60 protein-coding genes and 2 tRNA genes (1 of these 62 running past the window's edge) are annotated in these 56,711 nt (G+C 59.5%); 24 read left to right on the plus strand and 38 right to left on the minus strand.

Annotation, left to right across the window (positions count from 1 at the left end):
* The 13 genes from BUE21_RS14205 to BUE21_RS08125 form a co-directional block, all read right to left on the minus strand.
* A partial coding sequence (locus BUE21_RS14205) for an IS3 family transposase (RefSeq protein ID WP_084523053.1) occupies positions 1–292 on the minus strand: 292 nt, incomplete at its 3' end.
* Positions 293–368: 76 nt separating this feature from the next.
* Positions 369–1,106 carry a DNA polymerase III subunit epsilon gene (gene dnaQ / locus BUE21_RS08070; protein ID WP_073356182.1) on the minus strand — a complete coding sequence of 246 codons (738 nt, stop codon included), beginning with the start codon at positions 1,104–1,106 and terminating at the stop codon, positions 369–371.
* A 12-nt stretch (positions 1,107–1,118) separates the two neighbouring features.
* Positions 1,119–1,457: an ISC system 2Fe-2S type ferredoxin gene (gene fdx, locus BUE21_RS08075; protein WP_073356244.1), complete on the minus strand. Its 339-nt coding sequence runs from the start codon at positions 1,455–1,457 to the stop codon at positions 1,119–1,121.
* A 32-nt stretch (positions 1,458–1,489) separates the two neighbouring features.
* A complete protein-coding gene (hscA, locus tag BUE21_RS08080; protein WP_073356183.1) occupies positions 1,490–3,373 on the minus strand; it encodes a Fe-S protein assembly chaperone HscA in 1,884 nt (627 codons plus the stop codon).
* 25 nt (positions 3,374–3,398) lie between these two features.
* Complete coding sequence (hscB, locus tag BUE21_RS08085) at positions 3,399–3,944, minus strand: Fe-S protein assembly co-chaperone HscB (RefSeq protein WP_073356184.1); 546 nt, start codon at positions 3,942–3,944, stop codon at positions 3,399–3,401.
* A gap of 84 nt (positions 3,945–4,028) precedes the next feature.
* Positions 4,029–4,352, minus strand: a complete 324-nt coding sequence (gene iscA / locus BUE21_RS08090) for an iron-sulfur cluster assembly protein IscA (protein ID WP_073356185.1) — start codon at positions 4,350–4,352, stop codon at positions 4,029–4,031.
* Between the two features lie 33 nt (positions 4,353–4,385).
* The gene (gene iscU, locus BUE21_RS08095; protein WP_073356186.1) at positions 4,386–4,784 is read right to left on the minus strand and encodes a Fe-S cluster assembly scaffold IscU; all 399 of its coding nucleotides are present in this window, start codon (positions 4,782–4,784) and stop codon (positions 4,386–4,388) included.
* 81 nt (positions 4,785–4,865) lie between these two features.
* Positions 4,866–6,086 carry an IscS subfamily cysteine desulfurase gene (locus BUE21_RS08100; protein WP_073356187.1) on the minus strand — a complete coding sequence of 407 codons (1,221 nt, stop codon included), beginning with the start codon at positions 6,084–6,086 and terminating at the stop codon, positions 4,866–4,868.
* Between the two features lie 118 nt (positions 6,087–6,204).
* Positions 6,205–6,741, minus strand: coding sequence for a Fe-S cluster assembly transcriptional regulator IscR (gene iscR, locus BUE21_RS08105; protein ID WP_073356188.1), 537 nt, complete (start codon positions 6,739–6,741; stop codon positions 6,205–6,207).
* A gap of 280 nt (positions 6,742–7,021) precedes the next feature.
* Positions 7,022–9,061 (minus strand): excinuclease ABC subunit UvrB, encoded by a 2,040-nt coding sequence (uvrB, locus tag BUE21_RS08110; RefSeq protein WP_073356245.1) that lies wholly within the window; start codon positions 9,059–9,061, stop codon positions 7,022–7,024.
* 213 nt (positions 9,062–9,274) lie between these two features.
* The gene (gene ilvC / locus BUE21_RS08115; protein ID WP_073356189.1) at positions 9,275–10,291 is read right to left on the minus strand and encodes a ketol-acid reductoisomerase; all 1,017 of its coding nucleotides are present in this window, start codon (positions 10,289–10,291) and stop codon (positions 9,275–9,277) included.
* Between the two features lie 101 nt (positions 10,292–10,392).
* Positions 10,393–10,884 carry an acetolactate synthase small subunit gene (ilvN, locus tag BUE21_RS08120; protein ID WP_073356190.1) on the minus strand — a complete coding sequence of 164 codons (492 nt, stop codon included), beginning with the start codon at positions 10,882–10,884 and terminating at the stop codon, positions 10,393–10,395.
* A 316-nt stretch (positions 10,885–11,200) separates the two neighbouring features.
* Positions 11,201–12,982 carry an acetolactate synthase 3 catalytic subunit gene (locus BUE21_RS08125; RefSeq protein WP_073356191.1) on the minus strand — a complete coding sequence of 594 codons (1,782 nt, stop codon included), beginning with the start codon at positions 12,980–12,982 and terminating at the stop codon, positions 11,201–11,203.
* Positions 12,983–13,387: 405 nt separating this feature from the next.
* On the opposite strand from BUE21_RS08125, the gene BUE21_RS08130 reads away from it, so the two are divergent.
* From BUE21_RS08130 to BUE21_RS08150, 5 genes are all read left to right on the plus strand, one after another.
* Positions 13,388–13,969: an RNA polymerase sigma factor gene (locus BUE21_RS08130; RefSeq protein WP_073356192.1), complete on the plus strand. Its 582-nt coding sequence runs from the start codon at positions 13,388–13,390 to the stop codon at positions 13,967–13,969.
* Complete coding sequence (locus tag BUE21_RS08135) at positions 13,966–14,424, plus strand: DUF3619 family protein (protein WP_073356193.1); 459 nt, start codon at positions 13,966–13,968, stop codon at positions 14,422–14,424. The genes BUE21_RS08130 and BUE21_RS08135 overlap by 4 nt, the downstream gene beginning before the upstream one ends.
* A 62-nt stretch (positions 14,425–14,486) precedes the next feature.
* Positions 14,487–15,389 (plus strand): DUF3106 domain-containing protein, encoded by a 903-nt coding sequence (locus BUE21_RS08140; protein ID WP_073356194.1) that lies wholly within the window; start codon positions 14,487–14,489, stop codon positions 15,387–15,389.
* A 241-nt stretch (positions 15,390–15,630) separates the two neighbouring features.
* Positions 15,631–17,121 (plus strand): ABC transporter substrate-binding protein, encoded by a 1,491-nt coding sequence (locus tag BUE21_RS08145; protein WP_073356195.1) that lies wholly within the window; start codon positions 15,631–15,633, stop codon positions 17,119–17,121.
* Between the two features lie 148 nt (positions 17,122–17,269).
* Positions 17,270–19,066, plus strand: a complete 1,797-nt coding sequence (locus tag BUE21_RS08150) for a PhoH family protein (RefSeq protein WP_073356196.1) — start codon at positions 17,270–17,272, stop codon at positions 19,064–19,066.
* 118 nt (positions 19,067–19,184) lie between these two features.
* Here the strand turns inward: BUE21_RS08150 and chrA are convergent, their stop codons facing one another.
* Positions 19,185–20,396 (minus strand): chromate efflux transporter, encoded by a 1,212-nt coding sequence (chrA, locus tag BUE21_RS08155; protein WP_073356197.1) that lies wholly within the window; start codon positions 20,394–20,396, stop codon positions 19,185–19,187.
* 136 nt (positions 20,397–20,532) lie between these two features.
* Between chrA and acuR the strand changes: the two genes are divergently transcribed.
* Complete coding sequence (gene acuR, locus BUE21_RS08160) at positions 20,533–21,192, plus strand: acrylate utilization transcriptional regulator AcuR (RefSeq protein WP_073356198.1); 660 nt, start codon at positions 20,533–20,535, stop codon at positions 21,190–21,192.
* A gap of 32 nt (positions 21,193–21,224) precedes the next feature.
* Positions 21,225–22,217, plus strand: coding sequence for an acrylyl-CoA reductase (NADPH) (gene acuI, locus BUE21_RS08165; protein WP_073356199.1), 993 nt, complete (start codon positions 21,225–21,227; stop codon positions 22,215–22,217).
* Positions 22,218–22,441: 224 nt separating this feature from the next.
* On the opposite strand, the gene rnhA is transcribed toward acuI, so the two are convergent.
* On the minus strand, positions 22,442–22,876 hold the full coding sequence (gene rnhA / locus BUE21_RS08170) for a ribonuclease HI (RefSeq protein WP_073356200.1): 435 nt from the start codon (positions 22,874–22,876) through the stop codon (positions 22,442–22,444).
* Positions 22,877–23,102: 226 nt separating this feature from the next.
* Here rnhA and BUE21_RS08175 point away from each other — a divergent pair, with 226 nt between their 5' ends.
* From BUE21_RS08175 to BUE21_RS08190, 4 genes are all read left to right on the plus strand, one after another.
* Entirely contained in the window at positions 23,103–24,578 is a 1,476-nt protein-coding gene (locus BUE21_RS08175) for an FAD-binding oxidoreductase (RefSeq protein ID WP_073356201.1), read from the plus strand.
* Positions 24,575–25,399: a thymidylate synthase gene (locus BUE21_RS08180; RefSeq protein ID WP_073356202.1), complete on the plus strand. Its 825-nt coding sequence runs from the start codon at positions 24,575–24,577 to the stop codon at positions 25,397–25,399. The genes BUE21_RS08175 and BUE21_RS08180 overlap by 4 nt, the downstream gene beginning before the upstream one ends.
* 548 nt (positions 25,400–25,947) lie before the next feature.
* Entirely contained in the window at positions 25,948–27,000 is a 1,053-nt protein-coding gene (locus tag BUE21_RS08185) for a carboxynorspermidine decarboxylase (RefSeq protein WP_073356246.1), read from the plus strand.
* 72 nt (positions 27,001–27,072) lie between these two features.
* Complete coding sequence (locus tag BUE21_RS08190) at positions 27,073–28,347, plus strand: saccharopine dehydrogenase family protein (RefSeq protein ID WP_073356203.1); 1,275 nt, start codon at positions 27,073–27,075, stop codon at positions 28,345–28,347.
* Between the two features lie 398 nt (positions 28,348–28,745).
* Here BUE21_RS08190 and ppa read toward each other — a convergent pair whose 3' ends face one another.
* From ppa to def, 4 genes are all read right to left on the minus strand, one after another.
* Positions 28,746–29,273, minus strand: a complete 528-nt coding sequence (gene ppa, locus BUE21_RS08195) for an inorganic diphosphatase (RefSeq protein ID WP_073356247.1) — start codon at positions 29,271–29,273, stop codon at positions 28,746–28,748.
* A 196-nt stretch (positions 29,274–29,469) separates the two neighbouring features.
* Positions 29,470–29,964 carry a peroxiredoxin gene (locus tag BUE21_RS08200; protein WP_073356204.1) on the minus strand — a complete coding sequence of 165 codons (495 nt, stop codon included), beginning with the start codon at positions 29,962–29,964 and terminating at the stop codon, positions 29,470–29,472.
* Between the two features lie 226 nt (positions 29,965–30,190).
* Positions 30,191–30,973, minus strand: coding sequence for a zf-TFIIB domain-containing protein (locus BUE21_RS08205; protein WP_073356205.1), 783 nt, complete (start codon positions 30,971–30,973; stop codon positions 30,191–30,193).
* A gap of 3 nt (positions 30,974–30,976) precedes the next feature.
* Positions 30,977–31,525 (minus strand): peptide deformylase, encoded by a 549-nt coding sequence (gene def / locus BUE21_RS08210; protein ID WP_073356206.1) that lies wholly within the window; start codon positions 31,523–31,525, stop codon positions 30,977–30,979.
* 102 nt (positions 31,526–31,627) lie between these two features.
* Between def and BUE21_RS08215 the strand changes: the two genes are divergently transcribed.
* A complete protein-coding gene (locus tag BUE21_RS08215) occupies positions 31,628–32,134 on the plus strand; it encodes a YbaN family protein (RefSeq protein WP_407656059.1) in 507 nt (168 codons plus the stop codon).
* Positions 32,135–32,140: 6 nt separating this feature from the next.
* On the opposite strand, the gene BUE21_RS08220 is transcribed toward BUE21_RS08215, so the two are convergent.
* From BUE21_RS08220 to BUE21_RS08260, 10 genes are all read right to left on the minus strand, one after another.
* Positions 32,141–32,527, minus strand: coding sequence for an Mth938-like domain-containing protein (locus BUE21_RS08220; RefSeq protein ID WP_073356249.1), 387 nt, complete (start codon positions 32,525–32,527; stop codon positions 32,141–32,143).
* 60 nt (positions 32,528–32,587) lie between these two features.
* Positions 32,588–33,529 carry a recombinase family protein gene (locus tag BUE21_RS14975; protein WP_073356207.1) on the minus strand — a complete coding sequence of 314 codons (942 nt, stop codon included), beginning with the start codon at positions 33,527–33,529 and terminating at the stop codon, positions 32,588–32,590.
* Positions 33,530–33,731: 202 nt separating this feature from the next.
* Positions 33,732–34,997, minus strand: coding sequence for a zonular occludens toxin domain-containing protein (locus BUE21_RS08230; protein ID WP_073356208.1), 1,266 nt, complete (start codon positions 34,995–34,997; stop codon positions 33,732–33,734).
* 1 nt (position 34,998) lies between these two features.
* Entirely contained in the window at positions 34,999–35,334 is a 336-nt protein-coding gene (locus BUE21_RS08235; RefSeq protein ID WP_073356209.1) for a DUF2523 family protein, read from the minus strand.
* A gap of 3 nt (positions 35,335–35,337) precedes the next feature.
* Positions 35,338–36,813 (minus strand): hypothetical protein, encoded by a 1,476-nt coding sequence (locus BUE21_RS14695; RefSeq protein WP_159435827.1) that lies wholly within the window; start codon positions 36,811–36,813, stop codon positions 35,338–35,340.
* Positions 36,814–36,904: 91 nt separating this feature from the next.
* Positions 36,905–37,039, minus strand: a complete 135-nt coding sequence (locus BUE21_RS15110) for a hypothetical protein (RefSeq protein WP_268767829.1) — start codon at positions 37,037–37,039, stop codon at positions 36,905–36,907.
* 65 nt (positions 37,040–37,104) lie between these two features.
* Positions 37,105–37,314 (minus strand): hypothetical protein, encoded by a 210-nt coding sequence (locus BUE21_RS08245; RefSeq protein WP_073356211.1) that lies wholly within the window; start codon positions 37,312–37,314, stop codon positions 37,105–37,107.
* Between the two features lie 149 nt (positions 37,315–37,463).
* On the minus strand, positions 37,464–37,649 hold the full coding sequence (locus BUE21_RS08250; protein WP_159435829.1) for a hypothetical protein: 186 nt from the start codon (positions 37,647–37,649) through the stop codon (positions 37,464–37,466).
* Positions 37,650–37,692: 43 nt separating this feature from the next.
* The gene (locus BUE21_RS08255) at positions 37,693–38,019 is read right to left on the minus strand and encodes a hypothetical protein (protein ID WP_073356213.1); all 327 of its coding nucleotides are present in this window, start codon (positions 38,017–38,019) and stop codon (positions 37,693–37,695) included.
* 34 nt (positions 38,020–38,053) lie between these two features.
* Positions 38,054–39,217 (minus strand): replication initiation factor domain-containing protein, encoded by a 1,164-nt coding sequence (locus BUE21_RS08260; RefSeq protein ID WP_084523045.1) that lies wholly within the window; start codon positions 39,215–39,217, stop codon positions 38,054–38,056.
* Between the two features lie 668 nt (positions 39,218–39,885).
* Between BUE21_RS08260 and BUE21_RS08270 the strand changes: the two genes are divergently transcribed.
* From BUE21_RS08270 to BUE21_RS08305, 8 genes are all read left to right on the plus strand, one after another.
* Positions 39,886–40,089 carry a hypothetical protein gene (locus BUE21_RS08270; RefSeq protein ID WP_234971089.1) on the plus strand — a complete coding sequence of 68 codons (204 nt, stop codon included), beginning with the start codon at positions 39,886–39,888 and terminating at the stop codon, positions 40,087–40,089.
* Between the two features lie 29 nt (positions 40,090–40,118).
* The gene (locus BUE21_RS08275; protein WP_084523047.1) at positions 40,119–41,447 is read left to right on the plus strand and encodes a pyridoxal phosphate-dependent aminotransferase; all 1,329 of its coding nucleotides are present in this window, start codon (positions 40,119–40,121) and stop codon (positions 41,445–41,447) included.
* Positions 41,448–41,553: 106 nt separating this feature from the next.
* Entirely contained in the window at positions 41,554–42,903 is a 1,350-nt protein-coding gene (locus tag BUE21_RS08280; protein WP_073356217.1) for a homoserine dehydrogenase, read from the plus strand.
* Between the two features lie 69 nt (positions 42,904–42,972).
* Positions 42,973–44,421, plus strand: coding sequence for a threonine synthase (thrC, locus tag BUE21_RS08285; protein WP_073356218.1), 1,449 nt, complete (start codon positions 42,973–42,975; stop codon positions 44,419–44,421).
* A 109-nt stretch (positions 44,422–44,530) separates the two neighbouring features.
* Positions 44,531–46,129, plus strand: coding sequence for a Na/Pi cotransporter family protein (locus BUE21_RS08290; protein ID WP_073356219.1), 1,599 nt, complete (start codon positions 44,531–44,533; stop codon positions 46,127–46,129).
* An 82-nt stretch (positions 46,130–46,211) separates the two neighbouring features.
* Positions 46,212–46,775: a DUF2975 domain-containing protein gene (locus BUE21_RS08295; protein ID WP_073356220.1), complete on the plus strand. Its 564-nt coding sequence runs from the start codon at positions 46,212–46,214 to the stop codon at positions 46,773–46,775.
* Between the two features lie 8 nt (positions 46,776–46,783).
* Positions 46,784–47,017 carry a helix-turn-helix domain-containing protein gene (locus BUE21_RS08300; RefSeq protein WP_073356221.1) on the plus strand — a complete coding sequence of 78 codons (234 nt, stop codon included), beginning with the start codon at positions 46,784–46,786 and terminating at the stop codon, positions 47,015–47,017.
* Positions 47,018–47,059: 42 nt separating this feature from the next.
* Complete coding sequence (locus tag BUE21_RS08305; RefSeq protein WP_073356222.1) at positions 47,060–47,704, plus strand: hypothetical protein; 645 nt, start codon at positions 47,060–47,062, stop codon at positions 47,702–47,704.
* 303 nt (positions 47,705–48,007) lie between these two features.
* On the opposite strand, the gene BUE21_RS08310 is transcribed toward BUE21_RS08305, so the two are convergent.
* From BUE21_RS08310 to BUE21_RS08335, 6 genes are all read right to left on the minus strand, one after another.
* A tRNA-Ser gene (locus BUE21_RS08310) sits at positions 48,008–48,098 on the minus strand.
* A gap of 13 nt (positions 48,099–48,111) precedes the next feature.
* Positions 48,112–48,185, minus strand: a tRNA-Cys gene (locus BUE21_RS08315).
* Positions 48,186–48,255: 70 nt separating this feature from the next.
* Positions 48,256–49,110, minus strand: coding sequence for a metal ABC transporter permease (locus BUE21_RS08320; RefSeq protein WP_073356223.1), 855 nt, complete (start codon positions 49,108–49,110; stop codon positions 48,256–48,258).
* Positions 49,100–50,002, minus strand: coding sequence for a metal ABC transporter permease (locus BUE21_RS08325; protein WP_327068725.1), 903 nt, complete (start codon positions 50,000–50,002; stop codon positions 49,100–49,102). Before BUE21_RS08325 ends, BUE21_RS08320 begins: the two co-directional genes overlap by 11 nt.
* The gene (locus tag BUE21_RS08330; RefSeq protein ID WP_084523049.1) at positions 49,999–50,940 is read right to left on the minus strand and encodes a manganese/iron ABC transporter ATP-binding protein; all 942 of its coding nucleotides are present in this window, start codon (positions 50,938–50,940) and stop codon (positions 49,999–50,001) included. The genes BUE21_RS08325 and BUE21_RS08330 overlap by 4 nt, the downstream gene beginning before the upstream one ends.
* Entirely contained in the window at positions 50,937–51,962 is a 1,026-nt protein-coding gene (locus tag BUE21_RS08335; RefSeq protein ID WP_234971090.1) for a metal ABC transporter substrate-binding protein, read from the minus strand. The genes BUE21_RS08330 and BUE21_RS08335 overlap by 4 nt, the downstream gene beginning before the upstream one ends.
* A 225-nt stretch (positions 51,963–52,187) precedes the next feature.
* Between BUE21_RS08335 and mntR the strand changes: the two genes are divergently transcribed.
* The 4 genes from mntR to BUE21_RS08355 all read left to right on the plus strand — a co-directional run bounded on the left by mntR (position 52,188) and on the right by BUE21_RS08355 (position 53,740).
* Positions 52,188–52,685 (plus strand): manganese-binding transcriptional regulator MntR, encoded by a 498-nt coding sequence (gene mntR, locus BUE21_RS08340; RefSeq protein WP_073356252.1) that lies wholly within the window; start codon positions 52,188–52,190, stop codon positions 52,683–52,685.
* Positions 52,686–52,830: 145 nt separating this feature from the next.
* Positions 52,831–53,088, plus strand: coding sequence for a DUF2789 domain-containing protein (locus BUE21_RS08345; protein WP_073356225.1), 258 nt, complete (start codon positions 52,831–52,833; stop codon positions 53,086–53,088).
* Between the two features lie 74 nt (positions 53,089–53,162).
* On the plus strand, positions 53,163–53,486 hold the full coding sequence (locus BUE21_RS08350; protein WP_073356226.1) for a thioredoxin family protein: 324 nt from the start codon (positions 53,163–53,165) through the stop codon (positions 53,484–53,486).
* Positions 53,487–53,503: 17 nt separating this feature from the next.
* Entirely contained in the window at positions 53,504–53,740 is a 237-nt protein-coding gene (locus BUE21_RS08355) for a 4-oxalocrotonate tautomerase (RefSeq protein ID WP_327068739.1), read from the plus strand.
* Positions 53,741–53,761: 21 nt separating this feature from the next.
* On the opposite strand, the gene BUE21_RS08360 is transcribed toward BUE21_RS08355, so the two are convergent.
* The 3 genes from BUE21_RS08360 to BUE21_RS08370 form a co-directional block, all read right to left on the minus strand.
* The gene (locus BUE21_RS08360) at positions 53,762–54,991 is read right to left on the minus strand and encodes a DUF445 domain-containing protein (RefSeq protein WP_084523063.1); all 1,230 of its coding nucleotides are present in this window, start codon (positions 54,989–54,991) and stop codon (positions 53,762–53,764) included.
* A 237-nt stretch (positions 54,992–55,228) separates the two neighbouring features.
* Entirely contained in the window at positions 55,229–55,654 is a 426-nt protein-coding gene (locus BUE21_RS15115) for a TonB-dependent receptor (protein WP_268767830.1), read from the minus strand.
* Between the two features lie 37 nt (positions 55,655–55,691).
* Positions 55,692–56,711, minus strand: partial view of a TonB-dependent receptor gene (locus BUE21_RS08370; RefSeq protein ID WP_084523051.1) — the final stretch only. It continues 1,161 nt past the right edge of the window; only the last 1,020 of its 2,181 coding nucleotides appear in the window; the start codon falls outside the window, past its right edge; its stop codon occupies positions 55,692–55,694.

Below are 56,711 nucleotides of genomic sequence, written 5' to 3' on the forward strand. Positions count from 1 at the left end.
CGCTTTTGTGAGCAAACCAGGCTGTAGCCTTTGCCAAGATATCGCGCTCCTGCTTAACTTGCCTGAGCTCGCGCCGTAATGCGGTCAATTCTTGGCGCTCAGCGGTGCTCAACGGTGCATCTGAAGACGTATCGCCGGTTTCATCAATTTGACTCTGGCGAACCCAGGTGCCAATGCTGGTGGCGTGGCATCCAAACTCTCGGGCAAGTTCAGCATGTGTGCGACCTGCTTTGGCCAGCTCAACAATTTGACTGCGAAACTCAGGTGGATACTGCGGGCGTTTTGAAGACATGATGGACTCCTTCTTTGAGAAATATAAGGTGTCCGGTCAATGGGGGGAACTTCAGGCAGCCAATCCGCCCTACTCACTACACAGCGGCAGATAGCTGTCGCCACACGGTGGCCTGCTGGCTATCCTTGTCGATGCCTGCGAGTACCGCTTCGTGGGCCTGCAACTCCTGCTCGCAAGCATAGACTACGGGCAAATCCAGTGCCAATGCGAAATCCAGTGGCGACGCATCCTGGGCCTGTGGCTGCCGACTGTCTGGCTGCTCGGTGGCTTCTTCCTCGCCACTGACCAGCAGGGCTTCCTGACCGCGTGTGAGGTGGATATACACCCGCGCCAGCAATTCCGAGTCCAGCAAGGCCCCGTGCAAGGTACGCGAGGATTTGTCGATGTCGAATCGGTCGCACAGCGCGTCCAGCGAATTGCGCTTGCCGGGAAAATGGCTCTTGGCCAGCACCAGGCTGTCCACCACACCCAACACATGCTGGCCCAGTGGTGGCCGTCCAATGCGGCGCAATTCACTGTCGAGAAAGCCCACGTCGAACGGGGCATTGTGGATGATGAGTTCCGCATCATGCAGAAAATGCAGGAATTCATCCACCACCTGCTCAAAGCCGGGTTTGTCGCGCAGAAACTCGGTGGTGATGCCGTGTACCCGCAGCGCATCGGGGTGGCTGTCCCGATCCACCTTCAGGTAGTAGTGCAGGTTGTTGCCGGTGAGTTGCCGGTTGAGCAGCTCCACGCAACCGATTTCGATGACGCGATCGCCATCGGCCCACGACAGGCCGGTGGTTTCGGTATCCAGAATGATTTGGCGCATGGCTTCAGAACCTCAGTGGTTTTCCTTGGCGTGATTGATGGTGTAGCGGGGAATTTCCACCGTCACATCTTCCTGCGCCAGAATGGTCTGGCAACTCAGGCGCGACTGCATCTCCAGCCCCCAGGCCTTGTCCAGCAAATCATCCTCTTCTTCGGTGGATTCGTTGAGCGATTCCAGTCCCTTGCGCACCACCACATGGCAAGTGGTACAGGCACAACTCATGTCGCAGGCATGTTCAATCGCTATGCCATTTTCCAGCAAGGCCTCGCAAATGGTTGTGCCAGTCGGCACAGTGATTTCAGCACCTTCGGGTGCCAGTTCGACGTGGGGGAGTACGGTAATTTTTGGCATGGTTTCCATCGATTCGGAGTGTGCACGCAGATTCAGAACGACTGCACCTGCTGGCCCGCCAGGGCATTCTGGATGCTGCGGTTCATGCGCTCGGCGGCAAAGCGTTCCGTGCCGGCATTCAGCGCGTTGGCGGCTTTGTCAATGGCAGCGGGTGTGGACAGTGTCTGGTCGGCCATGACGGTCTGCAACCGTGCCACCAGTGCCTCAATGGCACCGCGCTGTTCCACATCCAGCAGATCGCCATCGGCCTGCAAGGCGGTCTGCGTGGAGATGATGAGGCGTTCGGCATTGACACGCGCCTCGGCCAGTGCCCGCGCCTGAATATCCTGCTGGGCGGTGTGAAAGCTCTCTTTGAGCATCTGCTCGACCTGCGCATCGCTCAACCCATACGAGGGTTTGACCTGGACGCTGGCTTGCACACCGGAAGTCAGCTCCTGCGCCGATACACTCAGCAATCCATCGGCATCGACGGTGAAGGTCACGCGAATGCGTGCCGCCCCGGCCACCATCGGCGGAATGCCGCGCAACTCGAAGCGCGCCAGACTGCGATTGTCCTGCACCAGATCACGCTCGCCCTGCACCACATGGATGGCCAGTGCAGTCTGCCCGTCCTTGTAGGTGGTGAAATTCTGCGCCTTGGCAATCGGAATGGTTTCGTTGCGGTGGATGATGCGCTCGGTCAGTCCCCCCATGGTCTCCACCCCCAGCGACAGCGGCACGACATCCAGCAGCAGCAATGCTTCGTCATGTGGATTGCCCGCCAACTGGTTGGCCTGGATGGATGCCCCCAGAGCCACGACTTCATCGGGATTGAGATCGTTGAGTGGCTCGCGACCGAACATGGCCGCGACGGCGTCCTGCACGTCGCGCAACCGGGTGGAGCCGCCGACCATGACCACGCCCTGCACCTGCGAGGTTTGCAGCCGCGCATCCGCCAGGGTATTGCGCAGCACCTGCAAGGTGCGTGCCACCAGCGGTTGTGCCAGTTCGCTCAACTGCGCACGGGTGAGCGACAGCGTGTGCGGATGCGCCGCCCACTCCACCCGCAACGCCGCTTCGTCCTGTGTGGCCATCAGCTCCTTGGCCTGCCTTGCCGCCTGCAAGGCCTGCGATTTTTGCAGACTGTCAGCGGGAACCGCACCAGTCTGGGCAATCACCCACTGCACGATGGCGGCATCGAAATCGTCACCGCCCAGCGCAGAATCACCGCCCGTGGCAATCACCTCGAACACGCCCTTGCTCATGCGCAGAATGGAAGCATCGAAGGTGCCGCCGCCCAGGTCATAGACCAGATAGATGCCTTCGGCTGCGTTGTCCAGTCCGTAGGCGATGGCCGCTGCCGTAGGCTCATTGATGAGGCGCAGCAGCTTGATGCCCGCCAGGCCAATGGCATCCTTGGTGGCCTGCCGCTGGGCATCGTCGAAATAGGCAGGCACAGTGACCACCGCCCCGAACAGATCGGCATCGAAACTGTCTTCGGCACGTTGGCGCAGTGTCGCCAGAATTTCGGCACTGACTTCCACGGGCGTTTTCTCGCCCGCCGCCGTCTCGATGGCCAGACTGATGTGCCCGTCATCCTGTCCATGTTCATGCAGGCGATAGGGCAAGTGCACCACCGCATCGGCCACATCCGCCAGACCACGTCCGATCAACCGCTTGGCAGAAACCACGGTATTGGCCGGGTCGGTGGCGGCCGCCTGCAAGGCAGCATAGCCGATGCGCCGACGGCCATCGGCTCCGTAGTGAACGGCCGATGGCAACAGCACGCGGCCTTCTGCGTCGGGCAGGCACTCTGCCAGACCGTGGCGAACAGCGGCCACGAGGGAATGCGTCGTTCCCAAGTCAATGCCCACGGCCAGCTTGAACTGGTGGGGGTCAAGGCTCTGGTTCGGCTCGGCAATTTGCATCAAGGCCATGTAGGGGTATCCTTTATTGATTCATTCACCGGACAGGCATGTCCGACTCCGTGGCATCGGCCAGCACACGCAACCGCACTTGCACCGCCTGGAGAAAACGCGCCAGAAACATCAATGCACGCACATGCTGCGCGGCCACTGCATAGTCCTGCTGCGCATCCAGTGCGTGCGCCGCCTGATCGAACAGGCTCTGCTGAAATTGCTGTACCTCGGCCTGCAACGCCTTCAGTTCCGCCAGGGTGTTCGCATCGTCCAGTGCCTCCCGCCATTCCAGTTGCTGCATCAGAAAGGCCGGTGGCATGGCGGTATTGTCTTCCTCACCCAACGATATCCCATGCAGCTCACACAGATAGGCTGCCCGTTCCAGCGGTTCGCGCAGCCGCTGGTATGCCTCGTTGATGCGCACCGACCACTGCATGGCCACGCGCTTCTCGACGGCACTGCTGGCCACGAACCGGTCGGGATGCACCTGTGCCTGCAAGGCCTTCCAGCGTCGGGACAACTCCTCGGCATCCAGCCCGAAGGATGGTGCGAGGCCCAGTATTTCAAAATCGTTGGATTGGAGATTCATGACAAAACAAAACCGCCAGCAAACACCGTCTGGCGGTTGAAGTGGGAGCGGCACAGGACGGCACGCACGCCGCCCAGCCTGAACTCAGATGCGAAAACTCTCGCCACAACCGCAGCGGTCGCGCTCGTTCGGGTTGCTGAACTTGAAACCCTCGTTCAGCCCTTCGCGGACAAAGTCCAGTTCGGTGCCGTCCAGGTAAGCCAGACTCTTGGGATCGACCAGCACCTTGATGCCATGGTTCTCGAACACGAGATCGCTGGCATCCACTTCATCCACATATTCCAGCTTGTAAGCCATGCCGGAACAGCCTGTGGTCTTGACCCCCAGGCGCACACCAACCCCTTTGCCCCTTCGGCTCAGGTAACGGCTGACATGCCGTGCAGCCGCTTCGGTCAAAGTCACAGCCATACCGATGCCTCCTTTCCAGACAATGAACAGTCGTCAGACTGCCGCTTCCACCGTTTGCTTGGCACGGTAGTCCTGTACGGCAGCCTTGATGGCATCCTCGGCCAGAATCGAACAGTGCACCTTCACCGGGGGCAGTGCCAGTTCTTCGGCAATGATGGAGTTCTTCAGCGCAGCCGCTTCATCCAGCGTCTTGCCCTTGACCCACTCGGTCACCAGCGACGAAGAGGCAATCGCAGAGCCACAACCGTAGGTCTTGAAGCGGGCATCCTCAATGATGCCGGTGTCGGGATTGACCTTGATTTGCAGCTTCATCACATCGCCGCAGGCAGGTGCGCCCACCATACCCGTGCCCACGGTGGTGTCGCCCTTATCGAACGATCCCACGTTGCGGGGGTTTTCGTAGTGGTCGATTACTTTGTCTGAATAAGCCATTGCAAGCTCCTTTTCATGGGGTTGTTTTGTTTACCGTGTGGGATGAACCCAATGCCGCCGTAGTTCCGTACCAGTCGGTATTCAGTGTGCGGCCCACTGAATGGTGCTCAGGTCGATGCCGTCCTTGTACATCTCCCACAGCGGGCTGAGTTCGCGCAGCTTGTGTACATTCTCACGGATGGTGGCAATCGCATAGTCCACTTCTTCCTCGGTGGTGAAGCGGCCAAAAGTCATGCGCAGGCTGCTGTGTGCCAGCTCATCGGTGCGTCCCAGGGCACGCAGCACATAGCTGGGTTCCAGGCTGGCCGAGGTACAGGCAGAGCCGGACGACACTGCCACACCCTTGATGCCCATGATGAGGGATTCGCCTTCCACGTAGTTGAAGCTGATGTTCAGGTTATGCGGTACACGCTGGGTCAGGTCGCCATTGATGAACACCTGTTCAATGTCCGTCAGGCCATCCAGCAGGCGTTTTTGCAGCCGTGCGGCATGTTCCCGATCCTGCGCCATTTCTTCCCTGGCAATGCGGAAGGCTTCTCCCATGCCCACGATCTGGTGGGTAGCCAGGGTGCCCGAGCGCATGCCGCGTTCATGCCCGCCACCGTGCATTTGCGCCTCGATGCGCACCCGTGGCTTGCGGCGCACATACAGGGCACCGATGCCCTTGGGGCCATAGGACTTGTGCGAGGCCAGGCTCATCAGATCCACGGGCAGGGTCTTGAGGTCGATTTCGATCTTGCCGGTGGCCTGGGCAGCATCCACATGGAAGATGATGCCCTTCTCGCGGCAGATGCGGCCAATGGCAGTCATGTCCTGAATGACACCGATTTCATTGTTCACAGCCATGACGCTGACCAGAATCGTGTCGGGACGCAGGGCGGCCTTGAACACATCCAGATCCAGCAGGCCATCGTCCTTGACATCCAGATAAGTGACTTCAAAACCCTCACGCTCCAGCGCGCGCATGGTATCGAGCACCGCCTTGTGCTCGGTCTTGACCGTGATGAGGTGCTTGCCCTTGGTCTGGTAGAAGTGTGCCGCGCCCTTGATGGCCAGGTTGTCGGACTCGGTGGCACCGCTGGTCCAGACGATTTCGCGCGAATCTGCCCCGATCAGGTCGGCCACCTGGGTTCTGGCCTTTTCAATCGCTTCTTCAGCTTCCCAGCCCCAGGCATGGCTGCGCGAAGCGGCATTGCCGAAATGCTCACCCAGCCACGGAATCATGGCATTGACGACGCGGGGATCCACCGGGGTGGTGGCACCATAGTCCAGATAAACGGGGAAATGTGGGGTCATGGGAATTGAAATTGTAAAAAGTCACACAGAGGCAAAAACAGTTACTTTCGCCCATCGCAGAACCGATCACTGCACACCAGACATGGGGCAGCAGCCAGTCGAATCCAAACCTGCTGTCAGAAAATCAGGTTTTGGCAAAAGCACCGCCCAGTGCAAAGACCGAGTTGGGTGCATTGACCCGAATGGGCTTGACCACCGGGGCGGAAGAAATGGCACGCTTGGCCGGCCCACGGTCTTCGATGTAAACGCCTTTGGCGATCTGCTCGTCCACCAGCTTTTGCAAATCCACCGAATCCAGAAACTCCACCATGCGCTGGTTCAACATGGTCCACAGATCGTGCGTCATGCAACGCTGGCCTGTGCCGTGACAGTTTTCCTTGCCCGCACAGTGCGTGGCATCGATCGGCTCGTCCACGGAAACGATGATGTCGGCCACCGTGATGTCCTTGGCCTTGCGTGCCAGGGTATAGCCCCCGCCGGGGCCGCGCGTGGACTCCACCAGTTGGTGGCGACGCAGCTTGCCAAAGAGCTGCTCCAGATAAGACAGGGAAATTTGCTGACGCTGGCTGATGGCGGCCAGCGTCACAGGGCCACTGCCTTGGCGCAGGGCCAGATCAATCATGGCAGTTACGGCAAAACGCCCTTTGGTGGTGAGACGCATGGTGGGTTCCTTGTTCGTGCAGGGAAAGAAACACCTTGCAGTCAGCGGTAACTGACACAATGCAAGGCACCGTCCTCACTGATTACAGATACATGGTTGATGGGCAACGAACCCCATCAATGGATATGAAGTCTGACTTAGTGTTTGCCCGAATTATACCATAATCCCCATTAAATTTGTCAGGTAATTTTCATGGGATTTTTTTGTAATATCAATCTGTTACCAATGTAGCGTGACACACCCCTGTCGCAGCGGACAAGTGCATGATGCGGCACGGGCATCAGGCTGGCGCAGAACCATCCGCACCAAACAAATGCCTTTTGAGTTGCTGGAGCCTGTCGCGCAACTGCGCTGCCTGCTCGAATTCCAGGTTGCGGGCACATTCCAGCATTTGTTTCTCCAGTCGCTTGATTTCGCGTGCTGCTTCCTTCTCGCCCATCTCCAGTATTTCGGTGTTCCAGACACTGTGCACCGCCTGCTGCTGCACCTCCTTGCTGGCTTTTTCGCTGTACACGCCATCGATCAGGTCGCGCACCTGTTTGACAATGGTTTGCGGGGTGATGCCATGCCTCTGGTTGTGCTCCATTTGCTTTTCGCGTCTGCGCCGGGTTTCGCCAATGGCACGCTGCATGGAGTCCGTCATCCGGTCGGCATAGAGAATGGCCGTACCGCGTGCATTGCGCGCCGCCCGGCCAATGGTCTGGATCAGGCTGCGCTCGGCCCGCAGAAAGCCTTCCTTGTCGGCATCGAGAATGGCCACCAGTGAGACTTCGGGAATGTCCAGCCCTTCACGCAGCAAATTGATGCCCACCAATACATCGAAGGCTCCCAGCCGCAAGTCGCGGATGATCTCGACACGCTCGACGGTATCCACATCGCTGTGCAGATAGCGCACTCTCACGCCGTTGTCACCCAGGTACTCGGTCAGCTGTTCCGCCATGCGCTTGGTCAGGGTGGTAATCAGCACCCGGTCGCCCATCTCGGTGCGTGTGCGGATTTCCTGGAGTACATCGTCCACCTGGGTGGTGGCCGGTCGCACTTCCACTTCCGGATCCAGCAGGCCGGTGGGGCGCACGATCTGCTCGACCACATTGCTGGCATGTTCCTGCTCGTATCGGGCCGGTGTGGCCGAGACAAAGATGACCTGGCGCATCCGCTGCTCGAATTCCTCGAACTTCAGTGGCCGGTTGTCCATTGCCGAAGGCAGGCGAAAGCCGTATTCCACCAGCGTCTGCTTGCGGGCACGGTCGCCGTTGTACATGGCGTTGAGCTGGCCGATCATCTGGTGGCTTTCGTCCAGGAACATGAGGGCATCATCGGGCAGGTAATCGGTCAGCGTGGCCGGAGGATCGCCTGCCGCCGCACCGCTGAGGTGGCGGCTGTAGTTCTCGATGCCCTTGCAATGCCCGACTTCGCTGAGCATTTCCAGATCGAAGCGGGTGCGCTGTTCCAGACGCTGGGCTTCCACCAGCTTGCCCATGCCGGTGAGCTGGGCCACGCGCTCGCGCAATTCTTCCTTGATACGCTCGACGGCAGTCAGCACCTTGTCGCGGGGCGTGGCGTAGTGGCTGCCGGGATAGATAACAAAACGCGGAATGCGCTGCACCACGCGCCCAGTGAGGGGGTCGAACAGTTGCAGGTTCTCCACTTCGTCATCGAACAGCTCGATGCGCAGTGCCAGTTCCGAGTTTTCGGCCGGGAATACATCGATGGTGTCGCCCCGCACCCGAAAGCTGCCCCGGCTCAGTTCCACGTCGTTGCGCTGGTACTGCATCCGCACCAGTTGCGCGATGGCCTCGCGCTGGTGGATGGTGTCGCCATTGCGCACGATGAAACGCATCTGCGTGTAGTCTTCCGGCGCGCCAATGCCGTAGATGGCCGAGACGGTGGCGACGATGACGGTGTCGCGCCGTTCCAGCACACTCTTGGTGGCCGACAGGCGCATCTGCTCGATGTGTTCGTTGATGGCGGAATCTTTCTCGATGAAAAGATCGCGCTGCGGCACATAGGCTTCGGGCTGGTAATAGTCGTAATAACTGACGAAATACTCCACGGCATTCTTCGGGAAGAACTCGCGGAACTCGCTGTACAACTGCGCAGCCAAGGTCTTGTTGGGCGCGAAAACAATGGCAGGGCGACCCAGCCGCGCAATCGCATTGGCCATCGTGAAAGTCTTGCCGGAGCCTGTCACTCCCAGCAGGGTCTGGAACACTTCGCCGTTTTCCACGCCTTCCACCAGTGCATCGATGGCTGCGGGCTGATCGCCTGCCGGTGGATAGGGCTGGAACAATTGGAAGGGAGAGTCTGGGTATTGCAACATCTGCCCTTGAGCAGGGGTCGCAGGCGTGGCAGGTGCGTTGTGGGAGGTTTTCTGGTTCACCAATCAAGTCCTTTGCGCCACCCGCACGGCCGGGAGTGGCATCTGTCCGTGGCAGCAGCGATTGTCCCGCAAAATAAAAAAGGCCGCTGCAAAGCGACCTTGAGGTGTCTGGCACGGGCCGCACAATGGCAGCCCGTTGCAAGCCGATGGAAATCAGTTGCGGGTTTGATCAACCAGCTTGTTCTTGGCAATCCAGGGCATCATGGAACGCAGTTGGCCACCGACCTGTTCGATCGGGTGGTCGGCGGTATTGCGACGACGGGCGGTCATGCTGGGGTAGTTCAGGCGACCTTCCTGGATGAACATCTTGGCATAGTCGCCGTTCTGGATGCGCTTGAGGGCATTGCGCATGGCTTCGCGCGAGGTTTCGTTCACGACTTCAGGGCCAGTGACGTACTCGCCGAACTCGGCATTGTTGGAGATCGAGTAGTTCATGTTGCCGATGCCGCCTTCGTAGATCAGATCGACGATCAGCTTGAGTTCGTGCAGGCACTCGAAGTAGGCCATTTCAGGAGCGTAACCGGCTTCCACCAGAGTTTCGAAGCCCATCTTCACCAGCTCCACCGCACCGCCGCACAACACGGCCTGTTCACCGAACAGATCGGTTTCGGTCTCTTCCTTGAAGTTGGTTTCGATGATGCCAGCCTTGCCACCGCCGTTGGCAGAAGCGTAGGACAGGGCCAGGTCGCGTGCCTTGCCAGACTGGTCCTGGTGCACGGCGATCAGGTGGGGAACGCCACCACCCTGGGTGTAGGTATTGCGCACGGTGTGGCCGGGAGCCTTGGGAGCCACCATCCAGACATCCAGATCGGCACGGGGCACGACCTGGTTGTAGTGGACGTTGAAGCCGTGGGCGAACACCAGCGACGCGCCGGATTTGATGTTCGGCTCGACCTGTTCCTTGTACACGGCAGCGATGTCCTCGTCGGGCAGGAGGATCATGACCACATCGGCGGCCTTGACGGCTTCGGCCACTTCCAGCACCTTCAGGCCGGCTTTTTCGGCCTTGGGCCAGGAGGCCCCACCCTTGCGCAGACCCACCACCACATTGACCTTGCTGTCGTTGAGGTTCTGGGCGTGTGCGTGACCTTGGCTGCCATAGCCGATGATGGCCACGGTTTTGCCCTTGATGAGGCTCAGATCACAATCCTTGTCGTAGAAAACTTTCATGATTAACTCCTGCGGTTCATGCAAAAACGGAAAAACACTGGGAATGCAATGGGGGTTGTTTCAATGGAACTTGCCCATCGGGCCTGACAACAGCGTCAGACTCAGACTTTCAGAATGCGCTCGCCACGGCCAATGCCATTGGGGCCGGTGCGCACCGTCTCCAGAATGATGCTCTGGTCGAGCGCGGCCAGAAACGCATCGATCTTGGACTGGATGCCGGTCAGCTCGATCGTGTAGCTCTTGTCGGTGACATCGATGATATGCCCCCGGAAAATGTCGGTGGTGCGCTTGACTTCCTCGCGCTCCTTGCCCGCTGCCCGCACCTTGACGATCAGCAGTTCGCGCTCGGTATAGGCCCCTTCGGTCAGATCGACCACCTTGACGACCTCGATGAGGCGGTTGAGGTGTTTGGTGATCTGTTCGATGGTGTCATCCGACCCGTGGGTCTGGATGGTCATGCGCGACAGGGATGGATCCTCGGTAGGAGCCACGATGAGGGACTCGATGTTGTAGCCGCGTGCAGAAAACAGCCCGACCACGCGCGAGAGCGCGCCCGGTTCGTTTTCGATCAGCACCGCAATGATATGGCGCATGGTTTATAACTCCTCTTTTCGCTGCCCTCCCCACCGGCACGGTAATACCGGGGCTTGGCAGGCAATTGATTCATCTTGGAATTGACATCCTCCCCTGCCTAAAGTCAGGGAATTCCCGTTTCACAGAACCCAGCCAATGCCTCAAAGAGACACAGGACTTACAGCTTCTCCACGGGCTGACACCGCCAGTCCAGCGGCCAAAGTTAATCGAAACCAGAGAACTACTTGATTATCGCAGTCCTGAGTTGGGTTTTACAGAGAGATAAAAGGACAGGAAAGGCCACCGCACGACCCGCAGCCTGCGGCAGCCATCCGGTTACAGGTCTTCGGCTCCCAGCAGCATCTCGGTAATGCCTTTGCCGGCCTGCACCATCGGGAACACGTTCTCGCTGGGGTCGGTGCGGAAGTCCAGGAACACTGTGCGATCCTTGAGCTTGCGCGCCTCGCGCAAGGCTCCTTCCACATCCTGTGGCCGCTCGACCAGCAGACCCACATGGCCATAGGCTTCGGCCAGCTTGACGAAGTTGGGCAATGCGTCCATATAGCTGTGGCTGTAGCGACCGGAATATTCGATTTCCTGCCACTGGCGCACCATGCCCAGATAACGGTTGTTGAGCGCACAGATCTTGATGGGGGTGTTGTATTGCAAACAGGTGGACAGCTCCTGAATGCACATCTGCACCGACCCTTCACCGGTGATGGTGAAGACTTCACTCTGCGGCTTGGCCAGCTTGATGCCCATGGCGTAGGGAATACCCACACCCATGGTTCCCAGGCCACCGGAATTGATCCAGCGGCGCGGCTCATCAAAACGGTAATACTGCGCTGCCCACATCTGGTGCTGACCGACATCGGACGTGATGTACACGTCATCGTCCTTGGTCATGTTCCAGAGGGTTTCCACCACATACTGGGGTTTGATGACTTCGGTGTTGTGGCGATCGTAGTCCAGACACTTGCGGCTGCGCCAACCTTCAATGGTGTGCCACCACTCCTTCAGGGCCTGAGCATCGGGCTGCTGCTCGGTTTCGTCCAGCAGGGACAGCATCTCGGTCAGCACATCCTTGCAGTCGCCCACGATGGGAACCTGCACCTTCACGCGCTTGGAGATGACAGATGGATCGACATCGATGTGGATGATCTTGCGCTCGTTCTGGGCAAAGTGCTTGACGTTGCCGATGACGCGGTCATCAAAACGCGCACCGATGGCAATCAGCACGTCGCACTGCTGCATGGCATTGTTGGCCTCGATGGTGCCGTGCATGCCCAGCATTCCGAGGAATTGCGGGTCAGAGGCCGGGAAGGCCCCCAGCCCCATCAGCGTATTGGTGACGGGGTAGCCGAGCTTCTTGGCCAGCAGGCGCAGCTCCTGGGTGGCATTGCCCAGAATGACCCCACCACCGGCATAAATATAGGGACGTTTGGCCGACAGCAGGTACTGCAATGCCTTGCGGATCTGCCCGACATGGCCTTTGCGCACCGGGTTGTAGGAGCGCATTTCCAGCGTTTCAGGGTAGCCGGCATACGGCACCTTCTTGAAGGAAATGTCCTTGGGTATGTCGATCACCACAGGGCCGGGACGGCCCGTGCGGGCAATGTGGAATGCCTTCTTGACCGTCAGGGCCAAGTCCTCGGCATTCTTGACCAGGAAGTTGTGCTTGACCACCGGACGGGTAATACCCACGGTGTCGCACTCCTGAAAGGCATCGAAACCAATGGCTGGGGAGGGAACCTGCCCCGAGATCACCACCATCGGAATGCTGTCCATGTAAGCGGTAGCCAGGCCGGTGACGGCATTGGTCAGGCCGGGGCCGGATGTCACCAGAGCCACGCCGACATTGCCAGTAGCGCGGGCGTAGCCATCGGCCGCATGCACAGCGGCCTGCTCATGGCGCACCAACACATGCTGGACGGTTTCCTGACGATAGATGGCATCGTAGATGTAGAGGACGGCTCCGCCTGGGTAGCCCCAGATGTACTCCACGCCTTCGGCTGCAAGGGATTTGAGAAGGATGTCCGCGCCCATCAGTTCAGGGGCTGCGGCGGACTGGCGAACCGCGTCGGCTGCGGACTGGTATTCCGCCTTGGAGATTTCCATGATGAACCTTTCGAGATTTTCAGACTGAAAAACCTTGGGTGCTCCTCGCAACGACTCTTATGAAGCGTGCTCGGAACTTGAGAACATGACCACCGGCATGCAACGCACTATTGTGCGCAAGGCCAAGCCATGTTCCGTTTGCAAAGTTGAGATTGGGATGAAGGCGGTGATTATCCACTATTTTCCGGTTTGGCATGGCAAAACATCAGTACAGGCTGCGGTATTGCCGGTGGGGTATTTCGGGGATAATCCGGCCTCTGGGTCAAAAAGGGAAAGATACAAAAGGGTCAGCATGAATTCAGAACCGTTCCCATCGAAGCGCGTGGCGCAGTCCAGGAGAGACTGTGCCCACACAGGGACTTTCCGGTTGGCCCACCGTTTCTGAACTGGCATTCAGGTTCCGCCTTGGCATCCGAAAAAGAACTGTCCGATTTCCTGCTTGAGGTGGACAAACGCGCCTTCAAGCGCACCCTGTTCCATGTCAAGGATGTGGACGCGGCACTGGACATCGTGCAGGACAGCATGATGAGCCTGGCCGAGAAATACGCGGACAAGCCGATCGACGAAATCCGCATGATCTTCAACCGCATTCTGGCCAACACCACGCTGGACTGGTTTCGCCGGCAGAAAACCCGTAATGCCCTCTTCAGCAACATGGACGACTGGGAAAGTGCCGCGACCGAACGGGACGGGGACGACAGCCCTTACGCCTTGCTGGAGCACTACGCCGGGCCGCACGGACAAACCCTGGTCGAGAGTGCGCAGGCTAGCCACGAACGCCAGGAAATCCTGAACGCCATCGAAAAAGCACTGGAAACCCTGCCAGCACGTCAACGCGAAGCGTTCATCATGCGTTATTGGGAAGAAATGGACGTTGCCGAAACCGCTGCCGCCATGGGATGCTCGGAGGGCAGCGTCAAGACACACTGCCACCGCGCCACCAAGGCCCTCAGCGAAATTCTGGCCGCCCAGGGAATTAGACCATGAAGCATCACACACGCCACCACCCTCCAGAAGATACCGAAGCCCTGGCACTGCGACTGGGTCAAGCCCTGAAAACTGCCCATGCGCAGGATTTGCCCGCCGACATCACCGCACGGCTGTCGGCCATGCGATTGCAGGCACTGGCTGCACACCGCCAGGCACAGCAACAGGCCACGCACGCGCACACTCCTGCCAAACAACGCCGCACCATCCGCTTCACCTGGTGGCAACGCCTGCTGGCCGCCCTGCCGATTGCCGCAGCCGGAGCCACGGCAGCATTCATGCAGGGTGCCGTCAGCGACGATGGCCTGACGAGCCACATCGAACAGGATATTCAGATCCTCTCCAGTGAAGTGCCACCACAGGCATGGACAGACCCCGGATTCGTGGAATTTCTCAAAGCCTATCAACCACCCCAAACCGAAACAGGGCACAATCAGCCTTCGCCTTCCCGCTGATTTTCTGGTTGCTGTTCGCTTTGCCTGATTCAAGCTTTCTCACCGCTCCCATACGGTCGCCCTTGTCTGCGCGGCTTTATGTCGCCGCACTGGTGGCCGTGCTGACTTTGCTGTGCCTGCTGCTCGTCTGGAACGGGAAACACAGACCCCATATCCGCCCCGTGCTGCCCGATGGGCTGCACTACAGCGGCCCGCTGACGCTGTTTGGTGATCCGGGGTTCTTCCACCAGCAAGCGGCTGATGCGGCATTGGGCCATTCGCCTCTTCAGACCACCGATACCCCCACAGCCACAGACCCCGGCAGTGCCCCGGCACTGGTGGCAGGCGTGCATATCACACGCCCGCTGTGGCAAGACCTGTCCAGCCAGCAGCAGGCCGTATTGCAAAGCCTGCAAAGCAGCTGGCCTTATCTGAGCAGTGCCGAAAAACGCCGCTGGCTGGCTGTGGCCCAGAAGGCACGGCAACTCGATGCCGCAGCGGTGGACTTACTGGCCGAGCGCATCAGTCCCTGGAGCCGCCTGGATGAAAACGAACGCATCGGCATCCGCCGCCTGTTCGACGAGCAACAAGCGCAACTGCAAGCCAATGGCGCATCCGCTTGGCAGGTCTACAGCCAGTTGAGCGATATCGAGAAAGCTCTCTGGGTTCGCAGGGCCACGCGCCAATCCGCTCCGCAAGCCGCACAGCCCAGCCGCCGCACCCAGCGCAAGCCGCTGGTGCGCATTCCTGCGGCCAATCAGGCACGCCGACAACTGGCCAATCTGCCCAAGATTCCACTGGAACCTGTCGTGCTTTCCCCTGCCCAACAGCGCAATCCACACCAGCCCACCAGCACAGTGGCCCCCGTGGCCGCAAGCAACCAGCCTGCACCATCCACCGAGAAAGCAGCTCCGGCATCGAGCCGACGCTGGGGCACCATCACGATCACGCCTCCCGACCCGCTGCCTCCCGCCTATGAAAATTGACGCGAGTGTCTGACGCAATGCCGTGCCCTTTCTGATGCGATGGCAGGCACCATTTCGGAAACTCACGGTCTATAGCATCGCACCCAGACAGGCACGCTCCGACGGGACATGCAGGGGCATTTCCCCCTGCCCCCTCGCTGCCGAACGACCAGCACGCAGCCCTGCACCTGTGCAATATCGGCTCCCGTGCGCCCGACTCCCCATTCACCCCCAACTCTGTCCCTGACAAGGAATTGATCCCATGCTGAACCGCCGTATTTTTCTGGCCAGCAGTGCCCTGGCTCCCATGGGGCTGTACGCCCCAGCCAACGCCTGGAGCCAGTCCGAGAAAAACACCGTATCCCTGGCCCTCGCCCTGGAGCCCACTGGCATGGACCCCACCGCCAATGCCGCCTCCTCGATTGCGGAAATCACCCTCTACAACATCTACGAAACACTCACCAAAATCAACGCCGATGGCAGCGTTTCGCCACTGCTGGCCGAAAGCTGGAATGTCGCCCCCGACCTGAAAACCTACACGTTCCGCCTGCGCACCGATGCGCGCTTTCACAATGGCGAACCCTGCAATGCCCACACCGTCAAGTTCGCCTTCGACCGTGCCAAGTCCGACAAAAGCACCAACAAGGACAAGGCCCTGTTCAGCAGCCTGAATACCGAAGTGGTGAACGAATACACGCTCACCCTCACCCACAGCGAAATCGACCCCGACCTGCTGTTCAAGCTCGGGCAGGCCACCGCCATCATCGTCGAACCCCAGAGTGCCAGCCAGAATGCCAGCCGCCCCGTCGGAACCGGCCCTTACCGACTGGCCCAATGGAGCAAGGGGGCATCCGTGACCCTCAAACGCTGGGCCGATCACTCCAGGGCCGCCAGCATCCGCATCGAACAGGCCCAATTTCGCTTCATATCCGACCCGGCCGCCCAGGTTGCCAGCCTGCTGGCAGGCGACATCGATGCCTTCCCGCGTGTCTCGCCACGCAGCATCACCCAGTTCGAAAACAACAACCGCTACCAGGTCATCGTCAGCGGCTCACGCGCCAAAACCATCCTGGCCATCAACAACCGGCGCAGCCCTCTCAATGACGTGCGCGTGCGCCGTGCCATTGCCGCCGCCATCGACCGCAAGGCCATCATCGAGGGGGCTGGCGACGGCCTGGGCGTGCCCATTGGCAGTCACTACGTCCCCGGTGCGTTCGGCTATGTGGATACCACCGGCATCAACCCCTTCGATGCCGACAAGGCCATCGCCCTGCTGAAGGAAGCCGGTGTCAAAACCCCGCTGAAGCTGAAAATGACCCTGCCGCCCGCACCCTACGCACGCCAGGGCGGTGTCATCGTCGCTGCACTGCTGGCCAAAATCGGCATTCAGGTCGAACTGCAAAACGTGGAATGGGCGCAGTGGCTGAGCCAGACCTACGGCAAGCACCAATTTGACCTGACATTGATCTCCCACGTCGAACCATTCGACCTGGGCAACTACGCCAAGCGCGACTACTACTGGGGCTACGACTCGGAGGCTTTCCGTGAGCTTTGGCAGAAAATCCAGCACACCAGCCAGCCCGCCGAACGCGCCCGCCTGCTGGGCAATGCCCAACGCCTGCTGGCTGAAGATGCGGTGAATGTCTTCCTTTACCAGCCCCAATGGGTCACAGTGGCGCACCGCAACCTGCGCGGCCTCTGGCGCGACATGCCCGTGTTCGTGAACGACCTCGCCAGCCTGCGCTGGGTGTGACGCGCCTCGCTTTTCGAGGTATCTGCCTGCCTTCTGCTTTTTGCCCTCTCATGCCAGACAACCTGTGCATAATCTGACAGCAGCGGGGCAGGTTCACTGCCCCATTGCCCCGCAACGGCCTCCCCCACCCATCCCCGATTCACTGCGTATGCCACTGCCACCAGCCCCAACCGCCCGCGGAACCATCCTCTCTCCCAGCGACTACCCCAAGGCGGTTGCCAAAGGCCGCAGGAAAACCGGCGCACAGGCTGACAGCGGCGCATCTGACAACCCCATTCCCCCCATCCCGGTCGAAGTCACGGATGCCGTGACCGCCACAGCATCGGCCCCCACTGCGCCAGCCAGCAAAGCGACCCGGACACGCAAAGCCCCATCGATCCCTCAGGCAGCCGCCGTGCAAACCCCGCTCCTGCCACCAGAGACACCGCCCGTGGCGGCAGCCGCTGCCCCGACAGAAACACCCGCCGTTCCAGCACCTGCCACAGCCCACCCCGATACCACCACGGCTCCACGGCGCAAAAGCAACCGGCGCAAGGCCACGCCCGCCAGCACCGCCACCCGGCTCTTCGTGCTCGACACCAACGTGCTGCTGCACGACCCCACCAGCCTGTTCCGATTCGAGGAACACGACATCTACCTGCCGCTGGTGGTACTGGAAGAACTCGACTCCCACAAGAAAGGCGCGACCGAAGTCGCCCGCAATGGCCGCCAGGTCAGCCGCAGCCTGGACGCACTGGTCTCGCTCAACACCGCCACCGACCTCTCCGACGGCCTGCCGCTGGATGCCTCTGGCCAGAAACAGGCACGCGGCAAGCTGATCTTCCAGACCACGCTGCTGGACAATGAACTGCCCCTGACCCTGCCGCAAGGCAAGGCCGACAACCAGATTTTGGGCGTGGTGCAATCGCTCAGCCGCAGCCACCCGGAGCGCGAAGTGGTGCTGGTGTCCAAGGACATCAACATGCGCGTCAAGGCCCGCGCCCTGGGGCTGGCCGCCGAAGACTACCAGAACGACAAGGCCCTGGACGACGACGAACTGCTCTACAGCGGCGCGCTCGCCCTGCCTGACAACTTCTGGCAGAAGCAGAACAAAAAACTCGAAAGCTGGCAATCACAGGGCGACACCTTCTACCGCGTCAGCGGACAGGCCGTGCAATCCATGCTCATCAACCAGTTCGTCTATTTCGAGACCCCGGGCGAAACCGGACTCTATGCCATCGTGCAGGAGCTGCAAGGCGACACCGCCGTGCTCAAGACCCTGCGCGACTACACGAGCAGCAAGAAAACCGTTTGGGGCGTGAGCGCGCGCAACCGCGAGCAGAACTTCGCCCTGAACCTGCTGATGGACCCCAGCATCGACATCGTCACCCTCGCGGGCACGGCAGGCACCGGCAAGACCCTGATGGCCCTTGCCGCCGGACTGGCCCAGGTGCTCGATGAACGTCGCTACAGCGAAATCATCATGACCCGCGCCACCGTCAGCGTGGGCGAAGACATCGGCTTTCTGCCCGGCACCGAAGAAGAGAAAATGGGGCCGTGGATGGGCGCGCTGGACGACAACCTGGAATTCCTCGGCAGCGGTGCCGCCACCGCCGGCGGCGACTGGGGGCGCAGCGTCACCAACGAACTGGTGCGCAGCCGCATCAAGATCAAGAGCATGAACTTCATGCGCGGGCGCACCTTCCTGAACAAATACCTCATCATCGACGAAGCGCAGAACCTCACGCCCAAGCAGTTGAAAACCCTCATCACCCGCGCCGGCCCCGGCACGAAAATCATCTGCATGGGCAACCTCGCCCAGATCGACACCCCCTACCTCACCGAAGGCTCCTCGGGCCTGACCTATGTGGTCGATCGCTTCAAGGGCTGGCGACACAGCGGACACATCACCCTGGCACGCGGCGAACGCTCCCGCCTGGCCGACTTCGCCAGCGAAGCCCTGTGATGTAATGGCTCCGTAGTCAGCTCATTTGCCAATCGGCAATGGTGTGGCCGCTCGCTTCATGGGCGGCTTTTTTCATGGCCCACGAAAATACTGGGCACACTCCTGCCCAGTCCCATATTCACCATACCGTCTGAATCAACCAGCCGACCAACCCTCCGCCCAGCACCACCAACCATGGCGGCAGTTTCCATGCCATCAATGCCACCAAGGCCAATAAAACCAGTCCGCCATCCAACGGTGTGTGGATGGCTCCTGTCCATACCGGCCGGTACAGGGCAGCCAGCAACAGCCCCACGACGGCAGCATTGGTGCCAGACAGGGCCGATCGCATGCGGGCATGGGAGCGCAGCCGCTCCCAGAACGGCAATACCCCCACTACCAACAGGAAGGATGGCGCGAAAATGGCCAGCAAACAGACGACTCCTCCCAACCATCCGGCAGGTTCATGGTTCATGGAGGCCCCCAGAAAAGCGGCGAACGTGAATAACGGCCCAGGAACAGCCTGCACCAGACCATACCCAGCCAGAAAAACATCGGGATTCACCCAGCCAGACGGCACGAGTTCGGCTTGCAGCAATGGCATAACCACATGCCCACCACCAAACACCAGAGATCCCACACGATAGAAAGCATCAACCATGCTCAGCCATGGCGACGCAAACATGGCCGACAACAGTGGCAAACCCAACAGCAACCCGCAAAACAATATCAGGCAATACAGACCTGCACGCAGCCGCCGGGTATGCGGCACAGGCTTCTGAGTCACGGCCGGAACAGCAGCACGAAGCCACAGCACCCCCACCATGGCCGCCATCGCCATCACTGCCATCTGCCCCCACACTGTGGGCACCAGCAACGCGAAGCCAGCCGCCACCACCATGATGCCGATGCGTGGTGCATCCGGGCACAGACTGCGTGACATACCCCAGACGGCTTGAACCACAACGGCCACAGCCACCACCTTCAGCCCATGCAGCAGACCCGGTGGGATCGCGTCACCGTAGCGAGCCACGCCCAGCGCGCACAGAATCAGCAGCGTGGCCGAAGGCAACGTAAAGCCGGCCCAGGCAGCCCACGCCCCTGCATAGCCCGCTCGGGACAACCCCAGTGCAATACCCACCTGACTGCTGGCAGGGCCAGGCAGAAACTGGCATAGAGCCACCAAGTCTGCGTACTCATGCTCGCTCAGCCAATGCCGGCGCAGCACGAATTCTTCACGGAAATAACCCAAATGGGCAACGGGGCCACCAAAGGCTGTCAGCCCCAGCCACAGAAAAATCACAAAAACAGCCCAGGGGCTGTTGCGCTCGGTCTCGACAGAGTGACTCATATCCCTCCTCCAGCCAATGCGGCTGTTTTCGAGACATGATAGTCGCAGCCGATGACATGAAAATTTTTACGCATCGATGGGTTTCACCCCTGTTTTTTTCTGCATAATTAAACAATCAGTCTAAATTTAAGCACACATGCCTGTTGATCCCTGCTCCAATGCCAGCAAACGGCGCGGTCGCCCGCCTAGGGACAACACTCGACCCTACGCCGATACCCGCCAGTTGCTGGTGCAGGCGGGCCTGGTCATGCTGACGCAGCGTGGCTATTCCAGTGTCGGCATCGAAGAAGTGCTGCGTCAGGTGGGCGTGCCCAAAGGCTCCTTCTATCACTACTTCGGCAGCAAGGAAGCCTTCGGCCAGGTGCTGATTGCCGCCTACCACGAGTACTTTTGCCGCAAGCTCGAACGCTGCCTCCTGCACCCGGCGCACTCGCCGCTGCAACGGGTACAGGACTTCGTGGACGATGCCAAGAACGGCATGGCGAAATATGGCTTCCAGCGCGGTTGTCTGGTGGGCAATCTGGGGCAGGAGATGAATGCCCTGCCCGAATCGTTTCGCCAGCAACTGATCGACGTTTTCAGCGAGTGGCAACAGCGCATGGCCCAGTGTCTGCGAGAGGCACAGGCCCAGCAGCAAATCCCGGCTTCGCGCGACTGCGAGTGGTTCGCCAGCTATTTCTGGATCGGCTGGGAAGGTGCGGTACTGCGCGCCAAGCTGGAGCAGTCTGCCGTGCCACTGGATATTTTTGCCAGAGGCTTCATGCACCTGGTCCAGTCCCCCCACCAGCCGACCTGATTTTCACCACCACACTACAGGAGACACCGTTTATGTTTCGCGGGATCGTGATCGACAAGGAAGACCAGAACCAGACCGTGCATCTGCGCGACGATCTGGAAGATGCCAGCCTGCCGGAAGGCAATGTCACGGTGCGGGTGGCCTATTCCACGCTGAACTACAAGGACGCGCTGGCCATCACCGGTACTTCGCCCATCGTGCGACGCTATCCGCTGGTGCCCGGCATCGATTTTGCCGGGGTCGTGGAGGCATCGGATGATCCGCAGTACCGCGTGGGCGACAAAGTCGTCCTCAACGGCTGGGGCGTGGGAGAAAAGCACTGGGGCGGACTGGCCGAGCGCGCACGCGTGCCGGGCGAATGGTTGATTCCATTGCAGGAACCCTTCACGCTGCGCCAGGCAATGGGGCTGGGCACGGCAGGTTATACCGCCATGTTGTGCGTTCTGGCTTTGGAAAAACAAGGTGTTACGCCAGATCAAGGCCCGGTGCTGGTCACGGGGGCCGCCGGTGGCGTAGGCAGTGTCGCCATTGCCGTGCTCGCCAAGCTGGGTTATGCCGTCACGGCCATGACCGGACGCAGTGAAGAAGCCGACTTCCTCACCTCGCTGGGTGCACAGGCCATCATCGACCGCGCCAGCTACAGCCAGCCCGGCAAACCGCTGGCCAAGGAACGTTGGGCCGGTGCGGTGGACGTGGCCGGTGGCCATGTGCTGGCCAATGTCTGCGCCGAAATCCAGTACGGTGGCGCAGTGGCGGCCTGTGGACTGGCGGCAGGCATGGCCTTCCCGGCCACCGTCGCCCCATTCATTCTGCGCGGCGTGACGCTGGCAGGTGTGGACAGCGTGATGGCCCCCAAGGCCGCACGCTTGCAGGCCTGGCAGCGACTGGCCGCTGATCTGGACATCGGCAAACTGGAACACCTCATCACCGAGGTGCCGCTGGAAGATGCCATCCCCACCGCCAGCCGCCTGCTGGCCGGGCAGGTGCGCGGGCGGGTGGTCGTGCCCCTCAACCCCACGCTGTAAAGACAGAGCCATTCACCAGTCAGAAGCTGGACGGAGACATTTCCCCAAAAAAACGAATCCATCAGTCAGAGTCATCGCCCGAACCACTGGATCCCAAGGAGACACAACCATCACAATGGCCGCCAACCAGGCGGCAGGTGGCCAGGGCAGGCAGGCCCTGCGGCTATTGGCCGCAGCAGCCTGTACCTATTCCCAGAACCTGTTCATCATCTCTGAACAGGTTCTCAACGGCTGACGCTGGCAACCCCCTGGTTGGCCAATGCGTCAGCCTTTTCATTTCCGGGGTTGCCCGCATGACCCTTGACCCATTGCCAGTGAATCCGGTGGCCGTGGTTCTGCACCAGATCGTCCAGCTTCTGCCACAGATCGACATTCTTCACGGGCTGCCTGCCTGCCGTCTGCCAGCCCTTGGCCTTCCACCCCTCGATCCACTCGGTGATGCCCTTGCGCACATACTGGCTGTCAAGGTACAGCGTGATGTCGCAGGGGCGTTTCAGAATCGCCAGTGCCTCGATGACCGCCTGCAACTCCATGCGATTGTTCGTGGTGTTGCGTGCGCCACCAAACAACTCCTTCTCGGCCGTGCCCGCGCGCAGCACGGCCCCCCAGCCCCCCACGCCAGGATTGCCCTTGCAGGCACCATCGGTGTAAATAATCACGCTTGTGCGTTTTTCCGGTGTCAAAAGAGGCTTCCTTTCACAATGGCCAGCTTCAGAAATCATGGCAGGAATACCCGAATGGGCTCCACCGCGCATGCGGCCATGATTGTGCAGCACCGCCCTGCCCCATCCCGGCAAAACCGCGATAATGGCGCATTCGCCTTGCCTGCACTCCATGCCGACCGTGCCAGGCACTTCTGGATTTTTCGTGATTGCCGACTGATTTATGACCTCCTTTCTGCCCGCCTCTTTCTTCGAACAACTTCGCACCCTCGTGGGCCACGACCACGTTCACACCGAAGGCGATCTGAGCCTCTGGGAACAGGACTGGCGCGGCCTGGCGCAAGGCAAGGCCCTGGCGGTGGTCAGCCCCGCCAGCACCTCGGAAGTGGCCGCTGTGGTGAAGCTCTGTGCCGAAGCCAAGGCACAGGGAGCTGCCATTTCCATCGTGCCGCAAGGGGGCAATACCGGGCTGGTGCTGGGCAGCATTCCCGATGGCAGCGGCACGCAGGTGGTGCTGAGCCTGCGCCGCATGCAGACCATCCGTGGCATCGACCCCCACAACCTCAGCATGACGGTGGATGCCGGCTGCATCCTGCAAAACCTGCAAGAAGCCGCCAAGTCCGCCGGGCTGCTGTTTCCCCTCAGCCTGGCTGCCCAGGGCAGTTGCGTGATCGGCGGCAACCTCGCCACCAACGCTGGCGGCACGCAAGTGGTACGCTACGGCAATGCGCGCGAACTCTGCATCGGGCTGGAAGTGGTGCTGGCCGATGGCCGCATCTGGAATGGCCTGTCCGGGCTGCGCAAGGACAACACCGGCTACGATCTGCGCAACCTCATCATTGGCAGTGAAGGCACGCTGGGCATCATCACCGGCGCGACCCTGAAGCTCTACCCCCAGCCTGCCGCCCGCGCCTGTGCCTGGCTGGCCACCCCCTCGCTGCACCATGCCGTGGAACTGCTGGCCCTGAGCCAGAAGCACCTGGCCTCCGGCCTGACCGGCTTCGAGGCCATGGAACAGGCCGCGCTGCAACTGGTGGAAAAACACATGCCGCAACTGCGCATGCCCATAGCCCCGACCACGGCAGAGGTGTTCGTGCTGCTGGAATACTCCGACGACGAAAGCGAAACCCGCGCCCAGAGCCGCCTGGAAAGCCTGCTCGAAGCCGCCTTTGAAGCGGGCGTGCTCACCGATGGTGCCGTCGCCCAGAGCCTGGATCAAAGCCAGCGCATGTGGGACATCCGCGAACACATTCCGCTGGCACAGGCACAGGAAGGCGTACATCTGAAGCACGATATTTCCGTCACCTCCTCCAGCATCCCCGCCTTCGTGGAGCGCGCCAAGGCACAACTGCAAGAGAGCCACCCGGATGCACGCGTCATCAACTTCGGCCACCTCGGCGATGGCAACCTGCACTTCAACGTGCAGGCTCCGCTGGGGGCAGACCCCAAGGCATTTGTCAAGGAACTGGCACAGCCCATTCAGGCCATCATCTACGACACCGTGGCCTTCTTCGGCGGCTCCTTCTCCGCCGAACACGGCGTGGGAACCCTCAAGCCCGCCGAACTGCTGCACTACAAAGACCCGGTGGCCCTGTCGCTGATGCGCTCCATCAAGCAGGCACTCGATCCGCACAGCCTCCTCAACCCCAACGCCGTGCTGCCACCTGCCGCCGATGCCCAAGCCGGGGAAGCGGCATGACGGTCATCGTCCCGCCCCAGCCAGTTCGCTCCCAGTACGAAGACTTGCTGCGCCACGTCTTCGAGCACGGAACCCGCAAGGCCGACCGCACCGGCACAGGCACGCGCAGCGTGTTCGGCCACCAGATGCGCTTCGACCTGTCCGAAGGCTTTCCACTCGTCACCACCAAGAAAGTCCACCTCAAGTCCATCATCTACGAATTGCTGTGGTTCCTGCGCGGCGACAGCAATGTGCGCTGGTTGCAACAGCATGGCGTGAGCATCTGGGACGAATGGGCGCGTGAGGACGGCGACCTTGGCCCCGTGTACGGCGTGCAATGGCGCAGCTGGCCCACCCCCGATGGTCAGCACATCGACCAGATCGCCCAGGTCATCGATACCCTGAAGACCAACCCAGAGTCGCGCCGCATCCTCGTCAGTGCCTGGAACGTGGGCGAACTCGATCGCATGGCCCTGATGCCCTGCCACGCCCTGTTCCAGTTCTACGTGGCCGATGGCAAGCTCAGTTGCCAGCTCTACCAGCGCAGTGCCGACCTGTTCCTGGGTGTGCCCTTCAATATCGCCAGCTATGCCCTGCTCACGCACATGGTGGCGCAGCAAACCGGTTTGCAGGCAGGCGACTTCATCTGGACAGGCGGCGACTGCCACATCTACGACAACCACACCGAACAGGTACAAACCCAGTTGGGCCGCAGCCCATTCGCCTACCCGCAACTGCGCATCCAACGCCAGCCCGCCAGCGTCTTCGACTACGCGTTCGACGACTTTGAAATCGTCGGCTACCAGCACCATCCCGCCATCAAAGCCCCGGTGGCCGTATAAGCCTGATTCAGAACACAGCCATGTGACACAGGTATTACATGGCATCAACCTTCCCACAGCGAAGGCTGATAGAATCGCCCGTTCATCCCAGAATATGTCGCATGGCCCCCATGCGACCCCTGGTTGGTCTCAACCCCCTATCCTGCAAGAGGTTGCTGAATCGCCATGGTTTTTGCCTTGAATCACCATTACCGCTGGGAGCGTCTGGATACGCTGTCCCACCACGTCCGACGCGACTACCGCGCCCTGCGCGACCAGATCGTCTGGTAATCCAGTCGCTGTCACTGCGCACCTTCCACGCTGACCCGCCCTGGCCAGGGCAATACCGGCTCACGCGCCGACACGCCAGCCGTGGAATTCTCTCCCCATAGTCCAAACCCGCCCGCACCTCTGCGGGCACAGTGGCAACACCCCACCGTCGTCCGGCACAGCCCCAGGCTGTGTCGCCCTTTTCCATTGCCTTGAAAGAAACCTGATTGAACCACTCCGCGCCCATTCCCCTGCAAACCCCCTACTACCTGCTGGACGAACAGAAGCTGCTGGCCAATATGCAGCGCATCGCACGCCTGCGCGAGCTGTCGGGAGCCAAGGCACTGCTGGCACTCAAGTGCTTCGCCACCTGGTCGGTGTTTCCGCTGATGCGCGAATACATGGATGGCACCACGTCCTCGTCCCTGCACGAGGTCAAGCTGGGGCACCAGAAGTTCGGTGGTGAAACCCATGCCTACAGCGTCGCCTACGCCGACCACGAAATCGACGAGGTGCTCGCCCACAGCGACAAGATCATCTTCAATTCACTCAATCAGTTGCAGCGTTTCGCGGCCAAGGCACAAGGGGTGGGCAAGCCCATCGGCCTGCGTGTCAATCCCGGCACCAGCAACTCGCCTTACCTGCTGGCCGATCCGGCACGCCCCCACAGCCGCCTGGGCGAGGCCGATCCAGAAAAAATCGCCACGGTCATCAGCCAGCTCTCCGGCCTAATGTTCCACAACAATTGCGAAAACCGCAGCTTCACCAGCTTCGATGCCATGCTCGGCCACATCGAACAGCGTTTTGGTCACCTGATTGCCCAGGTGCAATGGGTCAGCCTGGGCGGCGGCATTCACTTCAGCGACCCCGACTATCCGCTGGAGGCACTGGCGCAACGGCTCAAGGCATTTGCCGAAAAATTCGGCGTACAGGTTTATCTGGAACCGGGCGAGGCCGCCATTGCCAACACCGCCACGCTGGAAGTCAGCGTGCTGGATACCAGCTTCAACGGCAAGCCCATTGCCGTGGTGGACAGCTCCATCGAAGCGCACATGCTGGACCTGCTGATCTACAACCTCACCGCCCGCATCGAACCCCATAGCGGCGAACACGCCACCCTCGTCTGCGGCAAGTCCTGCCTGGCGGGCGATATTTTTGGTGAATTCCGCTTCGAGCGGCCTTTGCAGGTGGGCGATCGCCTCTCCATCCAGGATGCCGCAGGCTACACGATGGTGAAGAAAAACTGGTTCAACGGCCTGGCCATGCCATCCATCGTCGTGCGTCGGCTGGACGGACGCGAGGAACTGGTGCAACAGTCCGGATTCGACGATTACGTCAGCAGCCTTTCGTGAGACCGGCACGGTCTGGCGAAAGATACCTTGCCGCAATATCGCGGTATCCAACCATAGGGGGCTTTGTGCAAAATGAAGAAGAATGTTTTGATTATTGGTGCAGGTGGAGTGGGGCAGGTAGCAGCGCATAAATGCGCACAGCACAACCGGCAACTGGGCGACATCCATATCGCCTCGCGCAACATCCGCAAATGCCTGGCCATCATCGACAGCATCCATGAAAAAGGGGCACTGCAAGACCCCAAGGGCGTGCTCAGGGCGCACGCACTCGATGCCATGGACACTGCTGCCACACGCCGCCTGATCGAGAAAACAGGCGCGCAGATCGTCATCAACCTGGGACATGCCTTCGTGAACATGTCCGTGCTGGAAGCCTGCATCCAGAGCGGTGCCGCCTACATCGACACTGCCATTCACGAAGACCCGACCAGAATCTGTGAGGCCCCTCCCTGGTACGCCAACCACGAGTGGAAGCGCAAACCTGCCTGTGCCGAAAAAGGCATCACCGCCATCCTGGGCTGCGGCTTCGACCCCGGTGTGGTCAATGCCTACGCCGCGCTGGCCGTGCAGGAATACTTCGACCACGTCGATTCCATCGACATCATCGACATCAATGCCGGCAGCCACGGCCGCTACTTCGCCACCAACTTCAACCCGGAAATCAACTTCCGCGAATTCACCGGCAAAGTCTGGAGCTGGCAAAACAGCGCGTGGACGCAGAACAGAATGTTCGAGGTCAAGCGCACCGACACCCTGCCCATCGTCGGCCAGCAAACCTCCTACCTCACCGGCCACGACGAGCTGCACTCGCTCTCGCAGCACCTGAATGTGCCCAACATCCGCTTCTGGATGGGTTTTGGTGAGCACTACATCAACGTCTTCACCGTGCTGCGCAACCTCGGCCTGCTGTCCGAAAAACCCGTGAAACTCGACGATGGCCGCGAAGTCGTGCCGCTGCAACTGGTCAAGGCCGTGCTGCCCGACCCGGCATCCCTGGCTCCCGGCTATGTGGGCAAGACCTGCATCGGCAACCTCGTCAAAGGCCAGAAAGACGGCCAGGAACGCGAGATTTTCATCTACAACGTGGCCGATCACGTCGAAGCCTTCGCCGAAGTCGGCAGCCAGGGCATTTCCTACACCGCTGGAGTGCCCGCCGTCGCTGCTGCCGTGCTGATTGCCCAAGGCACCTGGGACGTGCAGAAAATGGTCAATGTGGAAGAACTGCCCTGCAAGCCCTTCATCAACCTGATGAACGCCATCGGCCTGCCCACCCATATCCGCATCGGCAACAACCAAGAGGATATGCTACTCTCCTTTGAACTGGATGAGCAGGCACAGGAAGCCTAAGAACCTGTTCACGATGCCCATGAAAAAACGGTTGCTTTTCAGGCAACCGTTTTTTTTGACATCCTCCCCTGCCTAAAGGCAGGGGATTCCTACGGTGCTCAAACCAGCACTTGGCTGGGTTGAGTCACTTCGGCGGGTTCCTGCTTCACCGAGGCTGCGCGCCTTGCCTTTGCAGGCTTGGCGTGACTTGCGTCCTCTCCACAGGCTTTACATCCGGCATGCCCTGCCGTAGCCCTTGCGGGACATTCACATGACCGTCATTGAGAAGCCGACAACGTTCCCTGGTAGCCACCATGTCACTTTAACACAGGAACCCTGCGGGTTCCGCTCTTTCCTTCCCCGCCCCCGTATCCAGTACGGGGCAGGCTCTGAAGGACGGGGTTTGACGCGCTTTTCGATCATTTGGCCGCATTGGCCAGGCCATCGGTGATTTCCTGGTGAGCGGCTTCAATGCCTTCCCAGCCCAGCACCTTGACCCACTTGCCCTTTTCTAGGTCCTTGTAGTGCTCGAAGAAATGCACGATCGCATTCAGGGTGGCCTCGTTCACGTCGTCCAGCGTTTTCAGGTGGGCGTAGGCGGGCAGAATCTTCGCCGTCGGCACAGCCAGCACCTTGCCGTCCACGCCCGACTCGTCTTCCATCTTCAGAATGCCCAATGCGCGCGAAGGCACCACCACGCCCGGCAGCAGCGGATAGGGAGTCAGCACCAGCACATCCACCGGATCGCCATCGCCAGCCAGTGTCTGCGGCACATAGCCGTAGTTGGCGGGATAGAACATGGCCGTGCCAATGAAGCGATCCACAAACACTGCACCGCTATCCTTGTCCACCTCGTACTTGATCGGATCGGAGTTCTGCGGAATCTCGATCACTACATTGAAGTTTTCAGGCAGGTTTTTTCCGGGAGACACTTTTTCGAGGGACATGGGGTTCACACCTTGCTGTTGAAAGAAAATGAAGGACACAAAAATTCAGACAGGCCGTGGAACCTGCCTGAAGCACCATAAACGTGCATTTTATGCGCAGAAGAATCAGCAATCTGCACTTTTCATGACAAGAAAAAACCCATGCCCTTTCACAGAAAACGCATGGGTCAGGGTTTTCACCAGGTGAATTTCACCATCAGGCCACCTGTTTTTCCTCGTTGGCCTTGTTCAGCACCTTCACGGCCTTGAGCACTTCGTCCACATGGCCGGGCACCTTGAGGCCACGCCACTCCTGAAGCAGAACCCCAGTAGGGCCAATCAGGAACGTGCTGCGTTCAATGCCCTTGACCTTCTTGCCGTACATGATCTTGTTCTTGACCACACCGAACATGTGGCACATTTTTTCTTCCGTGTCGGCAATCAGCTCGAAAGGCAGCTCCAGCTTTTCCTTGAAGCCTTCATGGGACTTCATGTTGTCGCGTGAGACACCAAAGATCACCGCATCCAACTCGCTGAATTCATCATATTTATCGCGGAACTGCGTCGCTTCGGTGGTACAGCCGGGCGTATTGTCCTTGGGATAGAAGTACAGCACCACGGTTTTGCCAGTATGCGACGCATTGCTGACCGTCACGCCACCAGTAGCCTGGGCTTCAAATTCGGGAAGAAGTTTATTGACAACGATCGCCATGTTAATGCACTCTCTCAATCAAATGTGTCGTTGGAAAAATGTCGAACCCATGCAATTTTTCTTGACAGACCACCGACATCCCATAAAGATATGCCCTGCATTCATAATTCCTATTAGTCCGTCCTGAAAAATTATGGAGATCGGGAAACATTCCGATTATACCTGATAAGCATTATTTTGTATCCAAAAGTCTTTCAGGTAGCAGGACAATCACCCTGCTGGAAACTCAATCCAGCACCCGGCTGATGGCTCGCCAGACCAGATTCACACCGGCAGACCACAACTCATCTCCCACGGCCCCATCGCGCCATGATTCCTGGCGACGCTGACGGCGTTCGCGTTCATGCTCCATGCGGATGCGTTCAGTGGCCAGCAACACTTCTGCGGATGTCAGGCTGGCCTGCGTTGTCCGGGGTGTAGTTTCAGCAGCCATGGCTGTGTTGCGTTCTGTACCGCTGTAGCGCGCCAGAGCCTTTTCCACTGCCTGCGGATCCAGCAGTGAAAAAGCCGAACGGCAATAAGGACAGGCATGATCCTGGCGCAAATCCACTGCCGCGCCGCAACTGCTGCAATGAATCACCCGCAATGACTCGGCAATTGCCTGGATTTCCGGCTTGGTGAGGTGGCGCACAAAGCCTTTTTCCACCATGAACGAGGAAAACGTGCCGAAGCGGCCATGCTGCACACAACGGTACACCACATAGGGGCCGCTTTTGGTGCGGTCGGCCCCCCGCTCCAGTCGGGTGCTGCAACGCGGACAGTTCATGCGTTCCTTCAGCGGCGTGTGCGGCTCGTCGCGGTGCGCGTACAGGGTCTTGAACAGGCTCAACACCGAGTCGTGCGACAGTTGCAGGCTCTCGCGGGTATCGAACCAGATGCCGTGGCAGGCAAAGCACAAATCCAGCTCCAGCGGTCGCCCCAGCGAGGATTGAACCTGCAAGACCTCCATCGGGGACTTGCAGGAAGGGCAGGATGCAGACGGGGCAGTGGTTGGCGGTGGCGGGTACATGTGTCAGTCGCTCCGGGGCGTGTCAGCTACGGCCAGTTCAGGGAATAGTACATCGGTATAGCCCCATTCGCGCAGGTCGTCCATGCGCATGGGGTAGAGAATGCCGTGCAGGTGGTCGTATTCGTGCTGCACCACCCGGGCATGAAAACCTTCGGCCACCCGCTCGATCGGCATGCCGTGTGCATCCAGTCCCCGGTAGCGGATGGCCTGGAAGCGCGGCACCCGTCCGCGCAGACCGGGAATGGACAGACAGCCTTCCCAATCGTGCTCCAGCAGATCGGAAAGCGGTTCGATGGTGGGGTTGATGAGCACCGTACGCTCCACCAGAGGCCGTTGCGGATAGCGTGGATTGGCAGCCTCTGCACCGAACACGATCACCTGGAGGTTCACGCCGATCTGCGGCGCAGCCAGCCCGGCCCCCTGCGCATGCCGCATGGTGTCCCACAAGTCCTGCACCAGCGTCTGGATGGCAGGACTGCCCACGTCCCGCACCGGCTGGCTGAGGGCAAGCAGGCGCGGATCGCCCATTTTGAGGATAGTTTGAATCGACATGACACCGATTATCGCCCCATGCCGCATAGGCCGTGCCAGAATGGCAATGGCAGGCTGCAACGAGACCCTGCCAGAGAGCCATCTGCCGACCGACACCTCCGCATGCCCATGCCCCCTTCCCCTCCTTCGCCACAGCCCCTGCGCCCACCCGGCCAGGAGCCGGAGGATACGCCCCCCTCTGCCACAGCATCAGAACCCGCGCCCACCAACCCGCGCGTGCGCCAGCACCGGGGGCTGGCGCGTCTGCTGCTGCTGGTGCTGGCCTGGCTGTCCCTGGGCATGGGAGTGATCGGGATTTTTGTGCCGGGGCTGCCCACCACGGTCTTCGTGCTGATCGCCGCCTGGGCTGCTGCCCGCAGTTCACCCCGATTGCACCAGTGGCTTTACACACACCGGCTGTTTGGCCCAATGTTGCGCAACTGGGAGGCCGGGGGCTTCGTCAGTCGCCCGGCCAAGCGTGCGGCCGCCCTGACCATGCTGGCCTGCGCCGCGCTGATGCTGGTGCTGGACGTGGTCTGGTGGGCCACCGCACTGGCCTGCGGCTGCATGCTGTGCGTGGGCATCTGGCTGTGGTTGCGGCCAGAGCCACCACCCGGCGATTCTCGCTAAAGAACGTCAGGCCGGGGCCGACTCCAGTATCAGCGCGGCCACCACCTTGCGTCCCTCCCCGGCCAGCACGTTGAAGGTGCGGCAGGCGGCAGCGGTGTCCATCGTCTCCAGCCCCAACTGGTACTGGGCGAATGGCCGCAGCCATGCCGGTGGCGGAAAGCGGTTGCGCAGACCACTGCCCAGCAGCACCACCTGCGCCTGCTGGCTGGTGCTGGCCAAATGCAGCAGGTGCTCGGCCGTCAGGTCCTCGAAGCGGGGACAGTCCCACAATTCCTGCCGCCCTTCCGAGCTGAGAATGACGCTCTGCGCCAGCCGCTGCTGTGGCAGTTGCACCCAGTCCGTGCCGTATGCCTTGATGCTGAAATCGTGAAGCGGGTCGGCGTGGAATTTCATGGTGGTATCGTTTCTGTTGCGCAAGGTGGTTCTGTGGTCAAATTATATTTTAACTGTTGTTTAGATACGACGCTGCTTCTGCCGACGGAACAAATCCTGTATGCGCCAATACGGTTGATCTAGCAGCTCAGCAATGTGCACAGGCCGCATACCTTCTGCCCTCAAATCGAGGGCTTTTTGTTGCTGTTCCGGGGTCATCGCGGACGGTCTGCCAAATTTCACGCCTCGCGACATTGCAGCCTCACGGCCAGCCGCGCACCGTTCGCGAATCAAGGAGCGTTCGAGTTCAGCGAATGCACCCAACATCTGAATGGTGAAAACGCCCATGCTGGTGGTGGTGTCGATGGGTTCGGTCAGACTGCGAACCGTCGCACCCATAGCGTCAATGCGTTCTATGACACGCAAAAGGTCATTGAGACTACGGGCTACCCGGTCCAACTTCCAGAAAACCAAGGTATCGTCAGGTTGCAGGCGTTGTATCGCCATATTCAGCATAGGGCGGTCATAGCGTACCCCGCTGGCGTGCTCCTGATACAGGTTCGGCAGTTTGACACCAGCAGCTAACAACGCATCACGCTGCATTGCCGTGTCCTGGTCGTATGTGCTCACGCGAGCGTATCCGATCAGCATGATTTCCTCCGGTTCAGGTTGCAAAAAACCAAACAGCCGCTTATCAGGGGCGGATTGATCGGGGCGGGTCTGGTGGCCACAGCTCCGCCGAACGGTTGCGTGTGCAGTGATGTTGCCGATGCGTTGCGCATGGCGTGGTGCGGCTGTGGGTGTAGTCAGTGTAGTGACGGCCACCATGTGGGGCTGGCCGCCCCCCATACCCCCGGCGGGCAATACGTGACAGCACGCCATAACCTGCCCTAAACTGCCAACCATGAAAATAGTCGCAGCAATTCTTTTATCTGTAGCTCTGACCATAGGGCTGGCTTGGCTGGCTATGGAGGCGTACCAGTACAGGGTGGCCAGGACAATGGAGGCCGTGACAGAAATCACGACGCAGCAGATAAAGACGATTCAGGAGCAACAACCGGTTCATGTGTGGCGCACAGTGCGCGGCAGGTCATCAGATACGTGCCTGGCAGAATCTCATGGCACATTTGACAATGCCTACGTCCGGTGTAGGGAAGGGTGGCAAGAGTATGTACGGGTCTATCAAAATGGGCGCGAACAAGTCATCCGAGAACGCGCCATCGGTTCAAGGTGACGCACGTCCATCAGAGCGTGCGCCGGTCGAGGAGTCAACAACGATAGGGCGGCCCAGTGACCCATCATTGAGGGGAGGAGCATCACAGGTTATGGCCCTGCGATTACTGCCCAGTATGAGCCAGCCAGCACAAGGGCCGAGCCGCTGCCATTCATAGCCAGCGGCTTGCATATCATCGCTGGTTACGTCGTACATTTGACGGTTGCCATCACTGACGACGAACGAGGTCAGAGAACGCCCACCCATCACGATATGCCCAGTCATGTGGATCTGCTGGTGGTCATAAACGCCAGAAGGTTTTGGCGATGGTGGCGGTAACGGTGGCGGCTCTGATACTGGCGGTGGCTGTGGCGGTAGGAGTGGCTCCGGTGAAAGCGAAGGCGGCGGCGGTTCGGTCAAAGCCGAATTTTGAGGGGGTGGATTAACAGGTTTGTGCTGTTGCGGAAACTGATGATCGGGGTTGTTATCTCGATCAGAAAAAAACAGGAAATGAATTGTGTAGGCAATGAATCCGAACATGAAAACATAATACAAACGTCGCCAGCGTTTGAATTTGACCATTAGCGGCGTGACATCCCGAGAATCTTCTTCCGCGACAGCCCTGCCCTGTGTGTGGCTGCTGTACAAATCAAAGTACTGCGGCATATAAGGGCGTTCATCCTGCTGGATTTCTGCGCCACGGTATCCTGCAAAAACACGCCGTATGTAGGCATTTTTCCTACCTAGAATATCGACCTTACGACAGCGTATCAGCGTTGCAATCAATCTGGCTATGGGTTGGTTGATGTCCCGTGTGGATTGTGTGAGCAGCAATACATCGGCGTTGTAATGTCGATGGAGCTTATACCATTCAATGACGGCCTTTGGTGTTCCAATGCGGTCTAGGGCAACGTGGCATTCATCGATGACATACAGCGGCCCTATGCCGTCGTCACGCTTCCAGTCTGTGTAGTAGTCCCAAACACTGCCAAACGTGGATACATCAACGCTCGGGGTTTCAGTGTGGCCGTCCTCAAAAAGCTGAAATGCAGGGGATTTTGCAATATTAGAGGAATCCCATATTCCCAGTATCGGGGCAGGCTGTGTGCGAACATCAATCAGGTCACGGTAGCGCGGGTCAATAGCTGATAGTCGTTCAATATTCAGTGGTAGGTTGGTGATGACTTTTCGGCCTTGTTGGAGACTGGGCAGGATATGGTAAACAACAGCCTCATAACTTTTTCCACTACCCGGAATTCCTTCGATTGCATTAATCATATCAACTACCCAATCTGACAAATGGGATTAGCTGCAATATCAACCTGATTCCAATCGCAGCAATAATCACAACGCAGGCATCACCAATTCCCAAAAGTCCTAGGACGTTGAGCATTTCCGATGGCAAATCTCCCCAGGCACTGGAATATTTTTCCAAATCAGAGAAATCCAATTGATCAATCAATTCAAATATGAGGTCAAGGATTTCTTCAGAAGCCCACGAAAACAAATCCTGCAACATTAACCAAATGGCATCGAGGACATCGACAACAAGATCGAAAAACCATTGCAAAACACTTTCCAGCCATTTCAGAATGCTATTAATCAAATCGGACATAATTCACCCTCCAAATATAAGCTGCCTGGCCAACAATAGAGAATATATCAATATAACGACACGAAGAATGGGCCATATCTCACATGGCGGCTGAACTTTATAAACACCAAGGTTCATCATTCGGGAAAGGTCAAAATCCCAAGAAGGACAGGTGCCACTATTAATATGCGTTGGCATTATCGATTTTGAAAACCTCATGATTGATGTGTTATCAATGCGATTCGTAAAATCAGAGAAAACACCTTTAATTCCGTCAGGGTATCTAGGCTCATAAAGACCGCAATCATCGCCTGTACACGAACCGGGCAAATCGCCAAAATCATAAGAGTCGCCCTCGCCCTCGCCTTCGCCCTCGCCCTCGCCATAGCAGGCTGCAACACCGTTAACGGTGCCCCAGGACTGGCCAGTGGGACATTGTTTGTAGCAGATGGGCTGTCCGTTGATGGTGCCCTGCAAAAACATGCCGGCGGGACAACTTCCGTCACTGTCGCCGTCCTTCTCACCAACTATCGTGACAGCACATGGCGGCAATCCGGGGCCACCGCAAACCGCAGGGGCACCGTCGCCCCCTTTGCCCCCGTCTCCACCTCTGCCGCCCTGGCCTCCCTGACCACCAGTTCCGCCAGTCCCACCCTGTCCGCCGGTGCCACCGGTGCCAGGTTGGCCAGGTGCGCCGGGTGCGCCCGGTTGACCAGGGGCACCAGCAGAGCCGCCAGAACCATCGGAGCCGTCAGAGCCGGAGCCATCACCGCCCCCTGAGCCATTGCCGTCCCCTGAGCCGTTGCCATCCCCTGAGCCGTTGCCGTCCCCTGAGCCGTTGCCATCCCCTGAGCCGTTGCCGTCCCCTGAGCCGTTGCCGTCCCCTGAGCCGTCGCCATCCCCTGAGCCGTCGCCATCCCCTGTGCCGTTGCCATTCCCTGTGCCCGTGCCCGTGCCTGTGCCTGTGCCAGTACCGGTGCCTGAACCTTCACCGGAGCCATCCCCTGAGCCGTTGCCGTCCCCGTCACCATCGCCAGGGGTGCAGACCTGACCTGTGAAAAAAAACCCGCCGGTAGTGCCTGTTGGGGTCACAACGACCTCATATTGAGCGGCACAGCCATCGAGACAACCAGCAGAGGGAGCAGAGCCGGTGCCGCATTTTTTTGTGCGAGTAGAAATCATCGATTGACCGTAAACCGACAATGGGCACGGATTTGATGATGTAGGTGTTCGGGATTTTTGCGTCGAACAAACGTTTAGTTTTCCAGAGGAATAAGAGCCAGAACCGATGCAACCAGCAGGTCGATTCCAAACCGAATGAAAAACTTTTGAAAAACCATTTGAAGCAGCATAACCATCCATCCCAGCGGCAGAACAAGCAGCCTGCCCGGTTGGATACCACTGACCATTGTAATGATATTCAACAGCCTGCGAAAACGCCGGGGCAGCACCCAAAACCACCAGCAGAGCGGCAAATATGCGGATGATTTTTTTGGTCATGTGTGGCGTAAAAAAAGAGCCGCGCCAATCGCCCCGATCAGCACGAAAATGACATGAATCAGGATGATTAGCGCGGACAACAGCATGATGATTACACGCGGCGAACGACGCGCTTGCCGACAGTGGCACCTTGGAGTGCGAATGCAATGCCGACGATGGTAATCGACAGGGCAGTGACGGCGGCTGCAATGCCAGCCAGGTCAACGGATTCGAGAACTTCAATCATAATTCTGACTTTCAAAAAATGGTGCGAAATTACACCGATATGGCCTGTGCCATATCCCTGTAATCTCACAATTGTCGAATGAGTTTTATGGCTACAGATGTGACATATCCCAAAAGGGCCGGTGTCAATACCATGGCGATGCCAAACGAGTAGGCGTACAGCAGAGATTCAGGGGTGAGGCCCAGTGCGGCAAATGTCTCAATGGTGATTTCTGCCGTAGCCACCTGATATTCAGGCGGGCATGGCATGAGATCATGGGCGCACTGGATGAGCATCAATCACCTTCCGAAAAAAAATGTTCGCACACAGGGCAGGTATATGTGCCCACGAGGTCTGGGGCCAAATCATCGTTGTGGCCCTCAAACTCAAAAGGGTCACCGGAATATTCACATTCGGGACAAGTCATAAAAATCCAAACCTTTCTTCAATTGTGAAAATCATAGTCAAAATCGGTACCAATCCGATCGAGATCAATGACCATCGGTAAATCATCGGGGACGGTATAGTCAGCCAGCAGTTGCACGGTGTAATCGTAATCTGGTAAACACCCAATACCAATTTTTGCAAGCGATCGCTCCCAACGTGCCTCTTGATTTTCAAAATCGGGCACGAGGAATAGGCCAGTTCGTTGGGATTGGATTACCAGGCGCATATCAAACAGTCCGTTGTGCAGCAGCGGGAGCAATGCTTTTCAGCTTGAGTTTTGCACCGTCATTTGCTCCTGCGGAGATGATGAATTCAACCTCAACGGGAAGGCCCGCAGCAGGCCATGCCTTATCAAGTTTTTCCCATTTCTCAATTTCATGAGAATCACCAAACTTGAATGGACGGGATACGGTACCGATGGTTTTTCCCCGTGAGCCATCCAAATCAACGTTCAGGTAGAAGGTGGTGCTGTCAAATTCGACACTGGAGCCTGCATCGTTTTTGAACTCGCCTTTGCTGGCTTTGATGCCAGTGCAGATAACAACGGTTTTCATAGTTCCCTTTAATGCCCTTGGTTACAGGTGTTGGTCAGCCCGGGCAAGCTGCACCCGCGAAGTTGCGATAAATCCGGTCGTAGGCGGTCATGAGTTCGGAATCGCTGAATTTGCGCAGCCGCTGGGGCTTGTCTGCGTGTTCGATGAGGTCCCAAAATTTTTCACCGAGACCACGGGCGGCCATGAGGACGTTCGGCCCTGCTGTTTCAGTGACCCATTTCAAGGCCCGCCAACATTCGGCGTTGACGGTTTCGACGGCCAGGCGTTTTTTACATTCGATTTTTTGGGGGAGGACTGGATGCTGTTGTTCCTGTTCCCGGAGGATGTGGGCGTGCCAATCGCTGGCTCCGGCGAAGTAATCGGCAGGACGGGTGAGGATGTCCGAGGGGAGGATGCGCAGCTTGTTGCCGTACCGCAGTTCGATGCGGCACCAGGTGGAGCCGCTGGTTTTGCCAAAGAGTTGATGGCCTTTTTCGTAGATGTTGGTCTGCTTGCCTGCCTCTTTGCTGCCAACGTAGAAACTCCGGCTGTGGGGGTTGATGTTTGACCAGTTCCCAACGTGGTTGCATTCGAGTGTGCGGCCGTGGACATCCATCAGACGGTTGTTGTAGTCTGTTTCGCATCGGTCGATAAAGCCATGTCCTGCATCGAAAATATCCAATGCAAGGTCAACGCGGGTGATGCGGGCCTTGCGGTAGTCCAGCATACGGGCGATTTTTGATTGCCAACCGGAGGCGGCAAAGGTGCAGGCATGGCCGTACAGATTGACGTGGATGGTGCGGGCCTGTTTGCGCTGGTTTTTGTGCTCACTGGAGGCCCCAAAGCCAACCCATCCGCATTCATGGCCATGGCGCATGATGCTGATGCGATGGCGGTAGAAGTCGTGGCCTTTTCTGATGAGGGCATCAATGTAGTAGTCGGGGCCGAGATATTCGGCTACTTCGTCGGCCAGGTCTTTGGCCTGGGCGGCTTGGTGCCATTGAGCTTCCGACAGGTTTTGGTCACCGTCGAGGTTGAGGCCATACCAGTGCCGGATATCGGGCAGGTCTGGAGGGAAGATGGCTGCATGGTTGATTGCGGTATCAACGGTGAAGCGCAACCAGTCAACAGCAATATGGGTTTGTGTGTCCTGTCGATTGGCCAGGAGACGCAACTTGACGGTGTTGCCGTCCAATGCGAGAGGGTTGACGCGGGTCATCGGGGCGTCCTCTCCTGCTCTCCCCGCTGGCTGCTCTGGCAACGGTTATCCCCGTGATTACCATCGGGGAGGCAGACACCGCCACCAGGCCGCGCAGTATCCCCGAGGGGGCCCCTCTGCGCGGCCTGGTGGCCAATCTGCTCCAGCATCATGGACAAGCCAGATTGACCAATCAAACGGGGGCGGCCCGGACCGCGTGGAGGTGGTGCCAGGTCGATGGCTGGGAGGGTGGATTGCAGGCGGTACACGTCCAAGCTGGAATACCGCCGAACTTCGCGCTGCAAAATTTCGTGCACAGTCATGGGCGCATCCCCCAAGCGAGAATGGCCAGGAGAGCCACGGAGCCGACAGCGTTGATGATGAGAATGGGGTGGAGCATGGCGAGACCATCAATCGTAGGTAACGGCCAGGTGGCAGGTAATGCGCGATCAACATCACTCGGTTGCCCTTAGTCCCCCGAGCTGGGGAACGTCCTGTTGGTCCACTGGCTGGCCGGAAAACCACTCAACATGAATGGTGCATGGACGATAAACTGGAAGCACTCATGTTGAGTGCATAACCACTCTACATGAGTGGAATATTGACAAAATGGAGAAAATATGCAGTCAACTATCAACTTGCTAGATAGGGCCGAGCAAGTCAAGCCGCTAGCGGCATGGACAAAAGAAATGAAGCTCTCTGGAAACGTGCTCTATACAGCCCGATTGCGTGGCCGGTTAAGCCCGATACTGGCAGGAGCCATAGCAGAAAAGCTGGGGGAGGATGTGCAGCACTGGATCACGGTTGCCGTGCTGGAGACAGAGAAGGAATCAGGCGCACTGGATCACCTGAAGAAGACAGCCGACCGCTGGCTGAACAAGGTAAACTCATAGGTTTTCTTCCCAACTTCCGAGGCAGCACCATGAAGCCTATCCACAAGTCCGCCAAGCTGGCACACGTTCTCTACGACATTCGCGGGCCGATTGTCGATCAGGCGCGCCGCATGGAGGACGAGGGTCAGAAAATCATCAAACTCAACATCGGCAACCTGGCCGCCTTCGGCTTCGATGCCCCGGAGGAAATCCAGCAGGACATGATCCGCAACCTGCCCACCTCGGCGGGCTATTCGGACAGCAAGGGCGTGTTCGCCGCACGCAAGGCCGTGATGCACGAGACGCAGAAACAGGGCATCGTCGGCGTGACGCTGGACGATATTTACCTGGGCAACGGAGCCAGCGAGCTGATCGCCATGGCCACCAACGCCCTGCTGGACGATGGCGACGAGCTGCTGCTGCCCGCGCCCGACTACCCGCTGTGGACGGCCGTGACCAACCTGTCTGGCGGCACACCCGTGCATTACCTGTGCGATGAGAACAACGGCTGGGCACCCGATCTGGACGACATCCGCCGCAAGATCACACCACGCACCAAAGGCATCGTCGTCATCAACCCCAACAACCCCACGGGCGTGATCTATCCGCTGGAAGTCCTGCTGGAGATTGTCGCCATTGCCCGCGAGCACGGGCTGGTCATCCTCGCCGACGAAGTCTATGACAAGGTGCTGTACGACGGCCACACCCACACCGCACTGGCCAGCCTCTGCACCGATGTGCTGACGCTCACCTTCAATTCGCTGTCCAAAAGCTACCGCTCCTGCGGCTACCGCGCGGGCTGGATGATCGTCTCCGGCGACAAAAGCATGGCACGCGACTACATCGAAGGGCTGGACATGCTGGCGAACATGAAACTGTGCTCCAACGTGCCGGGACAATGGGCCATCCAGACCGCGCTGGGCGGCTACCAGAGCATTCACGAACTCACCGGCACGGGCGGTCGCCTGCGCCGCCAGCGCGACCTGGCCTACGAGATGATTACCGCCATTCCCGGCATCACCTGCGTCAAGCCCCAGGCCACGTTGTACATGTTCCCGCGCCTCGACCCGCAGGTCTATCCCATCCACGACGACCGCGAGTTCTTCCTGGAGCTGCTCAAGGAAACCCGCGTGATGCTGGTGCAGGGCACGGGCTTCAACTGGCCCAGCCCCGACCACTTCCGCATCGTATTCCTGCCGCACGAGCCAGACCTGCGCGAAGCCATCGAGCGCATCGGCCGCTTCCTCGCCAAGGTGCGCAACCGCCATGCGGCGCAGAAGGCCATTGCCACCCCGGTGACTGCCGCCCAGGGCAAGGCCGCCAAAGACAGCACGACGGTAAACAGCACCACTGAGAAAACCACCAGTCCGGCTTCATAATGGCAAACCCTCCTCGCCACGGCGAGGCAAAACCCCACGCGGTGGCACGGCCTGCCGGGACACAGGCCACCGTCCCCTTTCGACTTCTCAACCGATCACTGACAACATGAAAAACATTCGCGTAGGACTTTTGGGCATTGGCACCGTAGGCGGCGGCACATTCGAGGTATTGCGCCGCAACCAGGACGAAATCCGTCGCCGGGCCGGCAGCGGCATCGTCATCACCGCCGTGGCCGACCTGAACGTGGAGCGCGCACGCAGCATCGTCGGCGACGACGTACAAGTGGTGAGCGATGCCCGCCAGATCATTGCCAACCCCGACATCGACGTGGTCATCGAGCTGATCGGCGGCTACGGCATTGCCAGGGAACTGGTGCTGGAAGCCATTGCGGCAGGCAAGCACGTCGTCACCGCCAACAAGGCCCTGCTGGCCGTGCATGGCACCGAAATCTTCCATGCGGCGGCACAAAAAGGCGTGATCGTCGCCTATGAAGCCGCCGTGGCCGGTGGCATCCCCATCATCAAGGCCCTGCGCGAAGGGCTGGCCGCCAACCGCATCGACTGGGTGGCGGGCATCATCAACGGCACGACCAACTTCATCCTCTCGGAAATGCGCGACAAGGGCCTGAGCTTTGCCGAAGTGCTCACAGAGGCGCAACGCCTGGGCTATGCCGAAGCCGACCCCACATTCGACATCGAAGGCGTGGATGCGGCCCACAAGATCACGCTGATGAGCGCGATTGCCTTCGGTATTCCCGTGCAGTTCGACAAAGCCTATGTGGAAGGCATCACGCAACTGCACCGCCCCGACATCCGCTACGCCGAACAACTGGGCTACCGCATCAAGCTGCTGGGCATTGCCAAGCGCACCGCGCAGGGCATCGAACTGCGCGTTCACCCCAGCCTGATTCCCGCCAAACGCCTGATCGCCAGCGTCGAAGGAGCCATGAACGCCGTCGTCGTGCACGGCGATGCCGTGGGCACCACGCTGCACTACGGCAAGGGCGCGGGAGCCGAGCCGACGGCCAGTGCCGTGATTGCCGATCTGGTCGATATCGCCCGCCTGCAAGGGGCAGATGCCGTCCACCAGGTGCCCGCCCTCGCCTTCCAGGCAAGCAGTCTGACCGCCGCCAGCGACAACCTGCCCGTGCTGCCGATGGATGACATCGTCACCGGCTACTACCTGCGCGCCCGCGTCGCCGACGAGGCCGGAGTGCTGGCCACCATCACCCGCATCCTCGCCGATGCCGGCATCAGCGTTGATGCCATGCTGCAACGCGAATCCGACGAAGTGAGCGAATTCAGCGAAAACGCCCCGCACAAAGCCCAGACCGACCTCATCATCCTCACGCACGACACCCGCGAAGGCACGCTGAACCAGGCTCTGACACAAATCCAGCAACTGCCCAGTGTGCTGGCTCCCATCGTGCGCATCCGCAAGGAAGAACTCAACTGACCTCCTCCCCTGCACGGCACGGCGGTCGGGCCTGAGCCGACTGCCTGCCCTGCACACCCGGAACCCGACATGCTGTACCTCTCCACACGCGGCCACCCCGACCGCAAACACTTCTGCGACATCCTGCTCGAAGGGCTGGCTCCCGACGGCGGCCTGTACCTGCCGGAACACTACCCACAGGTGGGCGACCAACTCGCACGCCTGCGCCAGGTCTGGAACACCCAGGGCTATGCCGCGCTGGCACATGAAATCCTCTCGCTCTACATCGACGACATTCCCGCCGACGACCTGCGCCGCATTGCCGAGAAAACCTACACCGCCGAAGTGTTCGGCACCGAAGCCATCACCCCGGTGCGCCCGCTGGAAGCCGGGCTGTGGGTCGAAGGCCTGTCCAATGGCCCGACACTTGCCTTCAAGGACATGGCCATGCAGTTGCTGGGCAACCTGTTCGAGTACGAACTGGGCCGCCGGGGCGCGGAACTGAACATTCTGGGCGCGACCTCCGGGGACACCGGCAGTGCCGCCGAGTACGCCATGCGTGGCAAGCGCGGCGTGCGCGTGTTCATGCTCAGCCCGCACGGGCGCATGAGTACCTTCCAGCAGGCGCAGATGTTCAGCCTGCTCGATGCCAACATCCACAACATCGCCATCGAAGGCGTGTTCGACGACTGCCAGGACATCGTCAAGGCCGTCAGCAACGACCTCGCCTTCAAACAGCAATACCGCATCGGCACCGTCAATTCCATCAACTGGGCACGGCTGCTGGCACAGGTGATCTATTACTTTGCCGGCTACTTTCAGGTGACACAGCAGGACAGCGAGAGTGTCTCGTTCACCGTGCCCAGCGGCAACTTCGGCAACATCTGCGCAGGCCATGTGGCGCGACAAATGGGCCTGCCAATTGCGCAACTGGTGGTTGCCACCAACGAAAACGACGTACTCGACGAATTCTTCAAGACCGGCATCTACCGCCCCCGCAGCAGCGCGGACACGCTGGAAACCTCCAGCCCTTCGATGGACATCTCCAAGGCCAGCAACTTCGAGCGGTTCGTGTTCGACCTGCTGGGCCGCGATGCCGCCGCACTCAAGACCCTGTTCGCCGACACCCTGCCACGCCAGGGCTTCTTCGACCTGAGCGCAGATGCCCGCTTCCAGCAGGCACGCCAGCAGTTCGGCTTCGTCAGCGGCAAAAGCACCCATGCCGACCGCCTCGCCACCATCCGCAGCGTCTGGCAGCAATTCCAGCAGGAAATCGACACCCACACCGCCGATGGCGTGAAAGTGGCGCGCGAACACCACGATGCCGCCAGCCCCGTGCCGATGATCGTGCTGGAAACCGCGCTGGCCGTGAAATTCAGTGCCACCATCGTGCAAGCCCTGGGCCACGAACCCTCGCGCCCCGCGCAATTCAACGGCATCGAGCAACTGCCACGCCGCGTGCAAGTATTGCCCGCCAGCGTCCAGCAGGTGCAGCAACTGATCGTGCAGACCGTGGCCACACCGGCAGCCGCTTCCTGAAGCTCGCTACCTAGCCCGCACACGGGGTTCATCCCCTCCCACCCAGCCCTGCATTGCGGCACAATGCAGGGCTTTGTTTTTGCAGAATTTTTCGGGAAGTCAGCACACCATGTTTTCAGTCATTGGCGGTCTGGCGGGCGGCATCGGGCTGTTCCTGCTGGGCATGATCCTGCTGTCCGACAGCTTCAAGGCGATGGCGGGTGAATCGCTGCGCGGCTGGATGGCGCAGTTCACCGGCACCCCGCTGACCGCCATGCTCACCGGCATGGGCGTGACCGCGATGGTGCAGTCGTCCACTGCCACCACCATGGCCACCATCGGCTTCGTCAGTGCCGGGCTGCTGGGGTTTCACAACGCCATCGGGGTCATCATCGGCGCGAACATCGGCACCACCAGCACCGGCTGGATCGTCGCCCTGCTGGGCATGAAGTTCTCTGTCTCCAGCCTCGCCCTGCCCTTCATTGCGCTGGGCGCGCTGATGAAACTGCTGGGCAAGGACAAACTCGCGCTGGCCGGGCTGGCACTGGCAGGCTTCGGGCTGATCTTCGTCGGCATCGAATACCTGCAAGTGGCGATGGCCGGGCTGGCAGAACAGGTCGATCTGTCGCGTTTTGCAGGCGATGGCTGGGGCACGCGGCTGGTGCTGGTGCTCATCGGCATCGTCATGACCGTGCTGCTGCAAGCCTCCAGTGCCGCCGTGGCCGCCACGCTGGCAGCCCTTTCCAGCGGCACAATCGACTTCTCGCAAGCCGCCGCACTGGTCATCGGCCAGAACATCGGCACCACCGCCACCGCTCTGCTGGCCGCCGTGGGTGGCTCGGCCAGTGCCAAGCGCACCGCCTTGGTGCATGTGCTGTTCAACCTGGGATCGGCGGTGCTGGCATTCTTCGCCCTGCTGCCGCTGTCGGTACACCTGCTGCGCCTCTACCAGCAGCACTGGGGCGCACCCGATCTGGCTCTGGCCCTCGCGGCGTTCCACTCCGCCTTCAGCATCCTGGGCGCACTGGTGTTCATGCCCCACACCGTCTGGCTGGCAAGGTTGGCCACCCGGCTGATTCCCGAATCCGCACCACCCGGCCTGCGCCACCTCGATGCCTCGCTGCTGAGCGTGCCCGCGCTGGCCATTGCCGCTGCCGAAGACACCGTGCGCATGGGCATTGCCGACACCTGCCACCTGCTGGCGCGGCGCATTCAGGGTGAGCCGGTGGCCAGCAACATCAGTGGCATGGGGCTGGAGAAGCTGCTGATGGCCGTGGACGACTATCTGGCCCGACTGCCAGTGCCCCAGTCCGCCAGCGACCAGCAGCGGCTGGTCTATCTGCTGCAACTGCTGGATCACACCCGCGTGCTGCGCGACGACCTGCAAACCATCGGCCATGTGCAAGCCCTGCGCCAGCAGCCCGCCCTGCTCCACCTGGGCTTGAAACTCGCGCCGGTACTGGAGCGCAGTGCCCAATGGCTGGCCGATGGCCTGCCCCTGCGTGAAGACGTGGCCGAAGAACTGCGCCAGATGAGCGAATGGGTACACGAACAGCAACCCACCGCCCGCCGCGAAGTGGTGGAACAGGCCGCCAGCTACACGATCTCCGCCGCCATGGCACTGGAGCAACTGGCCGCACAACGCTGGCTGGAGCGTCTGGCCAAGCACGTGACCCGCGTGGCCGAAGCCCTGGGCAATGCAAGGGCCGCACACGGAGATGCGGCATAAACCGCTCTCAAGAAGAATAAATTTATTGTTTTACTTTAATTTTTCAATACAATACAGCCATTAATTCATCAAGGAGTTTGTATTGTCTTCCGATCGCCTTCCCATCCTGAGCCAAGGTCTGGCCACCCTCACGCTGTGGCTGATGATCGCCATGCTGTGCCTCAATGCAGCGGTATGGCTGGTGCCAGCCTGGGGCACGCTGCCTGGGCAGCATGGCTTTGACTTCTCCCTGTCCGACCGCTTGATGGCCATGCTGGCACTCGATCCTGCCGCCCTGCCCCCGTGGCAACGCCTGGGTGCGTTGCTGCTGTCCAGCATCCCGCTGCTGGTCATTTCGCGTGGCTTGCTGCATCTGCGCGCCCTGTTCCAAGGCTACGCCAGCGGCCTTTATTTCTCGCCACAATCCGCAACGCACATGGGTGGGCTGGGCCACTGCGTCGCCTTGTGGGTGCTCTGTGACTTTCTGTGCGAACCGCTGCTGACCGTCTGGCTGACATTCACCCAGCCGCCGGGAGAACGCCTGCTTTCCGTCAGTCTGGAACCCAGTGCCGTCGTGGCCTTGTTTCTGGCGGCCTGCGTCGTCGTGATTGCGCGGATTCTGCGCCGCGCCAGCGACCTGCACGCCGAAAACCAGCAATTCATCTGAAGCCCCCAATGCCGATTGAAATCACCCTCGACATCATGCTGGCCAAACGCAAGGTCAAATCCAGAGACCTGGCCGCCGCCATCGGCATCACCGAGCAGAATTTGTCACTGCTCAAGCAAGGCAAAGTCAAAGGCGTGCGACTGGGCACGCTCGAAGCCATCTGCGAATATCTGGATTGCCAGCCCGCAGACTTGCTGCGCTACTGCCCAGCTCCAGAGAGCCGGGCAAAGTCTGAACCATAGCCGCACCCCGCAATGGCTTTGCCCACCTCACCCAGGCGCAGTATGGCAATTGCTGCCCTGGCGGTCACTGCATTGCATGGCCTGCTGCTCTATGCCATGTTCAGCCACTGGCCCCACACTCCGATGGCCAACACCATTCCAGAAGCCATCGCCCCACCGGTCATGCAACTGGCGTTGCTGCCACCACCTGCACAGGCCCGGCCAATCTCCAGCCCCATGCCGGATGCCAGACCCGCACCGCTGCCCACGCGCCCCACCGAAGCCCCACGGCGAAAACCAGCACCGCGCACTTCGGCCACACCTTCCGCCAGTCCGAAACACGCGGCATCTCCCACAACGCCCCTTTCGGCACCACTTCCACCAAAGACAACACCAACTGCGGCCTCTGCGCAGGTTCCACCCCGTTCAGCAAGCCAGGCCAAGCCCCGCTTCGACCTGAACCACCCCTCCACCCAGCAGTCCCTGCAAGCCATAGGCCAACGTTCGCCCTCCCTGGCCGAACAGGCCAACACCCAGCTGCATGGCCAGCACCACGCCACGAACCGCCGCGACCAAGAACTGAGCCAGAAGCTTGCACAGGCCGCCAAAGGCGATTGTGCCAAGGGCGAATTCACAGGCGGCAACATGGGCCTGCTGAGCGCGCCCTTCCTCGCCGCAGCCATGCTCAATGGAGACTGCGCGCGGTAAGCAGCCTCTGCCCAAAATTGAGGGAATCAGGTAAAGCGAAGCAATACTACGAACACTGGAATGACAAAACCAATTTGGGCTGTTCACGCTGTATGAGCCAGATGAAGGATTCCAGAAATCACAAAACAGTTGGCAGATTTTTGAACATGATGCAATACAGGCAAAAAACACGATGATTTTTGGCCGATAGCCATACGGTAACGCCCCTGTGCTCAATTGCAAAAAAGGCCCCAAACGTAGAAAAGCCCCAAGAGCATTTTTGGATGCTGCTGGGGCTTTTCGTACTGCTTTGACAAGCAATTTTGGCGGAGAGGGCGGGATTCGAACCCGCGGTAGGCTATTAACCTACACACGCTTTCCAGGCGTGCGACTTAAACCGCTCATCCACCTCTCCAAAATCTTTACTTTGGAGGCGCGGCCCGGAGTCGAACCGGGCTAACCGGATTTGCAATCCGGGGCATAACCGCTTTGCTACCGCGCCTTGGGGTTTCTGCAATTTGCAAAGATGCGCATTATAGCCTGATTTTTCTCCTTGGAAAGGCAATGCGTTTTCAACCACGCACTTCCGGGTGAATGGTCGTGCGGGTGCGGTGTTTGTGCCATGAGGTCAGGCACAGGGTCAGGATGAAAATCAGGCTCAGCAACACGACAATGGTGGGGGCCGGCGCGCTGTTCAGATAGAAACTGAGGAACACGCCTGCCACCGCCGCCAGCAAGGCAACGCCGCTGGCCACCAGCAGCATCTGGCCAAAGGTGCGCACGATCAGAAAGGCAATGGCTCCAGGCGCAATCAGCAATGCGATGGAAAGCACAATGCCCACCGCCTGCAATGCCCCCACCACGGCCAGCGAAACCGCCGCCAGCAGGCCGTAGTGCAACCAACCAGTGGCCAGCCCGGCAGTGCGGGCCTGCACGGGGTCGAAGGCGTGCAGCAGCAGGTCTTTCCATTGGAAGGCGATCCAGAGGCTGATGACCAAGGCAATGCCGCCACTCTCGAGCAGGTTGCGCCAACCGCTGCCCAGAATGTCTCCAAAGAGGATATGGTCCAGATGCACGTCACTCTCTATCCACACATACAGTAACAACCCCAGCGCGAACATGCCGGAGAACACCACGCCCATGACGGTGTCCTGCTTGATGCGGCTGTTCTCGTGCAGATAGCCGGTGGCCAGGGCACAAACCATGCCCGCTGCAAAAGCCCCCACCGCCAAGGGCAGGCTGAACACATAGGCAAGGACCACGCCGGGAAAGACGGCATGGGAGATGGCATCGCCCAGCAGTGCCCAGCCCTTGAGTACCAAAAAGCACGAAAGCAGTGCCGTGGGAATGGCAACGATGGCGGCAATCGCCAGGGCAAAGCGCATGAAATCGAACTGGAGCGGCAACCAGAGCCATTCAGGATTCATGTCTGGCTCCCGTTCCAACAGGTGCAACGGATGCAACAGGCCGTATGCCCACTCTGGCACGCCGCCGTGCCGCCAGCAGCCCATGCTTGGGAGCGAGGATAAAGGCGGTCAGAAAAATCAGGGTTTGCAAGAGGACGATGATGGCCCCGGTCGCACCATCCAGAAAGAAGCTGGCATACGCGCCCAGCAGGCTGCTGATCGTGCCGATGCCGACGGCAATCGCAATGACATGGCCAAAACGGTCGCTGAGCAGGTAGGCTGTGGCTCCGGGTGTGACGATGAGTGCGATGACGAGAAACGCCCCCACGGTCTGCATGGCTGCGACGGTGCAGGCAGAGAGCAGCGCGAAGAACAGGATTTTCAGAACCGTGGGATTCAGCCCTACGCTGCGCGCCTGGGTTTCGTCAAAAAAAACCAGCATGAGGTCTTTCCATTTGACCAGCAATACCAGCAGGCTGCCCAGACCGATGATGAGCATTTGCCGGGTGTCGCCCGGTGTGATGGCCAGGATATTGCCCAGAATGATGGTCTGGATGTTCACACTGGTGGGCGAGAGCGAGACCATGAACAGCCCCAGCCCGAAGAAGGCACTGAAGATCAGCCCGATGATGGTGTCTTCCTTCAGCCGGGTGTGCTGGTTGAGGAACACCATCGCACTGGCCGCCAGTGCTCCGGCAAAGAAGGCTCCAGCCGAGAAAGACAGACCCAGCATGTAAGCCCCTGCCACTCCGGGAACGATGGCATGGGAAAGCGCGTCACCGATCAGCGACCAGCCCTTGAGCATCAGAAAGCACGACAGGAAGGCGCAAACCCCGCCAATGAGGGCCGAAACCCACATGGCGTTGAGCATGTAGCCGTAGCTGAACGGCAGCAGCAAAGTATCGATCATCATGGCGCATCCGAATGGGAAGCTGCGCCCTGCCCTGCCGCCAGCCCCCGCACGGAGGAGCGACCATCGAGCAGCACCAGCGGGCGTTCATCATCGGTCATGATGCCCACGACCGTGCCCTCGGGATGGTGCTGTTGCTGGGGCAGGTCGAAGTGGCGCAGTACGCCACCAAAGGCTTGTTCCAGGTTGTCGCGGGTAAAGATTTCGGCGGTCAGGCCGTGGGCCAGCACCGTGCGTTTGACCAGCACGGTGCGATCACAGAATTCCGGCACACTGCCCAGATTGTGGGTCGATACCAGCATGACGCGACCTTCCGCACGCAATGCCTTGAGCAGTTCGATGATGGCTTCTTCGGTTTTGACATCCACGCCTGTGAATGGCTCATCGAGCAGAATCACCTGCGCCTCCTGGGCCAATGCGCGCGCCAGAAAAACGCGCTTTTTCTGGCCCCCGGAGAGTTCACCAATCTGGCGTTTCTCGTAGCCTTGCATGTTCACGCGCTGAAGTGCCTGGCGTACCACATCATGGTCATGCGGACGCGGACGGCGCAGAAAACCCATGTGCCCATACCGCCCCATCATGACCACATCCTTCACCAGTACCGGAAAGTTCCAGTCCACTTCCTCGCTTTGCGGCACATAGGCGATCAGGTTGCGGCGCATGGCCTGGCGGGCGGGCTGCTCCAGTATGGTGATGCTGCCCTGCGACAGGCGCACCAGCCCCATGATGGCCTTGAACAACGTGGACTTGCCACTGCCATTGACCCCCACCAGCGCGGTGATGGTGCCAGTGGGAATCGCAAAGCTGGCATCGGCCAGGGCCGTGAGGCCATTGCGATAGGTGACGCTGACATGCTGCACGCACAGCCCGGCCCCACCCCCTTCGGGCACAGTCCCGAAGGCAGGCACTCCGGTGGCAGATGAAGGGCTGGCATCCGTCACTTCGACAACCCCTTGGCAATGGTTTCCGAGGTCACGGTGAGCAGGTCCAGATAGGTGGGCACCGGGCCTGAAGGTTCGCTGAGCGAATCGACGAACAGCACACCGCCATAGTGGATGCCGGTCTCGCGGGCCACTTGCTGCGCAGCGGCAGGCGAGATGGTGCTTTCACTGAAAATCGCCGGGATGTTCTGGGCACGCACCGTGTCGATCACCTTGCGCACCTGCTGCGGTGTGCCCTGCTGGTCGGAATTGATCGGCCAGAGGTACAACTCCTTCAGGTCGAAGTCTCGTGCGAGATAGCTGAATGCCCCTTCGCTGGTGACCAGCCAGCGTTTTTCCGGCGGCAATTGCGCGAGGGAACCCTGAATGGGCTGAATGCGAGCGCGGATTTTCTCTTTGTAGGCTTCTGCATTGGCCTGATACGTTGGGGCATGGGCAGGATCGTGCTGGACCAGTGCATCACGGATATTGTCCACATAGATCAATGCCGAAGTCGGCGACATCCAGGCATGGGGGTTGGGTTTACCGTTGTAGGGGCCTTCGGCAATGCTGATGGGCTCGATGCCCTTCGTCACCACCACGCCGGGAACGTTCTTCAAACGCTGAAAGAACTTCTCGAACCACAGCTCCAGCCCCATGCCATTCCACAGAATCAACTGGGCGTTCTGGCCCTTGACCAGATCGCCAGGGGTGGGCTGGTACTCGTGAATCTCGGCACCAGGCTTGGTGATGGATTCCACGATGGCGGCATCGCCTGCCACGTTCTGCGCAATATCGGCAATCACAGTGAACGTGGTCACAACCTTGAACTTCGGCGCAGACTGCGCGGTGGAACGCCCCTGGGCTGCGGCATCGGTCACAAGCCCTCCCAAGGACAAAGCCGCCACGGCAGCCCATGTCCAATGCAGCAAACTGCGCCGCTGCGTCTGGGATACCGACATGCTGGCGACCACTGTACCGACCTGCGTACCACTGCGATCAGTCTGAGGGTTGCGGGAAATGCGAGGGATGGAAAACGCCATTGAATGCCTCCGTACAAGCCAAGAAAACACCGACCCCGTGAAATATATAGCCAGTGCTAAGAAAAAACAAGTATAGCATCAGCTAATTTTCTGCTGCTATAACCCGCCCATCGGTGCTGTTACTATTGCACCTGCGCAGGCTTGCCTCACACTGTGGCCATCTCGCGCCAGCCATGCCGTGTGGCACTGCCAGCAGCCATTTCCGCAGACCCACACCCCATGAACATGAATACAAAACCAGAACATACGCCCCCTTCTTCCCACCTCGCCGTACAGATGCAGCAGGCCGCCCTGCGGGCAGAAGGCTTCCAACAAGTACGCGAAGCCCATAAACAGGAACTGGTGGAAGACTACGTAGAGCTGATTTCAGACCTGCTGCTGGAAATTGGCGAAGCCCGGCAAGTCCAGATTGCCGAACGACTGGGCGTGGCACAACCCACGGTGGCCAAGATGCTCAAGCGACTGGAGGGCATGGGCTATGTGGTGCTGCGCCCCTACCAAGGAGTGCTCCTGAGCGCGGAAGGCGAAACCCTCGCACAAACCAGTCGCGAACGGCATCAATTGGTCGAATCATTCCTGCTTGCGCTGGGCGTCGATGAAGACAGTGCGCGCCGCGATGCCGAAGGACTGGAGCACCACGTCAGCAAGGCCACACTGGCGGCCTTCCAGCGTTTTCTGGACAGCCATTCGCTGCCCGAAAACCAGTCAGGCCATTCCACGTAACCCAGACACGGCAACTGCCACACGCCCGCCCCGTGAATTCCAGCACTTCACACTACAGTGCAAGACGGCATAATGTCTGTGAGCCGGGCAGACCATCCTTAACCCTGCCCCTTCCTGGTTACCTCAATTCTCAAAGGAGCACACGATGAGCGATGCCGTACCACGAATGACCAACCTGTTTCTGCAACTGGGACTGGATGCCAGCGAATCTGCAATTGCCAGTTTCATCAAGGCCCACCAGTTGCCTGCCGATGTCTCCCTTTTGGAAGCCCCCTACTGGAGCGAGGCCCAGCGTCAGTTTCTGGCCGAGCAGATCAAGGCCGATGCCTCCTGGACCATCGTGGTCGATCAACTCAACGAGTCCCTGCACGAGGATGCCGTGAGGGCACAAACCGGCATTTGAGATGCCTGTTCCCAGCCTGCGCTGCCGCACCGTGTGTCGCGTGCAAGCAGGCTGGCAACCCAGCGGAGCAACCTATGCTGCACTACATCGACAGCCCGCTGAGCGCGGCAGAAGTGTCCCGGATGCCCGGTCTGCTTGCTCTGGAGTTCGGCAACGGCTGGTGTGGATTCTGTCAGACCAGCGCCCCTGCGATTGCCGCTGCCTTGCAACACCGACCCGACATCCGGCACATCCAGATTGCCGATGGCAAAGGCAAACGCCTGGGAAGGCATTTTGGCGTGAAGCTCTGGCCCACGCTGATATTCTTGGACGATGGCCTTGAAGTGGCGCGTGTCGTCCGCCCCGATCAGAGCGAAACCGTCAGCCAGGCCATTTCCCGGCTGCGCACAGCCGACTGAAACGGATTTTTCCACTCATTCACCACGATACTGCAAGGAGTCTTGGCATGCCGATCTACCACATTGAAATGATGGAAGGCCGAACCCCCGAACAGAAGCGCAAACTGGTGGAGGCCGTCACCCGCGTGAGTGTGGACATTCTGGGCGGCTCCCCCGAAGCCGTGCATGTGCTGATCCACGAAATCCCCCGTGACAACTGGGCGACCGGCGGCCAGTTGTGGTCGGAACGCAAGCCGTCATCATCCCCGCGCTGAGCACGCGCTCCACCAGCCGCCTCACCACCACGCCTTCACCCATTCGGTGAGACTGTAGATGGTCAAACCGACCAGACCACCCACGAGCGTGCCGTTGATGCGGATGTATTGCAGATCACGCCCCAGGTGTTCTTCTACCTCACGCACCAGTTCGCGTGTATCCCAGGCACTCACTCGCTCGGTCACATACTTGCGAATGGCGGGGCGGTAGTGATCCAGCACCTGCGGTACAAGCTGCTGAATCTGGGCATTGAGCCAGTGTTGCAAGGCTGGATTGTCCTGAAGCTGTTGCCCCCACTGCGAGCACAGGCGTTCCAGCCCTTGGCGCACGGTGGAATCAGGCCGGTTCAGGTCATGGTCCAGCCACTGGCGCAGGTCATCCCAGATTTTCAGCAAATATTCCTGCAAGGTCGGGTGATTGATGATCTGCTCGCCCATTTGCGTCACCTGGGCACGCAACACCGGATCGTGTTCCAGTCGCTGCACCCACTCGTGCACCGCCTGATCAAAACGCTGGCGCAGCGGGTGCGCCGGGTCTTCTCCCATCTCCGCCACATTGCGTGCCACCGCCGCCACGATCTTGCGGGTGGTCAGGCGAGCGGCAGCCTTGTCCAGAGCCAGATAGCGCAAGGCTCGCAACTCCTTGGCAATCGCTTCGCTGATATGCTGCTGGGTCGCTTCACTGTCCAGCAACCTGGCCAACGCCACCAGCACCTCATCGAGCAACTCCTGATGGCGATTATTGGTGGTCAGGCTGTTGAGCACGACCCGGGCACTGCCGGAAAAATCCAGTTGCTGGAGTGCCGCCTTGGCATTGCGGGCAATGAAAGTCTGCACACTCGCCTCATCCAGGGCGTTCAAACCAAAGCGCGTCGCCGCTATCAGGGGCTGTGTCCAGGCCTGCACCTGGGCAGGCTGTTGCAACCAGTGTGCCAGCCACGCGGCACCATCCCAGTCGCGCAAACGGGCGCGTACCGGCTCCGTCGCCAGAAAATTCTGATCCAGGAAATCGGCAAGCCCCTGACCGATGCGATGCTGGTTGTTGGCAATCACCGCCGTATGGGGAATCGGCAAGCCCATCGGATGGCGAAACAATGCCGTGACCGCAAACCAGTCCGCCAAGGCCCCCACCATTGCCGCCTCAGCACACGCCGCCACATATCCCCAGGCACTGTGCTGCCCCTCCAGCACAGTGGCGAGGATGTACACCAGCGCAGCAGCAAACAGCAGAACGAGAGCAATATTTTTCATGGTGGCATTTTCGTTCTGAAAGCGCGTGCACGATCCGGCCATCGCCGCAGGGCGATCACGCCAAGGCTGCATACTGCATCAATAATCGATTGCGCCTGAAAAATCGGAAATTCTTGCAGCTGCGTACCCAGACGATGAAAGCGTTTCAGAGTGAAGCTTTATGTGAATGCTCCAGCATAGCAGCAGGGATTTCAGTTTGCCATCATGCTGAACCAATGTCGCATTTTCCCGGACACCTCAATAGTGCCAAGTGACCGTTGCGCGCACCATCCGTCCCGGCGCGGGCAGTGGCCAAGATGCGCTGGAGCCGGCTTCAAAGTAGTAGCGGTCAGCAACATTGCGGGCACTCAGGCCGAAGTCGAAATCCTTCCACTGATAGTTGGCAAACAGATCATAGACCTCGTAGCCACGCAAACCATCGTAATCCCAGTTGGTGCCGCGCACCACAGTCGCATTGGTGCCGATCGTCAATTTGCGGTCCAGCAGACGCACGCCCAGGGTCAGGTTGTGTTGGTGTTTGGCAGGCGAAAACTGAGAATACAAATCGCCCCAGCCACTATTTTCTTTTTCGCAGAATGGTTTGCCGCGAACTCCACAGTAAGTCGTTTCCAGGTGCCGTGCATAGGCATAGGTGGCAAACACCACTCCGGTGTCGTAATCCATCGATGCCTCGTAACCACGCATCTTTGCATTGCCAATGTTATGCAGGGGGGGCAATTCCGCCGAATCCGGTCAGAGTGGTCGCTGGAATGCCGTGGATATAGTCACCGATGTCATTATCAAAGTAGACCAGCTTCATACCGAATCGGTCTTCGGCACGCAACAGGCTCCGATGCAGCACATTGACACCCAGTTCCGTGTTCCTGGACAACTCCGGGCGCAACACCCCGGGGCCTGCGCAGTACCATTGCGTGTCGCCGAATATGCCTTGCCGTGTCAGCCACTGCCCGCAACTTCCAGAGCTGTTCTCACGCGCACTGGGAGCACGCCAGCCCTTGGAGCGGCGCATGAACACCTGCAACCATTCGGCAGGCGACATGGTAATGCCTGTCTGCCAAGACAGGTCGGAGGCACCTTTTTCAAAATCACTGTTCCCGTCCAGGCTGGCTTTGTAGTCGTTGTGGCGCAGACCACCATCCAGCATCAGCCAGTCCGTGGCCTCGATCTCTGCATGTCCAAACATGCCCCATTCTGTGGTGCGCATACCGTTTACCGAGGTATTGCTTTCAATCTCTTCGCGCTTGTAGTTGCCGCCGACTTTCAACGTCAAATCCATATCACCCAGCAAAAACATACTGGCATTGGAAATGCCTGCGCCGATGGCATCGGTCTTGATATGGGCTGCCGCATCGGTTGGCATGGCACTGCTGCCTGAACCATTGGTCCAGTTGTTCTCCACCGTATCAACAGCCCAGACTTCAGTTTTCAGATCAAACAGCGGATTGGCAGGCTTCCATGTGTATTCCAGCCCGTAACGGTCTTGCTTGCTATGGCTGGCAGGCTGGTAGATCGACTGATAGTTGTACTTGACATCGGGTATCTGTGAACTGGGATTGCGATGCTGCACATAGGCACTCTCGGTTCGGTTGTAGCGTGCCTCGACGCGCTGCTCACCGAAATGAAAACCCGCCTTGGCCAGCCAGCTTTCGGTGTCGTTGTAGGTTCCGTACACTTCCTGGCCAGGTTGGAAGTAGGAAAATCTGGCGGGCGTGCCATCCCA

Source organism: Lampropedia hyalina DSM 16112, assembly GCF_900129055.1.
In the GTDB taxonomy this organism is placed as follows: Bacteria; Pseudomonadota; Gammaproteobacteria; order Burkholderiales; family Burkholderiaceae_C; genus Lampropedia; species Lampropedia hyalina.

Coding starts and splice junctions, on each gene's coding strand:
- hscB (WP_073356184.1), bottom strand. CDS start 3,944: ATGAATCTCCAATCCAACGATTTTGAAATACTGGGCCTCGCACCATCC.
- ppa (WP_073356247.1), bottom strand. CDS start 29,273: ATGTCCCTCGAAAAAGTGTCTCCCGGAAAAAACCTGCCTGAAAACTTC.
- BUE21_RS08325 (WP_327068725.1), bottom strand. CDS start 50,002: ATGATGATCGATACTTTGCTGCTGCCGTTCAGCTACGGCTACATGCTC.
- uvrB (WP_073356245.1), bottom strand. CDS start 9,061: ATGTTGCAATACCCAGACTCTCCCTTCCAATTGTTCCAGCCCTATCCA.
- BUE21_RS08270 (WP_234971089.1), top strand. CDS start 39,886: ATGAAGCTCTCTGGAAACGTGCTCTATACAGCCCGATTGCGTGGCCGG.
- BUE21_RS08150 (WP_073356196.1), top strand. CDS start 17,270: ATGCCACTGCCACCAGCCCCAACCGCCCGCGGAACCATCCTCTCTCCC.
- ilvC (WP_073356189.1), bottom strand. CDS start 10,291: ATGAAAGTTTTCTACGACAAGGATTGTGATCTGAGCCTCATCAAGGGC.
- BUE21_RS08190 (WP_073356203.1), top strand. CDS start 27,073: ATGAAGAAGAATGTTTTGATTATTGGTGCAGGTGGAGTGGGGCAGGTA.
- BUE21_RS15110 (WP_268767829.1), bottom strand. CDS start 37,039: ATGATTGAAGTTCTCGAATCCGTTGACCTGGCTGGCATTGCAGCCGCC.
- BUE21_RS08290 (WP_073356219.1), top strand. CDS start 44,531: ATGTTTTCAGTCATTGGCGGTCTGGCGGGCGGCATCGGGCTGTTCCTG.
- BUE21_RS08145 (WP_073356195.1), top strand. CDS start 15,631: ATGCTGAACCGCCGTATTTTTCTGGCCAGCAGTGCCCTGGCTCCCATG.
- ilvN (WP_073356190.1), bottom strand. CDS start 10,884: ATGCGCCATATCATTGCGGTGCTGATCGAAAACGAACCGGGCGCGCTC.
- BUE21_RS08175 (WP_073356201.1), top strand. CDS start 23,103: ATGACCTCCTTTCTGCCCGCCTCTTTCTTCGAACAACTTCGCACCCTC.
- BUE21_RS08350 (WP_073356226.1), top strand. CDS start 53,163: ATGCTGCACTACATCGACAGCCCGCTGAGCGCGGCAGAAGTGTCCCGG.
- BUE21_RS08255 (WP_073356213.1), bottom strand. CDS start 38,019: ATGAAAACCGTTGTTATCTGCACTGGCATCAAAGCCAGCAAAGGCGAG.
- BUE21_RS08345 (WP_073356225.1), top strand. CDS start 52,831: ATGAGCGATGCCGTACCACGAATGACCAACCTGTTTCTGCAACTGGGA.
- BUE21_RS08245 (WP_073356211.1), bottom strand. CDS start 37,314: ATGCTCATCCAGTGCGCCCATGATCTCATGCCATGCCCGCCTGAATAT.
- BUE21_RS08300 (WP_073356221.1), top strand. CDS start 46,784: ATGCCGATTGAAATCACCCTCGACATCATGCTGGCCAAACGCAAGGTC.
- BUE21_RS15115 (WP_268767830.1), bottom strand. CDS start 55,654: ATGGATTACGACACCGGAGTGGTGTTTGCCACCTATGCCTATGCACGG.
- BUE21_RS08220 (WP_073356249.1), bottom strand. CDS start 32,527: ATGAAATTCCACGCCGACCCGCTTCACGATTTCAGCATCAAGGCATAC.
- BUE21_RS08185 (WP_073356246.1), top strand. CDS start 25,948: ATGCAGCGCATCGCACGCCTGCGCGAGCTGTCGGGAGCCAAGGCACTG.
- chrA (WP_073356197.1), bottom strand. CDS start 20,396: ATGAGTCACTCTGTCGAGACCGAGCGCAACAGCCCCTGGGCTGTTTTT.
- BUE21_RS08125 (WP_073356191.1), bottom strand. CDS start 12,982: ATGGAAATCTCCAAGGCGGAATACCAGTCCGCAGCCGACGCGGTTCGC.
- BUE21_RS08260 (WP_084523045.1), bottom strand. CDS start 39,217: ATGACCCGCGTCAACCCTCTCGCATTGGACGGCAACACCGTCAAGTTG.
- BUE21_RS08200 (WP_073356204.1), bottom strand. CDS start 29,964: ATGGCGATCGTTGTCAATAAACTTCTTCCCGAATTTGAAGCCCAGGCT.
- BUE21_RS08230 (WP_073356208.1), bottom strand. CDS start 34,997: ATGATTAATGCAATCGAAGGAATTCCGGGTAGTGGAAAAAGTTATGAG.
- BUE21_RS08275 (WP_084523047.1), top strand. CDS start 40,119: ATGAAGCCTATCCACAAGTCCGCCAAGCTGGCACACGTTCTCTACGAC.
- thrC (WP_073356218.1), top strand. CDS start 42,973: ATGCTGTACCTCTCCACACGCGGCCACCCCGACCGCAAACACTTCTGC.
- BUE21_RS08215 (WP_407656059.1), top strand. CDS start 31,628: ATGCCCATGCCCCCTTCCCCTCCTTCGCCACAGCCCCTGCGCCCACCC.
- def (WP_073356206.1), bottom strand. CDS start 31,525: ATGTCGATTCAAACTATCCTCAAAATGGGCGATCCGCGCCTGCTTGCC.
- dnaQ (WP_073356182.1), bottom strand. CDS start 1,106: ATGCGCCAAATCATTCTGGATACCGAAACCACCGGCCTGTCGTGGGCC.
- iscR (WP_073356188.1), bottom strand. CDS start 6,741: ATGCGTCTCACCACCAAAGGGCGTTTTGCCGTAACTGCCATGATTGAT.
- acuR (WP_073356198.1), top strand. CDS start 20,533: ATGCCTGTTGATCCCTGCTCCAATGCCAGCAAACGGCGCGGTCGCCCG.
- hscA (WP_073356183.1), bottom strand. CDS start 3,373: ATGGCCTTGATGCAAATTGCCGAGCCGAACCAGAGCCTTGACCCCCAC.
- BUE21_RS08180 (WP_073356202.1), top strand. CDS start 24,575: ATGACGGTCATCGTCCCGCCCCAGCCAGTTCGCTCCCAGTACGAAGAC.
- fdx (WP_073356244.1), bottom strand. CDS start 1,457: ATGCCAAAAATTACCGTACTCCCCCACGTCGAACTGGCACCCGAAGGT.
- BUE21_RS08360 (WP_084523063.1), bottom strand. CDS start 54,991: ATGAAAAATATTGCTCTCGTTCTGCTGTTTGCTGCTGCGCTGGTGTAC.
- BUE21_RS14695 (WP_159435827.1), bottom strand. CDS start 36,813: ATGACCAAAAAAATCATCCGCATATTTGCCGCTCTGCTGGTGGTTTTG.
- BUE21_RS08235 (WP_073356209.1), bottom strand. CDS start 35,334: ATGTCCGATTTGATTAATAGCATTCTGAAATGGCTGGAAAGTGTTTTG.
- BUE21_RS08320 (WP_073356223.1), bottom strand. CDS start 49,110: ATGAATCCTGAATGGCTCTGGTTGCCGCTCCAGTTCGATTTCATGCGC.
- acuI (WP_073356199.1), top strand. CDS start 21,225: ATGTTTCGCGGGATCGTGATCGACAAGGAAGACCAGAACCAGACCGTG.
- BUE21_RS08280 (WP_073356217.1), top strand. CDS start 41,554: ATGAAAAACATTCGCGTAGGACTTTTGGGCATTGGCACCGTAGGCGGC.
- BUE21_RS08335 (WP_234971090.1), bottom strand. CDS start 51,962: ATGGCGTTTTCCATCCCTCGCATTTCCCGCAACCCTCAGACTGATCGC.
- BUE21_RS08305 (WP_073356222.1), top strand. CDS start 47,060: ATGGCAATTGCTGCCCTGGCGGTCACTGCATTGCATGGCCTGCTGCTC.
- iscA (WP_073356185.1), bottom strand. CDS start 4,352: ATGGCTGTGACTTTGACCGAAGCGGCTGCACGGCATGTCAGCCGTTAC.
- iscU (WP_073356186.1), bottom strand. CDS start 4,784: ATGGCTTATTCAGACAAAGTAATCGACCACTACGAAAACCCCCGCAAC.
- BUE21_RS08135 (WP_073356193.1), top strand. CDS start 13,966: ATGAAGCATCACACACGCCACCACCCTCCAGAAGATACCGAAGCCCTG.
- BUE21_RS08205 (WP_073356205.1), bottom strand. CDS start 30,973: ATGTACCCGCCACCGCCAACCACTGCCCCGTCTGCATCCTGCCCTTCC.
- mntR (WP_073356252.1), top strand. CDS start 52,188: ATGAATACAAAACCAGAACATACGCCCCCTTCTTCCCACCTCGCCGTA.